The organism is Fibrobacter sp. (assembly GCA_017503015.1).
GTDB lineage: Bacteria > Fibrobacterota > Fibrobacteria > Fibrobacterales > Fibrobacteraceae > Fibrobacter.
Genome location: JAFVTX010000011.1, coordinates 1 through 41,822, shown reverse-complemented (window position 1 = coordinate 41,822; position 41,822 = coordinate 1). Strand labels below are relative to the sequence as shown.

Here is a 41,822-nt window from a genome sequence, read left to right as displayed (position 1 = left end):
TTTCAAAAAGGTATTGACAAGGAAAAAATCTGTCATTATACGCGTGCGACCCCTGTTTGTTACTTTGTCTGTGAAAACAGGTCGTTTTTTGATTTCATAACTTAATGATAATCAAAGTTTTGATAAAAGTTTTTGATAAGAGTGTTTTTGTTTTGTTGTCTGAAAAATTTTTCATTTTGAGACATCGCGAAGAGATTTTTGTCGCGAAAAATTTTTGAATTTTTTTTGAAAAATTTTTTTTCGGAACGTGGAAATTCGTCTGTCGAAAAACAAAAAAACGTCCGTCGAGAGTCTCGCCGGACGCAAAAAAAGTTTATCTACAAGAGAAAAATTTCTTGCAGCTGGAATTATAGCGCGGGATTTTTCACGCTGTCGATGTATTTCTTGAATCCTTCTACGCCAAGGTCGAACATGTTCACGAACTTGGTGGCGAAGGGCGGAATCTTTTTCTGGTGCATGCCCAGGGCGTCGTGCATCACCAGCACCTGGCCGTCGGTATAGCGCCCGCCGCCGATGCCGATAGTCACGGCCTTCACCTCCCGGGTGATTTTTGTGCCCAGTTCTTCGGGAATGTGCTCCAGCACCATCTCGAAACAGCCCAGGTTATCCACAAAGCGGGCGGCCTGTTCGATGGCGCGGGCCTCTTCTTCCGTCTTTCCCTTCTGCTTGAAGTTTTCCGCCGTCTGGGGGAGCAGTCCCAGGTGGGCGCACACGGGAATGTCGTGACCGCAGAGGAATTCCAGCACACCCTGGGGAGTTCCTTCCAGCTTGACGCTGGCAGCACCCAGGTCCAGAAACCGGCGGGCATTGTCGTAGGCGGTCTGGGGATCCTTGTCGCTCATGTAGGGCATGTCGGCTACCACGTGGGTGTTTGGGGCACCCCGGCACACCGCTCCCACGAAGATGAGCATTTCGGTCATGCCCACGTCGCGGGTGGTCTTGTAGCCCAGCATGGTGTTGGCGAGGCTGTCGCCCACCAGAATCTGGTCGATGCCTGCGGCCTCCGCCATCTGGGCGAAGGCGTAGTCGTAGGCGGTGACCATGGAAATTTTTTCACCCTTGGCTTTCTTTTCGGTTATGTCTTTGGGGTTGAGCATAGTTTTCGAATCTCCTGTAGCCATTGGAGGGAATGAATCTCCTTCAAGAAGCCGATGTGGTTCCTAAGATAGGAAATTAAGGCGTTCTCGGTATATTGGAAATCTTGAAAGGGCAAGTTCCTGTGGAGTGCCCAGAATCCGTCCAGGGTTTCTTTCTTGGCGCGGGGGGAGGCGACTCCCAGGCAGTCCTTGCACAGGAACGTCCCCGATTCCGGAGAAAAATCCGCCGCCGGTTCCGTCAGGGGCTTTTCGCAGCGTCCGCAGGCGCCAAGTTCCAGATGGTAGCCCCACATTTCGCAGGTGGCAAGGAGCCAGCGGGCGAAAGCGCCGTCGGCAAGGCCCTTGCTGTCCAGTTCCGCAAGCGATGCTTCCAGATGCTGGAATTCCTCGTCCAGGGGCACGCCCTGGGGGGCGTAACGCAGGATCATTTCCGCCATCACCTGGGCCTGCGCCAGGTGCAGCAGGTCGCCCCGCATGGATTCGTGCCAGCGGAGAAGCGTGGCCTCCTTGACGAATTGCAGTTCGGCATTCGGGTTGTGCTTGAACACCACCTCCGCAAGAGCGAGCGGGTCCAGGGCGCCCCTGAAAGGCGACTCCTTCCGCTTTCCGCCCTTCACGATGAAGGACACGATCCCACATTCCTCCGTCAGGGCCTTCACGATCCAGCTGGAATCGCTGTAGGGGTAACGGTGGAGGACTATGGATTTTGTTTTTTGCATGAAAAGCAGGTATGGAGTTATTAGTTACTAGTTTCTAGTTACTAGGATTTGGCTAGTAACTCAGAACTTAGAACTAGTAACTAGACAACCGGGAACGGAGGCCAGCCGAACTTCTGTCCGCCCACCACGTGCAGGTGGATGTGGAAAACGGTCTGACCCGCATCTTCCTTGCAGTTGAACACGAAACGGGCGCCGGACTCTTCGAGTCCCAGGTCCTTGGCGATTTGCTGGCCGCGGTAGAGCAGCTTGCCCACCAGTTCGGCGTCTTCGGGCTTCATGTCCATGAGGGAGGCGATATGGCGCTTGGGGACCACCAGAAAGTGGACGGGGGCCTGGGGTGCCACGTCGTAGAAGGCGAACACGTCGTCGTCTTCGTAGATTTTCTTGGAAGGGATTTCTCCCTTGATGATTTTACAGAAAAGGCAGTTTTCGCTCATAGTGTACATTAATATAGTAAAGGGGAGGGCGCTCCCCTCGCTACTGCTGTATGTCATCCCCGCGGAGGCGGGGATCTCCATACATCATTCGCTACCCCTTCTCCTAGGGGCTCCGCCCCTAAGACCCCGTCGTCATCCTGAGTGCGAAGCCGATAAACGAAACTTGGAAACTTGTTTCCTTAGTTGAGTTATGCCCTTTGGGTAAGAATCTAGGGCGGTTCGTTCCTGGATGCCTCGCAGGCTCGGCATGACGATGGTGGACGAATAGGAGGACGCCGAACGGTCGTCGTGAGCAACAAGCCCCCAGTATTAACTGGGGGCGGTTGCGAAAGTGAGGCGTGTCCGGAGGGACAGTACCAAATGAGGACGCCGAACGGTCGTTAAAAGAGGGGTGGGATCACTCAGTCATTTCATTCCTTCGTGCCCCTCCGGGTTTTGGCTTCGCCAAAATCCTTGACTGCGCAAGTTCACTTCGTTCACGCGCAGTCAATCGAACCCTCGACCAGGGTTCGAACATCTACCCATGAAAAAATAAAGGACCCGCAGGGGGTCCTTTATTTTTTCAGGAGAGAGAGGGGTTCGAACCCTCGGTCCTGTGACAGACTCCGGTTTTCGAGACCGGCCCAATCGACCACTCTGGCATCTCTCCGAGGTTTGGGCCAATATAGCAAAAACCCGAGGTATTTTCAACCCAAAGAAAAATCCCCGCAACTTTGGTTGCAGGGATTCCTTTTGAAAAAATTCAGGCCTTACTTGATGACAATCCGCTTCGTTGCAGAAAGTCCGGCACCCTTGGCCCGCACCAGGTACGACCCGCGGGCCATGCCCGAAAGACTAAACTGGTGGGTCCCGGCAGAGAGGGCACCCTTGTAGAGGCTAGCCACACGGTTCCCCTGCAGGTCGAACACGTCCAGCGAAACGTTTCCGGAACGTGCCGTCGTGAAGGAGAGGCTGCTGCCTTGGAATGTCAGTCTTGCCCCCAAGCTCTGGCTAGGAGCGTGATACACATAGCTGGGCTTTTGTGAAGGAGTCCCGTCAAAATAGGTCTCCACCTTGGTAATGGTCGCTGTCTCCGGCGTGAACGTGTCAAACTCGGTATCGAAATCATTGATTACGATGCTATTGTCGACCTTCACGTTATCGATGAGCACTTCACCGCTGAACTTGTCTGTGGTAAGCTTGATGATAACCTGGAAAAGGTTACCCAAGTTAGAGGAGATAGAGTAATCGTCTTCCCAATAGGCAAACTTATTTATGGGGAATGTGCAGGTGGCTGTTGCCCCGGCCTTCACGTCGCAGTAACTATTGGCGTTATACCATCCCCAAGCTTGGTGGGCATCCTTGTCGTTGGTCTTTAGGGCCATCGTGTACTGCAGGTCACTTGTGGCGTTATTCTTGACCGTAAAGGTAATCGCCGTCGCAGACGATAGGTTTTGCGTAAAGTTGTAGGTGAGGTTAGCACCTTCTTTTGCATCGGTGTTGCTGTAGGTCACCTTCATCCAGCCGTTCTGTCCGGAAGCAGACGAGGCAAAGTCCTTCAGTTTAACCTTTGAAGAGTCCAGATTGTAAATCTTGGTTAATGCGGATGCTGAATTTTCCAAGCTCCAGGTAACAGGGCCATAGAATGAGTTGCTTTGCTCTTCATGCAGAGTCCAACCCAGGGCTCCAGAATACCCATTCTTAAACGCATAGGTATAGGCGCTGTCGATGGTGATGGCCCTGGAGCCAGCAGGATCGCTAGACAGGTTTCCGCCGGAGGAGATGTTGTCCCAGCTTGCGCCCGGGAGTTCTCCAACCACCATGGGCTTGTCTAGCTGAAAATAGCTGTAAGGATGATGGAAAGGACTTGCGTCGTTAGTGTTCCATTCGGGGTAGTAATGGACCTGATAGAAGTCGAGAGTTCCCTTGGAATACTTGTTGTTTCCCGAAGCGAGCAGTCTTGTGTCAGTGTAGTAGTTAGTACCGCACTGGTCGCTGGTCATGGAGAATCGGGCACTTCCATTACTTACTAGGTTGCTGGGGGCTTCGGTATGGATGGCGTCGGCAACCATGTTGATGACCCTCTGAATGTAAGATATGTCAACAAGAGTCGTTCCCCAGCCATTTCCGAAATTTTCCGTGCTGGTCATTCCTTCGGGTTCGTTGATCACTTCCCAGGAAAGCAGAGCCGGATGGTCCTTGAATTTTTTGACAAGAGGGAGAACAGCCTTGTCAATAAAAGCTCGGGTTGCGACGGTATCTTCCAAGATAAGCCTATTGGCTTTGAAATTGAACCGGCTCCCCCAGGAGACATCGGCGGAATAGGATTCCTTCATCATATCAAAGGAAAGCAGGCACAGGTCCACCACGATTCCATATTCTTCGGCAATGTCCAGCACCATTTGAACATTGTCTATGGTCTGGGTTTCTATTCCCGTAGCGTAGTTTGTTGTGGCATCAAAGGTGGGATCCATAGAATTGTTGGTATATAGCCACCAACGGATAGAATTGCCTCCGGCATCCCTTAAATCCTTTAGGTCCTTGCGAACGGAATTCTCGTCTAATTTCTGAATTTTTCCGTTGGCATCCTTGCCCACGTCCTGACCAAAATGCCACCAGGCGACATTCATACCATTCAGGAAAATTTCTTTGCCGTTGTAACAGAGCTTGCTCTTGTCGCTGGAGCAAACACTCATCTTGTAACCGTCGCCGTTAGCGGCTCCTGCATAGGTTGCCGCTAATAGTCCGAAGGCCATTGTGATGATCTTAAAGTCCATATCCCAATCCTCTCTTTTTTGTTAATTTCCGTTTCCTACAACCTTGGCCTCTACGAGTTGGCCCTGTTCTATGGTTATTTTCTGCTGGCTGTCAAAATTATTGATTACGGTTGCACCGTCAACGGTCACGGCATCGTAATAGACCGTTCCGTTGAAACCTTCGGCAAATACTTCCAGGTACACTTTGGAAATATTGCTCATAAAGGCGGTGTAGTCGTCCCCTTCTAGAACCTTCTGGTCTTTGGCGGTGGTGGAAAGATCTATTTCGCAAGGCATGGACTTGCCGGCGTCAATCCAGCAACCGTCGGGCTGAGCCCAGGCCCAGTCGGGGGCTCCCGTCAGGAATGCCACCGTGAACCAGATGCCAGACAACTTGTTGGTGTTGTTCACGTTCATGGTGATTTTCTTGGCGGAGGACAGGTCGGGGACGCTGCCCTCCAAAATGACGATGTTTCCCTTGGCTGTGTCGCCGCTGCCTGCGGAGAACTTAACCTGTAACCATCCGTTGGTGGCGATGTCGTCGGGGAGCACTTCTTCCACTTTTCTTGCAGTATCCAATTCGGCCAGTTTGTAACCCGCTTCGCAATCTGCTACAGGGGTATTGGACATAGTGTACTTGTCCCAGCCGGGCATGTCTTCGAGGCTGATGGTACAGGGGCTGTCCATATTCGCCTTCCATACGGCGTCCACGGTCTGGTCCAGGAAGTTGCCGTTCCAAGTTTGGTACCAGGGCATCCACCAGGACCACACGCTCTTTTCAGAAGCCATTACAGACATATCGGGAATAGGACCGTTTTCGGAAATGGCCAGCATCTTGTCTGTTCCGTAGTTTGCGGCCAATTCGCTGTGAGCTGCAGTGAACTTGGAAGAATAGTCCCACGCCTCGTAGATATCCAAGCTTATGACATCGTACTTGCCTGCGCCTGGATTCCAGTCGGTGTCCTTGGCATATTCCGGATTCCACACCCAGATGAGGTTCTTGACTCCCTTGACTCCAACCATCTCGTCATAGACCAAATTGTAGAGTGCCTGGAATGCGGCTCCACCCTTGGTGCCCCACCAGAACCACTTGCCGCTGGCTTCGTGAAGCGGGCGGAATATGGCGGCAACACCGGATTCCTGGAGGGTTAGGAACATATCGGCAATTTCGTCAATGTCACTGACCAGTTGCTTGTAGGTTTCTGATTCCTTGTTCCAGGTGCAATTAGCCGTACAGGCAGGGTCGGCAAAGCCTTGAGTGAAATCAAAATCGGTGTATTCCTTGGAGTTTCCAGATTGGGTATAAAAAGCGTCAATCTTATCACTAGGGTCCTTCCAGTGCCAGGTGAACGCGGGAATGCCACCCTGGTTCCACAGGTCCTTTGCCGCATCCAAGGCCATCTGAGTATATTCCTTGTACCAGGCGTCGCTTGCCTTTAGACCGGTGGCAAAAAGAAAATCAAATCCCACCAGTGCCGGGTACTTGCCGGTGCGCTCTTTAAAAGCAACCACGTCAGGAAGGTCTTTGACCTTGGAGGAACTGACATCTCCGGTCATAAAACCGGAAACCGTTTTCTTGCCGTAATTCAAGGAAAGAAAATTGTAAAGCTTCTGGGCGCTTTCCGTTGCACCATCGGTAACAGGTTTCGAGTATTCACCTGCAGAGTCAGAAGATTCCGGTTCTTCGGAAGACTTTGTGCTAGAGGAATCGTCTCCGCAGGCAGTGAAGAGACTTGCCGCAAGAAGAACGGGGATGCAAAAGGTAAAGGCTTTTTTGAAATTCATAGTACACTCCTTAACTTTCCCAAAATAAGAAATTATGGGTGACTGCGAGAAAAATTAAGATATAAGTATCTTATTTCTTTTGGAACTTGGCCCCGAATGTAAATTTTCGTGAATCTTCGGGAGGGATTTCTATCAGCCCGCGGTGGTGGTTCAGGGCGTCGGGCTCCGATGTCATGGGCTCGATGGCGATGCTTGCCCGGGTAGGAGGCGTGTAAATCTGGATGGCGTTGTATTGCCCTTGACCGGCCTGTTGCCAGATGTCCAGTTTGCCTGCGCTCCCTTCCAAAAACACGTGGGCCTGGGTTTGGGATTGTGCCGTCGCACTTGAAAAATCGCCTCCCAGGCAGAAGCAGTCGTTGATGAACTCGTCACCGATGGCGCGGCCGCCCACGAAGCGGGTGTCGTCCTTGAAGTTCCCGGTGGGAAGGTCCGCCTGGTCCAGAAGGGCAAGCTTGCTTTCGGGGAGCGTCATCTTCAGGCTATCTACCTTTTCGCCCAGGCTGTAGTAGGGGTGCCAGCCTTCGGAATAGGGCATGAGGGCCTTTCCGATGTTCTGCACAGAGGCTTCTACGGTGTAGGATTCTCCTGTAAAAGTTACTTTGTTTGTAACCTTGAAAGGGAAGGGAAATCCGGCGAAGGCGCCCGGCCAGTCGCAGGTGAAAACGGCGGTGCAACTTTCGGAGTCGTTCTCGAAACTTTCGAATTTCCATTCCTTGTTCTGCAAAAAGCCGTGGAGGGCATGGGGCGCCCAACTCACGTTGTTTATAAGGGCGTAGGTGTTGCCATTCCAGGTGAACTTGGCGTAGGCGGTGCGGCCCGGGAAGGGGGCGAGTCTGCAACCCGCATTGGTGTCGGGGCCCATCTTGTAGATGTCATCGCCTTTCCGGTAACCGAAGAGAAGGTCCAGTTTGTCGGAACCGGTGACGCCCGCGCCGTTTTTTGCGACGGGTATGCGCCAGGCGTTAAGGCCTCCGCCGTAACCGCTCAGAATTTCCAGTTCGGCGCCGTCATCGCGCTGTAAAACGTAACATTGGATAGTGCCGAGAGGGCGAGAAATCAGTTTGAAGTTGCTCATGAGAGGGAAGATAGAAAAAAGGCGAGGGTTAGGAGTCGTGAGTCGTGAGTTATGAGTCGTGGGTTGTGAGTTATGAGGTATGAGGTGTGTGGTATGAAATATGAGGCACGAGCCTCAAAGGGAGCCTTTGGCGACCGAGCTCACACCTCAAAGCGAAGCGACCTCAAACCCCTAACCCCTAGATCCTATCCCCTAAATCCTAACCTCTAGATCCTAACCCCCAATACCTACAACCTCTCAAACTTTTAATACTATATTTAATTGCATGGATTCCCGGACCATTGTCGCACCCATGACTCCCGCAGGCGTTAGCGCCGTGGCGGCCATCCGCGTAAGCGGCCCCCAGGTGCGTGACGTAGTTCTGGCCCTGTTCGGCGAAAGGGCTGTGGCCCGACTGGAAAGCCACAAGGCCCGTCTTGGAACTGCCCGGGACCCTAAAACCGGCGAAACCGTCGATAGCCTGCTTTACCTGTTTTTCGAAGGACCCAATTCCTATACCGGCGAAGACACGCTGGAACTTTACCCTCACGGAAACCCGCTGATCGTGCGGGAGCTGATTCAGGCCATCCGCAAGGTGCAAGGCGTTCGTCTGGCAGAACCTGGTGAATTTACCCGCAGGGCCTTTCTGAACGGCAAGATGGACCTGGTCCAGGCGGAATCCGTGGCCGACGTGATCCACAGCGCGAACCGAGCGGAACTGAAAAACGCCCACCGCCTTCTTTCGGGAACGCTCTCGAAAAAGATTCAGGAACTGAACGAACAGGTGAAGGATATGTCCGCCCGGCTGGAGCTGGACGTGGACTTTGCCGAAGAGGAGGCCGACCCGGATTACGATTCCTGGCGCAAGAGGATTGTGGCCATCGGCGAAAAGATTTCGGAAATCCTCCAGAGTTTCCGCGGCAAGGAAAACCTGAGCCGCCTCCCGCTGGTAGTGCTCTACGGAGCCCCCAACGCGGGCAAGTCCAGCCTGGTAAACGCCCTCCTGGGCGAAGACCGCATTCTCGTGAGCAGCGTCCCCGGCACCACTCGGGACTTCGTGGAGGTCCGGCTGTTTTTGCCCGGCGGGGAAATCCGTCTGGTGGATACCGCAGGCATTGCCGACCGGGCCACCGACGAGCTGGACGCCCTCAGCATGGAAAAGAGCCGTGAAATCCTGAAAGAGGCGGACCTGAAGATTCACGTGGTGGACGGGACAGAGGCTGGATGGCGGGTCGAGCCCGCCATGACGAAGGATGAGTCCGACATGACCGTCATTACCAAGAAGGACCGGCTGGATTCCGCCGGACCATCTTGTGACCAGAATCCAACGCCCTACAACCTACTAGTCTCCTCCAAGACCGGTGAGGGTCTGGCCGAGCTCAGGCAAAAGATGGACGCCGCCCTGTTTACCGAAGGTCGCAGCCCCGAAGACATCTGGATTACCAGCGAGCGGGAACGGGCCTGCCTCGCCGAGGCCTTCGAAGGGGTGAAACGGGCCCTGGACCTGCTCCAGAAACAGCCCGCTGTAGAACTTCTCGCCTTTGAGATGCAGCTGGTGCGCCGCTCCCTCCAGAGCGTGGTGGGCGAAATTTCTTCTGAAGATATTTTACAATCTATTTTCGCGGGGTTCTGCATTGGAAAGTAGCACTCTCAGCCTTATCGGCGTCTTTATCGGGATTTTCGCTTTCGGAACCTACATGGTCCCGCTGAAAAAGTATCCCGCCTACTCCTCCTGGTCCTATCTGGCGTTCATGTCCATCGGGGCGCTCATCTGTTCTGTGGGCATCACCTGCGTTACGGGGCAGTTCAACTTTCACCCCGTAGGCATCGGTTGCGGTCTCCTCTGGGTGCTGGGCGGTGCGCTGTGTTTCTGGGCGGTGCAGGCTGAAGCGGACCTGGCAGGGACTGGCCTACGGTCCATGAGCGTGAGCATTTTGCTTTCGTTCTTTAGCGGGGTGGTCATTTTCCAGGAAAAGACCCTGCTGTACTATTCCATCCCGGCTATCGCCTGCATGATTATCGGCATCTGGATTCCTGCCAGCAAGACAAAGTCCATCTGGAAAAACTGGCGCTCCCTCTTGTCGGGAGCGGTGTTCGGCACCTACCTGATTCCCTTCAAGTTCAGCGGCATGGGCGACATGGAATTCCTGTTCCCCTTCTCCTTCGGAGTCTGCATCGGAAGCCTCGTGCTGGTGGGCCTGGTGACATTTCGCCGCCGCAAGGACATCAGGCATTCAAACATTGTGCCCACCCTCCTTTCCATGGCGTCGGGCGTCATGTGGATGTTCGGTACCCTGGCCATTTTTTGGACTATTGCCGACGACGGCATGTTCGGCTACGCGGTAGGTTACCCGCTTTTGCAGTTGAACCTGGTGGTAAACCAGTTATGGGGAGTTTTCGTGTTCGGCGAATACGCCTCCCGCGGAGGCCGCATCAAGCTTGCCATGTCCACGGTGGTCATCTTGATTGGAGCGGTCCTTTTGACCCTCTCCAAGATGTAGTGAATTGGGTAAAGGAACTGCCCTAGATGGCGGCGATTTCCTGGTTGATTTCTTCGGCGCCCTTGATGTCTTCGTTGTAGATGGCGTTCACCTTCTTGCATCCCAGTTCCAAAAGCCTGCGGGCTCCTTGGTTGTCGCTTTGCCTGCGCAGTTCCCTGATGGCACCGTCGATAAGCTTGATGTCGCGCTGTTCGGGATAGTTTTTCATGAACTTGTAGAACAGGGCAATCTGGTTTTCGTAGTCGCTGTCGGTTTCGCAGGCCAGCAAGAAAGGCACCACCCTGGTATTCAGCAGGTTGTTCAGGTCGCCCACGAAGGTATTGAGGCTCGCCCCTTCGGGGAACAGTTCTTCAGTTTCCCGCTGGATGTCGTCGTTGTCCATAATCTCGCCGTTTTCGAACTGGGAAAGCATCTCGTTCAGCAGGTTGATTTCTTCGACCTTGGCCTGTTCGCGGTAACGGGCCTGGTAAAAGACGGGCAGCGTGGTCAGGCAAAAGTGGGCCTGGTTCATGCCGATGAACTCGCCAATGTAATACACGTCGGCGTCTTCGTTCAGGATATCTTCTTCGCTGGCGAAATTGCAGATGCGGGCAGGAATGGGGATGACTTCCATGTTGGCCAGTTCGTGGAGGCGCTCCCGCAGGGAATCCACGTCCATATCTTCGGGCAGTTCCACGCCGTCTTCTTCCATGGATTCCAGCAGGTTGTCGATCTTTGAATCTACGGCCTTGTTGATGGCCCTGCGGTTTGGCATCTTGGGCTGCTGGCGGAAATCCCCTTCCAGGGCGAAAAGTCCGTTTTTCACCATGTCGTCAAAAGGCGTGCCGCTCCGCTCCGCATCGGGGGAGGGCAAGATCTTGGCGTAGGCAATCATGCGCCCGCACAGGCGTTGGTCGTTTCCTTTTTTCTGTTCGATTCCCAGCATGACCACAATATAGCAAATAGTGGTGAGTTGTGAGTAGTGAGTGGAATGATTGATCCAAAGGGGAAAGCCTTCCCCTGATTGCTGTTTCTCCAGGCATTGCGTGAAACAATGTTGGTGAGCCTGTCGAACCATCCATCACCCCTTCGCCTAAGGGCCCTGCCCTTAAAAACCCGATGTCAGGACATTTTCTATTATTGGCCTTATGGAACAGGAAAGTTGGCAAAAGATTCTCGAACTGTGCAACAGGCTCTCCACTGTCACCTACGAGAACCTTACGAAGATTATCCGCCTGGAATCGGCGGGTTCTGCCACTCGTGCCCGCAACCTGGATGACAGTTTCCAAAATGATGTAGATTCCTGGATGGGTGGCGGCACCTGCTTCAGCATGACCTGGCTCCTGTATCAGGCCTTTACCGACATGGGGCTTTCGCCCCGTCTGGTCATGGGCCACAAACGCAAAGAAAAAAACATCCACTGCGCCCTGGTTTTGCCGGAGGTCTCTTTCGCACCTCAAAGCCAGCCAAAGGCTGGCGACCTCATACCCCATACCTCGTACCTCTTTGACCCCGGTTACCTCATCTTCGATCCGCTCCCTTTGCCTGCACCTCAACCGTTCGGTTCCGGCGAGGCGTTTTTTCCGCTGGTCCCCAACTGCGTAAAGTTGGTGCGGCCTGCCGCCGATGCCCTGGAACTCTGGACCGGCGGTGCGGGCGGCCCCATGAAGCTTCGTTTCGAGTATCCGCTGGAAGGTGTTTCCGTCGAAGAATTCAAGCAGCACTGGTCCGAAAGTTTCTACCGGGAGATGATGACCTATCCAGTGCTCAACCGCCTGGACCGGGAACGGGGAGTGCAGTATTACTACCAGAAAGGGAACCTGGTCATCCGCGACAAGGACGGCTCCCGTATGGAACGCATTCCCGAAGAACTCCGTGTGGAAAAGCTCAGCGAGATTTTCCACATTTCGCCGGACTTAGTTGACCGCGCCCTCGGAATCTTAAGAAAAGAACATTCTTGAAACCTTCTTAATATTATCTCTCGCCAGAAGTATTTGCGATTCTTTCCATAAATAAAGTATCGCAGAAAGTGAGGTGTAATTTTAATTTTAGAATAAAAACATACAGAATGAGAGTAAAAGCGTCGGCCAAGGATGGGGAGGGTGCAGGGAGGGGCCCGTGCGGCCTTCGCAACTCCGAGCTGGGGCCCCGCCCGCAAGAAAAAAATTCTTGAAAATATTTATATTTCCCCAAAAAAAGGAACCCGTCTTATGAAAATGCTTTTGATTCTCGTTGTTGCCATGGCCTCTGCCATGTTCGTCGCCTGCGGCCCGTCCAAGCTGGAAATGCAGGAAATGTCTTCTAGCCGCGACATCATCATCGAAGTCCGTCAGGTGCTGAACGACTCCATCAGCCTCATGATAGGCAATACCTTGTATCTGAACAGCAAGCAGGTGATTGGCGACAACTTGTTCCCCCTGTTGGTGAGCACCCGCGACCCGCAAGAAATCGAACGCTTGACCGCAACCGACGTGGTGAACACTCCCGAAGACCTCCTCAAGTACCTGCGATTTACTTCGCCCGACATGGTGAACTTCGGCATCGTCATCGGCGAAACTGCCTACAACGAAATCGGCTTTGACGAAAACCACGTGGTAGAGACCCTGAAGAACATTTTCGTCAAGGTGGACGGCGGCTCCCTGATCCTCTTCCACGAGAAGAACGGCGAACTCACCTCCGCAAAGAAACTATTTTAGCTTCTTCAGTTCGTGCAGCAGCATTCCCATGCCGATGATGGCGGCCCCGGTATCGGCGATGGGCTGGGCCATGAACACCCCCTTCAGTTCAAAGAAATGGGGGAGTACAAGCAGGAAGGGTATCAGCAGTATCACCTGGCGGCAGGCGTTCAGGAACATGGACCTGAGGGCCTTTCCCGTGCCCTGGAAGAAACTTCCCGAAACAAGTCCCAGGGGAATCATGAAGAATGCCGCCCCGAAAATCCGCATGGCCCAGGCGGCGGTCTCCTGCAATTTAAGGTCGTTTGGCGCGAAAGGTGCAACCAGCGCTTCTGCCTGCCACATCATGAGTGCCCAGGCCACAATCATAAATCCGAAGGCGTAGATGAAGGTGAACTTCAGGGTTGCCTTGACTCGTGCGTTCAAGCGGGCACCGTAGTTGTAGCCGATGATGGGTTGGGTGCCGTGGACGAATCCCAATAGCGGGAGCAAAATAAAGGAGGCGATGCTGTTCACGATGCCGAAAGCGGAAATGGCCATGTCCCCGCCGGAAAGGACTCCGGTGTCGTGAAGGCTGATGTTTCCGTAGGTGGTGAGGCTCCAGGCCAAAATGGCGTTCATCAGGCTGTTGCACAGCTGCATCAGTGATGGCGGGATACCCAAGATGATAATCTTTCGCACGTAGGGGAACCGGAGCTTCATGTGGCGCCAGCGGATCTTGATGGGCGTATCCTTTTTCACGAAGAACTGGGTAATGAGGGCGCTGGCGATAAGCTGGGAGGAGATGGTGGCCCAAGCGGCCCCTTCGATTCCCCAGTGGAACTTCATGATAAACAGCCAGTCCAGAATGATATTGGAAACCGCTCCGATGACTTCACGGAACATGGCCGTCTTGGGGTGGCCCATGGAGCGGATAAAGTGGTTCATGCCGGGGGCGATGGTCTGGAAAACCGCCCCGAAAAGCAAGATGCGCATGTAGCTGGAGGCTACCGGCAGGGTCTGTTCGCTGGCCCCGAAAAGTTTCAGGAGCGGCACCATGAAAATTTCGCCCAGGGCGAAGGTGCAGACCGCCATCAGTATGAGCAACGAAAAGGAGTTGTTCAGGATAATGCTAGCTTGTATGTACTTCTTTTGCCCGAGACGGATAGCAAAGAGGGTGTTGCCGCCCACGCCGATCATCATGGACATGGCCATAATAAAGAGGCAAATGGGGAAACATAGGGTGATACCCGCGATACCGAGGCTGCCTACACCCTGGCCCACGAAAAAACGGTCCACTATATTATAGAGGGCGTTCACCAGCATGCTGATGATGGCGGGTACCGAAAACTGCAGCACCAGTTTCGGGATGCTTGCAGTCCCGAAGGAATTGAGGCGCTGGGAGTTCAAAGTGGACATTGCGGCGCCAAATATAGGAAAGTTCCTAGTTACTAGTTAGTAGTTACTAGAGATGTCAATCAAAAAAGTCTAGTAACTAGCCCGATAGGGCGTAACTTAGAACTTAGAACAGCGGAGCGAAGCTACGCTTCGCTCGCCACCTGATTCCGTCCGCCTTCCTTGGCTACGTACAAAAGACGGTCGCATTCCGCGATCAGGTCCTCGATTTTCCCAATATTTTCCCCTTGCTTGCTTGCAAGCCCGAGAGAAATGGTCACGGGGATAATGGTATCCTTCCAGGAGAAACGGTGGCGTTCTACCGCCATACGGAGCCGCTCGGCGCTCTTTTTGGCGTCTTCTACGCCAATTCCGCTGAGCAAGAGCACGAATTCTTCGCCGCCGTAACGGGCCAGCAGGTCCGATTCCCGCTTTTCTTCTTTGAGAATGCGGGCGATTTCTTTCAGAACCATGTCGCCGCACTGGTGGCCCCAGGTGTCGTTCACGTGCTTGAAGTGGTCGGCATCCACCATGATGGCATGCACAAAGAAGTTGTTCCGGCGGGCAAGGGCAAGCTCGCCCAGGCTCCGGTCAAAGAAGTTCCGGCGGTTGGAAATCTTGGTCAGCGGGTCCATGGTGGCCGCCTCGTAGAGTTCCCGGTCAAAGGCCTCTTCGCTGGCATCCTTGAAGTCGATTTTCAGCACGTGCTTGCCCAGCTGCAGGCGGTTGTCGGAATCCAAGACCATCTGGCTCACCGGATTCCCGTCCACGTAGGTGCCGTTGGTGCTGCCCAGGTCCTGGACCGTGACGTTCTTGCCGTCGAAGGTCAGGCTGCAGTGCTTGCGGCTCACCAGTTCGTCGTCCAGGCGGATGTCGGCATCGGCACCGCGACCAAGGATAACCGTGCCTTTTTCCAAGGCAATCTGCTTGAATTGAGTCTGGGGGTACAGGATTATCAGGTGGGGGTGTAACTCCATGACCCTAAAAGGGATAGTGTTGCCTGGGGTGACGATGGTCTGGTCCAAATCCTGCATATTTTCTCCAATGACACGTTTAATATAGTAAAAGAGGGGTTAGGCTCTAGGGGATAGGGGTTAGGATTTGAGGGCTTGGAAATCACTAATCTCTAAATCCTAGTCTCTAGCCCCTAAAATGTGATTTTCGGCAACATGTGACCTAAATCGCAAAGGAGAATCTTTTAAATATGTTATTTTTATGGGAAATGATAGGGGGAAGACCGCTTCCCCCGGAGAGAGGTATTTATGGAACGTAGATTGAACCTGGCCAGCTTGATGGGCCTTGCTTTGCTACTTCTGGCAACTACAGCTACCGCCGCAAACACCGGTTCGGTGTCGGGGATGAAGTTTTGTATTAAGGTAGGGAATATGGATTATACTTACCTAGCCTTGTCCCAGCAGCCTAGCAGTTATACTCCGACAACGGAGCCTTCTACGGATGGTGGCCCGGATATTGAAGAAACCTGCTTTGATTTGTGGTACGATGAAACTAAGTCCCATACGCAAGAGGCGATGGTAGACGCCTATTCTTATTTGACGTCCTTTATATCTAGAGCACATGGTGGACTTGAATTGCTTACGGATATCGACTTTGGTGGGGTCAATAGCGATGGCTCCTGCGCCATTACTTTTAGGCCTTTGCCCAATGACAATGGCAATGGATTCTATGGAAATGGCCATACCATCAAGAACCTTTGCCTCAAGCTTGATAGCATACCGGATGATTACGAAGCGGATCTTGGCACCACTGAAATCGGTATAGGATTCTTTTCCAAGTTGAATAGCGGAAACGTAGCCGAGGTGAATTTTGAGAATGTGAACATTGAAGTCAACAACGATGCCGCTGGAAGGCTTGTGGTGGCGGGTACGGCTGTTGGCATCGTGACTGGTGGTGGAAATCAAATCCGTGATGTTACCATGAAGAATGTGAAGATTACGGCAGCCCAGGCAGGTGGTCTGGTTGGTATGGTTAGGGGAGAAGGGGTTTCCTTCAAAAATATTACTGGGAAGAATGTGGAACTTTATGCCAGCGATGAATCTGCCCCCTATTCTGTTGACAAACTTTGGTACGAACAAAATTCGGAAGTGGATATGAGTGTCTTCCTTGGCGGCCTGGTAGGTAAGCTAGAGAATGGCGGAACTATCGTCAATGTTGGTATTAGCGATTTGAATGTCCATTCAGATGCCGACACAATCTATTTGATACCTCAACTTGATGAAGATCCTCTTGAGCCAACTTTACTGAATCAGTATCTTGGTGGCATTGTCGGGCGCGCAGCGCCAGCAATGTACCAGACGGCAGCACCTGTCAACATTGTCAACACCTACACCGTGGGTGATATTTCCATGCCCGATACCACGTACAACGGGGCGTGTAAAATCGGGTTTTTGGCCGGTGAACTGGCTCTCCCCAATACCAGCAGCTCCGTTGTAGGCAACAACTACCACTATGGCAAAGATGACTATCTAGCGAAAGATATGGCCGGTTATATGACTGTGAGCGAAGAAGATATAACGGACCAGTGGACGAATTTGAACTTTGGCAATAGCTACACTCACAGTTACCGCAACACTATCGGTGAAAGTATCCCGGAGGATGATGGCGTTTTTGCGGCCGCTTATATGCAGACGGACGAATTTGCGTACAGCCTGAGTAATGCTGCTCACATTGCTCCACCGGATATGCATTCTACTCTGCAAGATAATTTTGGAACGTTGGATTGGTCCCGCAAGGACGATGTCAATGGCGGATTTCCCGTATTTGCAACAGGAACGCTTCATCCTATTTGCCGAATTGAATTTTCTGCGAATAGCGAATATTACCAGAACGCCTCTGCTTCTGACAAGGAAAAATGGACTTCTGATGTAGAGGAAACTCAGGATGGTATTCGCTTGTACCTCTATACCGACTATACGGGAAAACTCCACAATAGTTCATGGATGACTACGGCCGCCCAGATAGCAGGCGAGAACTACCGCTGGACTTATTACGATAACGGAAGGGCGTTGGTGTTTCAGCCAAAGTCTTCGGCCGTGTTTGATTCGGATAGGTACTTTACACTCACGGAAAAGAAATCGGTGACGGTGATGCATGGGTTTGTTGAATCCACCGATGGAGATGTGTTCTACACTTTGGACGAGTATTCCTCCTCTCTTGGTGAGGACGTCTACTTTATGGGAACCCCAGCGGCGACCATTTCCAGCGACAGTGCTTGGACTAGGGTGCCTTATCTGGCCTCTTATAATCCGGATGAAAGAACGTACCAGTATTACGGGTTCCAATTCGCCAGGAAGGTTTGCCGTAAAGACGGCAATGTGACTTATTGTGATTACGAATATGTGCAGACTGATGGAACAGGCAAATTCTACGCCGATGCCCTCTCGGAGTTTTCTAACGGCGATACCCTCTATGTAGTCTATGAATCCGAACCCGTGAATACGGCAGGGGGCTACCTGTTTGTTGGCGACTTGCATGGCAGTAGATTTGATTTGGGCGTTGCCAATGCTCAAATGAAGGCTGTAGATGCAAATGGAGAATCGCTTTTGTTCGGGGCTCCCGATTATCTGGAGGTGGAAACGTCAACTTCCAGTGCAATTGAGTCTATTCTTAGAAATGCCTTTAATGAACAGAACACTTCTACGAAATCCATGCCCTTCTCACCCTATCTTGTTGCAGACTATCCTCCCGATTTATGGAACGATGTGAACGGAACTCTAGCCCTGGTAATCGTGGGAGCTTCCTCAAATGATGGCGCAACAGAACTTTATACACTCATGGGGAGCGCTCTTTCGCAGCTAGCATCAAACAATCTAGATCACCCCTTCCTCAAGGATACGGTGAAGGCTTTGGAATCCCCGGTGGAAATCCGTGCCAAGATGGATGAGCAGGTCAATTCCGATAACGATTTGGTTTACGCCCGCTATGTGTGGTTGGACAAGGATGGCAACATTGACTTGACGAACTTGTTTGCTGCGGTAGAATCTCTACGGCAATATGAGTATGATTACCCGATTTATGTGGGATTCTTGCCGCAAACCGCCGAAATTCGGTATCACGTAACCTTTGATGTCAATTATGAAACCAATACTGACTATAATCCGCTCTTTATAGCGACTACCTGGAACGGTAAAACCGAACTTGGTGCTACCTATACCAGTGAAAATCAGTATGACCAATTTGTCCCATCCGGTCAATGGTATGCTTTCCGGACGGACGCTTGTTTTGTGGGAGAGTTTTCTCCGGATCAGTACCCAGATTACGATGACGGAATCTACGTGTCCAGTTTCGGCATGATTGAAGAATTGCTTAGTAACGAAGAAGAGCAGCGCATTCCCTACACGACCAATAAAGACGGCTCCAAGTCAATGAAATTGTATGCGCAATGGGAATACGATGTGGCTTCTTGTTCAGATTATGCAGGCTATCGTATTCGCGAAGAACAGGAATTGGTCTGGAACAACTATGTCGTCAAGGACAATTCCGAACTAGGGAACATCGTCTTGCAACAGGTGTGGATGGGCGATACCCTGAGGCATAAGTCTGTACAGCAAGATGTGGGCGTGACGGGAATCCTGGTGCCTTACGCCGATACCAACAAATTTGTCTTCGAGGTTTTTGCCGATGGATATGCTGGCTATGAATTGGATGGAGACATTACTTTCACCAAGGCTTCCTTTGATGGAGGGACCCCGGAGACAAAAAAACTCAAGGAAGGCGACCTGTTGACAATCGATCCGTGGGAGCTTATGTCTTCGAATATGGAATTCTCCGCCAACTACACCTACAAGAAGTTCAATATTGTTTTTGAAACCGGCAAGACCGATGTTCTTTACGGCGAGAATTCTGATTCCGTGGGAACATACAAGCTTAATGCCGAAGATGACGCCATCGATTTGCCTTTCTGGGTCTATACGGCAGACCAATGCGTAGAGGGCTGGACGGTGCACTCCAATATTGAAATTCAAGATGAACCCGTCATGGAAGGGCCCGATGTCAATAGGAACCCTGATTGTAATGGCGAACCTAATTGCGAATATGAAATGCCTGACAATTGGGCAGTGGCTTTCGATGTATTCAATTTTGTGTTGTCAAAGGAGCTGGATTTGCAAGTTGGCAACCGTCAGGAGAAATACCCCCTGTACGCCAAGTGGGTCGATGCCAAGATTTGCGTAGATGAGCTTAGCTACAAGCAGACGAAGTTGACGGAATCTGAGAACGGCTCTGTGGCGTTCAAGGAAATCCGTAAGGATTCCACCGGAAAGGTCGTCGGCACCCAACTGCACAAGTTCGCCAAGGACGGCACCATGCTCTTGCCTTACTATGTGAAGGGTTCGAGCTTTGTGGTCCAGGGCTTGCCTGCAAAGGATTACATACTGGATTCCCTGGTCATGACCTTGGATGGCAAGAAGTATGTGTATCACGAAGGGGATACCCTTGCGGGTAGCATCACCAAGGCTACTTTTGCCGCCTACTTTATGCCGGAAAATCCCACACCCGCCAAGTTCGTCACATCGAAACTGTTGCAGTCCGGTAGCGCTATCCGCTTTGAATTTGCTACCAACGAGTTTGGCGCGAGCGGCGCTTCTGTAAAGATTGTGCTGGAAGACGACGACGGGAAGGCGGTTGCGGATTCCGTGATTCAAATTTCGAAGACGCCTTACGAAGGCTCCTGGGATTACTACCCCCTGCGTGCAGGCACGTACCTGCTGACGGCCACGGTTGCAAACCGCAAGTCCTCCGATGTGTTCGAACAGGATTTCGAGGTGAAGGCCGAAATTGCTTCTGCTGCCGAAGGCGGTTGGCGCATGCTGTCGCTGTCCAACGTGGTTATGGATTCCGTGACCTGGGATGACGATATTCGCTTCTACTGGTGGGACGACACTCGGAACACGGGCGCCTTCTGGCAATACCAGAGGCTGAACCGGGACGACAAGGTGGACAACTTGACGGGTTACTGGTACAGTTCCCTGGAAGGTCGCCCGCTGGTCATGAAAAAGGACATGGCTGCTCCTAAGGACCCCGTGGTCTGGAAGTTGGATAGCGTCTATACCGGCTGGAATATGGTGGCAAACCCCTACGGCTGGTATGTGGACCTTTACGGCGAAAATTCGAACGAGAAGAAATCCGCTACCGAAAAGTCCAGTATTGAATTCTACAGCTGGAACGACAGCCTGGGTGCCTACCAGGAAGTGGATGTGATTGGTCCGTATGAGGCCGTATGGGCGAAGGTCACAGGCCCGAGCCAGTGGAAGCTGCCCTCTAAGCCTGCCTTTGTAGCGACCGTAGACGCAGAGGGCGAGGAGAATGTGGTCGAGCCCCTGAAGAAGACCGTCGAGCTCGCCTCCGGCGGCAAGGGCTGGGCGATTCGTGCCGTGCTTCGCGACGCCAATGGCAAGCGGGACAGCTGGAACTTCATGGGCGTCTCCGAGTCCGGATGGGCCTCCGAAGAGCCGCCTTCCGGCATGGGTGACCATGTGAACCTATCCATCAAGGACGGCAACAAGTCCCTGGCCAAGTCCTTCAAGAAGGCCGCCGGCGACAGCTACGAATGGACAGTCTCTCTGGAAGCCTCTGGCGACCGCACGGGCTACCTGCACTTCGAAGGTGTTGACGCTCTCAGGGCATCGGGCCTCAAGGTGTTCGTGACGGTTGACGGAACCACTACCCAGATGGCCGAGAACGACACCCTGAAGGTTTCCATCGGGAGCATGGCCAAGACGGCGACCGTCCGTGTGGCGCCCTCCGCCCGTACCGTGGTGGCCCAGAAGCTGAACGGGCTCCGTGCCTTCCAGGCGGGTAACTCCCTGCAGGTGGGTTTCCAGGTCTCCGAAAGCCTGGCCGGTGCCAAGGCCTACGTGGAAATTCTCGATATGAAGGGCAAGGTCCTGTCCTCTGTTTCGGGAACGGCCGTGTCCGGCTCCAACGCCCTGACCCTGCAGACCCCCAAGTCCGGACTCTACATGGTCCGTGTCCGCGTAGGCTCTAAGCAGGCCGCCGGTTCTGTCGCCATCAAGTGACGCTCTCTTACATTTGACTTACAAAGTAGCCCCCGCCTAAATCGGGGGCTTTTTTTCATTGCCACCGGGGGCCATAATTTCTACATTTGGGCCCACTATGACAAAGGCTAAATTCATCAAGTTCATCATTGCGTCGATCCTTGCGATTGTCGCCCTCTTCTTGCCCTACGAATCCCTCGGGTTCGATGCCGCAAGCCCCATGGGAATCTTGAATCCCCTCGAAATCCGCGTCATCGGCGTTTTCGTCATGGCCGCCCTTTTCTGGATTCTTCAACCGTTCCCCATTTGGTCCACGTCGGTGCTGGTCATCGTGCTCATGATCGTGACCATGTCCGACTCTTCCCTGACGCCTTTCCGGGTGGACGGCGTGACCATGATCAGCCACAAGTCCATCATGGCCACCTTCGCAAACCCCATCATCATGCTTTTCTTGGGCGGCTTTTTCCTCGCTGCTGCAGCCACCAAGTACAAGATGGACTTGAACCTGGCCCGTGTTCTCCTGAAGCCCTTCGGCAAGAACCCGAAGTTCGTGCTTCTGGGCCTTATGCTCATTACCGCCGTGTTCTCCATGTTCATGAGCAATACCGCCACCGCCGCCATGATGCTTGCCATTCTCGCCCCGGTGCTCAAGCTCTTTGAACCCGATGACCGCGGTAAGGCAGCCTTTGCCCTCGCTATTCCCCTTGGCGCCAACATCGGCGGCATGGGTACTCCTATCGGAACGCCTCCTAACGCTATCGCCCTCGGTGCCCTGAACGACGCCGTGGCCCGTGGCGACCTGGTGGCAAACCCCGTGACATTTGGCCAGTGGATGGCCTTCGGTATCCCCTACGTGATTATCCTCATGGTGGTGGCCTGGATTCTCCTCCTCAAGATTTACCCCATCAAGATGAAGGAGATGGTCCTGAACATCGAAGGGGCCGGCAAGTTTGACACCAGCCCCAAGGCGATTATCGTCTATATTACCTTTGTCCTTTGCGTGATTTTGTGGGTGACCGGTAAGAATGTCCACGGTATCAACGACAACGCCATTGCCATGATTCCTATGGCCGTGTTCGCCCTGACCGGCGTGATTACCAAGAAAGACCTGAATGCCATGAGCTGGGATGTGCTTTGGCTCGTGGCCGGTGGTTTTGCCCTGGGTGTTGGCCTCAACGCTACGGGTCTTGCCGCCCACCTTATCAAGACCATCCCGTTTGCAAGCTGGTCTCCGCTGGCCCTGATGATTGGCTGCGGCATCATCTGCCTCTTCATGGCCAACTTCATGAGCCATACTTCTACGGCCACCCTGCTTGTTCCTATTCTTTGCGCCGTGGGTATTGCCTGCCAGGACAACCTGGTCGGCCTGGGTGGCGTAACCGCTCTTCTCGTGTCTGTGGCCTTTGCAAGCTCTCTCGGCATGAGCCTGCCTATCTCTACGCCGCCTAACGCACTTGCCCACGCCACTGGCTACACCGATACCCGCGGCATGGCCATTACCGGCGTTGTCATGGGTATCCTCGGCCTGGTGGTCTCCTGGATTATGATGATTTTCCTTGCGAAGATTTCCTTCTTCGGGACTCCTGCTCCCAAGGCCGCCGAGGCTGTTCCTGCTGCCCCTGCCGCTGTTGAGAAGGTCGCTGAGCCTGCCGAAGCGGCAGCACCTGCTGTTGATAGTACCGTGGCCGTGCCTGCTGACAGTGCTGCCGACTCTACGGTCGCTGTGAGTGCCGATACCGCTGCCAAGGTTGAAGTGACAGACTCCGCCGCCGCGAAGTAACTTCCAGTTTGCAAAAGAGAATGTTTCGTCCGGGCTTGGCTCCCGGACTTTTTTGTTAATAAAAAAATGACGGAACGAATCCGTCATGGTAATTACTCGGGATATGTTGTCAGCGTTGCGACAGACTTGTCCGCCTATATTTTTGTGATAATCAGCGAAAGCTGATTGTCTGAATAACTGGATTCGGCCGTTTCCCAGGTAGAGCCGGAATAGTTGCTCATAATCGTCACATTGACGGAAAGCATGTAATTTGCGCCGTCTATGGAGTTGGTTGCCGTAATTGTCCAGGTATTGACAATAAACTCGATCATCACGTTCTGCCACCCTGCAGAAACCAACTGGCCGACAAAGGCATCCAGTTCGGCACTTGTCTTGCCCTTGTAGGTAGAGCCGCTTGCTGTCGCCGTCTCGCTAGTCGTCTGCCATTTCAAGATTGTCGGCGTACTTGCAATGGTCGGAAGAAGCGGGGTGAGTCCCTCTATGATACGGTCCATGCCGCCGTTCACATATTGCTTGACGCTTTTTGTAATGGAAATCTCGCTCATTACACCTGTGTTGGTGCTGTAGGCGAAGGTAAAGGTGGTGGTGGCATCGCCTTCCCTTTTGGTAAATTCGTATTTGTAGCCATCGCCCCAATCCATTTGACTCATGTCGAAACCATTCGCGATGACCTGGGCGTTGTAGTTATTCAGTTCTTCTGCGTTCATTGACATTTCGCCCCAGATATCTGCGGTACAGAATTGGGTACCCGTGTCATATTCAGTCATTTCTTCCCACTTTATTTTCGAAGGTGGAAGTTGGCTGGCGAGAGGGCAGCCTCCCTCGGCACTGGAAGAGTTGTCAGAGCAGGCGGCAAACAGAAGTATTCCGCAAGTGACGAGAGAGTGGGTGAGAAGTTTTTTCATAAGTTTTCCTTTGGCTTTTGTTTTTTTCACAAAGTAATATACATTTTAATTTTCCCTGGTCAAGTACTGTTATACAAAATTTTGCCAATGGCAATGAATTGCGGCAGATTTCGTGAGAACGGCGCTAGGGCGAGAACGAATTGGTGAAACGGCGGGATGCCTGCTGGGAATGGAAAAATAGGGGTGTTTCTTCCCATTCTTTGTAAAAAAAAATTAAGGGCGTTGAATAATATCGTTTAAGTAGTTAACGTGCTGGGATAAAATTCCCCTAAAAAAGTATCTTTTAATGGTATAAACAACGGAGTTTCTATGCTCGACTTATTGGCTGTTCAATCCAGTACGGCTAACGCCACTATCATTACCCTGGCCTATACGCTTTTGTTGGCCTTTGTGCTTTCGTCCATTATCGGCTGGACCTACGAACGGACCTTCCTGGGACTTTCCTACTCCAGGAACTACGTGCAGGCCCTGGTGCTCAGTTCGGTGGTGGCCGCCACGGTGATGCAGGCCATCGGCGACAACGTGGGCCGCGGTCTCGGTATGCTGGGTGCGCTATCCATTGTCCGCTTCCGCACCAGTTTCAAGGACCCCCGCGACATCATGTTCATCTTTGCGGCCTTGGGCGCTGGCATCGGTTGCGGCGTGTATGCCTGGGGCGCTGCCGTGGGCGGAACTTTGGCCTTCTGTGTCGTTGCCTTCTTGCTTTCTCGCACGGGTCTTGGCACCAAGCATTTCTTTGACGGTATGCTCCGCTTCGCCATGCCCAATACATCGGAACCCCGCCTGGAAACAGAAAAGATTTTGCGGAAAAACCTGAAGACGTTTATCTTGATAACCATGCGGGAGGTGAACGGAGGCGAGCGCATAGACGTGGCCTACCAGATAAAACTGAAGGCGTCTAAGCCTGCGGCCGAAGTCCTTGCGGAACTCTCCAAGGTGGAGGGGCTTTCTGACATCCAGTTCATGATGCAGGACGCCACCACGGACATGTAGGGGAGGAACGAAAATGGCTCTGAAAAACACATTCCTCATTTCTTCTATCTACAAGCGCAAGCTTTCTATCGCCTGGATTCTGGCCGTAGTGGCCGTGGTGGGTCTGGGGTATTTTTACCAGGGGAACGTCGCCCTGTTCCAGGGCATTGCCGAAGCTTCTGAAACCATCATCAGCGTGCCTAGCGCTACCGAAATCGTGAAGGTCCATGTGATGCCCGGTCAAGAAATCAAGGCGGGTGACACCATCGTGGAACTGAACCGCCCCGACTTGACCCTTCGCATTAACGAAGTGACCCGGGAACTGGACGCCATCGAGGGCCGTAGCAGCCTGAACAAGGCGGATATCGACCAGCGTGTGGCTTCCGTAAAGGCGGACCTTGCTACCCGCAGTGCGGCTCTCCGGTTTGAAATCAACAGGCTGGAAACGGAATACCAGAAGAACAAGGAAATTTCTTCTAAACTGAAAAGCCTGAGTGGAAACAACGCCAAGGCTGGTGGCAACGACGGCATGGCTATGCAGATCAAGAACCTGAAAGACGAACTGGCCCTGGCCGAGAAAAATGCCAACGAGCAGATAGCCCTCTTGCAGGGGAGCCGTAGTCTTCAAAGGAAAAGTGGTGTTACCGAGGCGGCCACCTTGCAAAAAGAACTGGAACAGCTCAAAAAGGAACAGGCGGACCTGGTGCAGATTGCCAAGGAAAGCTGGGTGGTGGGCAGCGTGAATGTGCGTGAAGGGGAAAAAGTTTCCAGCTTTACGCCTATCGTGACCTTGACCCACAAGTCCCCATCTTTAATCCGCGGCTATATCAACGAGCAGGTCTACCAGCGCATGAACCTGGGCAAAGATGTAGAGATCCGCACTCTGGGCGGCAAGGGCAAGCCCATCAAGGGCGAAGTGGTCGGCCTTTCTAGCCGTATCGTGGTGTTCCCGGACCGCATGTGGAAAATGCCCGACATGCCGGTGTATGGCCGCGAAGTGACCATCAAGATTCCCGAAGACAATTCCTTCTTGCTGGGAGAGATGGTGACCATTTCCGAAGAAGGCCAGATCAAGGACCTGGCGACCCAGATTATGGATGTGTTTTTGGGGAATGGCGATGAGTAATGGGTAATGAGTGATGAGTTGTGAGTAATGTATAGGTTTGTGAATGTACGATAATAGGCTTTTTATTACTGCGTCTTTTGCGGCAATCTTTTCCGCTACCGCTGTAGCCGCCCCCTTGACCTGGGAGCAGCTGGTGGAGTCCGTAGATAAGGATCCGGTTTACCAGACGTCGGAGAAACGCTCCCAGGCGGCTTCCCAGGATGTGGGAACCAAGTTGTGGGACAATCTGGAATTCCGTTACCAGCTGGACGGTTTCAGTTTTGCGAAGCACGACTTTGAACTGCGCCTCAAGCCGAAGTCCTTCGGTATAGGCTCTGCGGACAAGCGGCAGTACGAAACCCTGCGGGATTACCAGAAAGCCCGCCTGGCGGTGGACCGTTCGTACCTGCTTTACGACCGCTACGAGCGGGCGCTCCGCTATGTCATCCGCCGGAAGATTGCTGAAATTGACAAGCAGCTCTACCAGGTGAACCTGGACCGCATCGAGGTGCTCCACCTGAAGGCTGGGAGCGAAACCTTCAATTCCCAGGACCTGATTGTGGCCCTGGAGCAGGAATCCGCCCGCCGTGCAGAACTTCTGGGAGATAGTACCGCCCTGAAAGATGCGGAGCTGAAACTCAAGTCCTGGGTGCCTGACTTTGATTCCGTAGGCCTGGACACCTCGTGGCTCCCTACCATGGACGAACTTGCCAAGGGACTGCAAGACGGCATTGCGGTGAACGACCAGTTCCCCGAAGTCATGAAGGCCAAGTCCAAGATGGAATACGAACAGGCCAAGTCCAAGCGGGATCTGGCCAAGGGAAACGATTTCATTTCCCATATCGGTGTTGGCTATTCCCTGAAGATTGAATCCCTGATGAAAAAATACAAGGAACTGGATGCCGGCGACGTGGGCCCCTATGGTGCCTACAACGACTATTACAAGGATTGGCTGGACAAGACGGGATGCTCTTCCATCAACTGCGACGGTACGGCAGAATTCCTGGTGCCCGACAAGGATGACCGTCAGCTGAAGGACAAGTTCTTTGTGAATCTGGCAGTGAGGCTCCCGTTCCTGGATGACAACAACGGGAACGCCTTGCGCAATCAGGTGGATGAACTGGACGCCGAAAGCGATTACCTGGATGCCGTGCGGACCCTGACGCAAAAAGTTTCCCGTCTGTCCGAAGAAATCGTGGCCCTGGTGGCCCAGTGGAAGGTGCAGAAGGACTTTGTGGAGAAGGTGAATGCCGGAAACCTCTTTGAGGACTTTGCCCAGTCGGCAGGGGCGGACCCGCTTTTGCTGTTGCGTGCCCGGGAAAGCGCCCTGGAAAGCGACCTGAAGGCCCTGAAGCTTGAATACGATATCTTTGATCGTTACCTTATCTTGCTGACTTATACGGGTATCTTTGCAAATCCCAATGTGAAAAACCACCTGCGGGAGGGCCTCAAGTAATGGCCGAAGCCCGCGGTTTTAGCCTGTTGGAGCGATTCGAGCTCAAGTACCACATTCCTGTGGCATGGGCGGACCGTATCGGCGAATTCATTGCGCCCTATTGCGAAGAGGATCATTATTCCCAGATTACGCCGGGTCATTTCTACTGGATTACCAACCTCTATCTGGATTCGGACCGCTGGACATTCCTCGGCTGGAAAAAGGCGAGGCTGCTGGACCGCTTCAACATGCGTATTCGCACCTATGGTGAACACCCGGCACAAGACGGCACCTTCCACTTTGAAAGCAAGCGGAAGGTGAAAGAGGTCTGCTACAAGAGCCGCGCCACCGTCAAGGGGATAAGCCCCGGCGAAGTCTGGAATATGAAGCCCGAAGATTGGCCCTGCAAGAGCGATACGGACCGCAAGTACCTGAAAGATTTTTTGTACAAGACCCACCTGCACAACGCCCACCCGAGACTTTTGACCCAGTACAAACGCCGGGCCTGGTTCGGGCTCCGTGAAGAATATTCCCGTGTGACTATCGATACGGGCATGCGTTTTCGGGAGGAAACGGGTTTTGACTACACGGTGGACCCCCACTACATGCATTCTACGGGACTGCCCCGCTTTTTCAAGCCGGGCTGCGACGCCGTGCTGGAACTGAAGTGCCCCTGTTCCCAGGTGCCCTTCTGGATGATTGACTTGATACGTTTCTTGAACCTGCAGCGGGGCGGTTTTTCTAAATTCGGAAATGCTGCTGCGGAATGGTCCAGGGTCTATGAACACCCCAAGGATTTCAAGGACCCCTATTGGACAAGGCTCGCGGGAAATTTTTAATGGCGGTGCATCCGCATTTTTAAATTCTAGTGGGGGAGAAAATGAAAAAAGTGAACAAGTTGAGCCATCATATCTTCCCCACATACCTTTGCTATTGTTGAGGTGAAAATGCGTGGAATATGTGCCATAATGTTGTGCGTGCTGTTTTGGGGCTGTGGTAATCCTAGTAGTAGCGAAGAATCCTTGCTACATAAATCTAAAATGTCTGGAGATTTTCTTTTTGACTATGAGTGGCCTATTTTTTTTGTTGAGGCCTGCATCTATCATGAAGAAGGAATGTTGCCCAAATGTGGCTTATACGCATATGGCATTGGAACTGGATATAATGCTCTCTTTGACAATGTTGATTTTTCGAAAACCAGGATATACACAAAAAAAGATACAGTACATTCTGTAATATCTTATGTGTTGATTGGAAATGATGGAAATGATTGTATTTCCTATGAAAGAATTTCGCTCAATGCAAGGCTAGAGGTTGTACGCCCATTCGGAAATATAGATTTAAGTGAGGATGCTTCTTTTTTTGAGAAAGAAAATTTGGAGATGAAAAAATATGAAGGTTTGCGCTGGCCGAAGAGTGTGGAGTTCTGCATGCAAAGGAATAACCCGATGTTGATAGAAGCGGATGATGACGGTGTCGTGGAGTTTGAATTGGTTGATGCCGCAAGAAAACATGTACATATAAATTATCAAATGCAAGTGCATCGTTCCAAGGATTATATTGTTTGGAATGATGAGGGCGTTGCCTTGAAAAAGGACAATCCTTTTTTTTCGTTTATAAATGATTCTTGTTTTTATGAAAATATAATTTCTGATTCTACCAGTGAAAGCGAATTTATCCCTGTTTCAATTCTAAAAAAATGCGCAGCACAATCTGATAGAGTTTATGGTTCCTTTCTTCCTTTTGTTCAATCCCCTCCTCGGTATGGGGGGCGCCTAAATAAAGAAAAGAGCTATTCGTATGACGAAGGTGAGGGGCCAGCCCAAAGAACATCACTTGTATATGGCCAATACATTCATTTCTATTCTCAAGGCAATAGAGTTTTTTTTTATAATAAAGGCGGCCTATGAAATTATTGCTTGTTATTGCTTTATTGGCACTCTTTTTTTCGTCTTGTGGAAGTCTGTTTGGACCGAGTTCTAATGCGGGTTTTGACATTCGCGAATATGACGTTGATATTGAGGGTCCCTTTCTATTTACCAATGGGCAGAAGCTGGTTCTTTCAGAAAAATGCTACTATAGGGGATCTGGAAATTATGAGTGTGGTTTAGCAGCATTGGGGTTGGTAACTTCTACGAGTAATGTAAGCCATAGACCAGATGGGTCTTCTGGGTCGGTTCATACATATCACAATGGAACTATGGATTTTTCAAATGTGAAAGTGAGAACGAGGAATGATTCTATGCATGGAATATTGTCTTATGCTTCTGACAGGTCGTATTCTGGAAGGAATGATTTCCCACTCCATTATGAAAATTCTATAGTATTTTTTGACGATATGGATATGCTTAAGGGAACGGAAAAAGCTATGGAAGACAACTTGTTGATTTTAGCGGATTCTTCAGGTGTAGTTGATGTTGAAATAGAGGACTCCGAAAAAAACATTGTTCATTTAGTTTATAAGATGTTCCTGCCGGAAGTGATGGACAGCATGTCTTATGAGGACGGAGGCTTTACTTTGAATCATGAAAAAATAGAATTGATTTTGGATTATTGCTATTTTACGAAAGATTCCATGGTTGTTTCGGATTCTCTTTTACAGGTGTGCCTAAATGCATGTCTTTTTTGTGACGGCATGTATCCATTGTTTAGGCAACGTGAAGATTACATAAAAGGAGAAGTTGACTTTTATCAAAGTTATTACGATGGGGAAGAAATTGAATACCCCCACCGCAATATATCGGATTGGATACATATAGGTGTTGACTGGGTGCCCTATGCGTATTATAAACCTTAGAACGGTTGAAAATGTTTTATTTCGGGAAAACAAAAAAGTTATTTTTTGTCAATGAAAGGAGGCTCTATGCTCTCGAAAAAATGGTCTATAGTAGGTGCGGTGGCAACCTTTGCCATGGCTGGCTTGTTTTCGGCTTGTTCCGACAGTTCTTCTAGTAGCGGCGACGACCCGAAAGGTGAAGACAGTGGCTACGACCAGAATTCCACCGAGGCGGGTGGCGCCTACGTGATGATTACCGAAGTCATGTACAACGCTCCCGAAAATTCAGCTCTTGAATGGGTGGAACTGAAAATTATCGGCGGGTCTGCCATGAGCGACATGCAGTACTTTAACCTCCATCTGGACGGGGCGGTGACTTATTATTTCCCTGCGGAACCTCTGGATACCAACGAATACATCGTGGTGACCAACGACCCCGACCTGTTCAAGAAGACCTATCCGGATTTTGCGGGACGTCTGTTTGGCCCCTGGGAAAAGGACGTAAAGACCGATTCCATTGCCAAGCTTTCCAACGAAGGTGACGTTATCGACGTGAAGCTGACGGGTGCTGGCGACGTGAGCTGTTCCTTCAGCAAGGAACCGCCTTGGCCGAGCCTTGCCGACGGTAACGGCAGCAGCCTCGTGTTCGTGGGCGGAAACCCCAGCCAGGCCAGTGCCTGGGCTGCAAGCAAAAAGGAGTGGGGTAACCCCGGTGCTGCTGACGAATATGTTGAACCCATTACGGTCCGCCTGAACGAAATCCAGCCCTTTGTGCTGGGAACGGATAACGGCTGGGTGGAACTTTACAATTCCGGCGACAAGGAAGTGGATGTGACTGGCTGGATTTTTGAATCCAAGTACAAGAATGCATCATGGACCATCAAGAAGGGAAAAGTTCCTGCCAAGGGATACCTGGTGCTCCCTGCCGATGACGAGTCCGTGTTCGGTGAAGTGATTTACTTGCACACCAATGGCGGTTCTTACTACCTCTACGAAACGGTGGGCGGCAAGAAGACCGGTGGCGAATCCAGCCTGCTCCTGGCGGCAAGCAACCTGAGTAGCGGTATCATAGACGTGAGCGACGGCTCTACGGCCCAGGGCGCCATGAAAAAGGCCACCAAGGGGGCTGCAAACGAGGCCCTGAAGGTGGGTCCCCTCTTTATCGACGAAATTTACTACCATCCCATGGAGGGTGGTGCCGTAGTGCCTTTCGAATTTATGGAGATTGTGAACAAGGCCGATACGGCAGTGAACCTCTACGTGGCCAAGAAATCCAAGAACAAGGGCTGGAAGGTAGAGGGCGTCAACATGGAGTTCACTTCGGGAACTATTGTGCCTGCAGGTGGCAGGGTGTTGTTGCTTTCGGACTCCCTAGAGAGGGATACGGGCGCCATTCGCACCGATTACAAGATTGCAAGCGACGTGCAGATTTGCCTCTATAAGGGTAAGCTTTCGAACCGCGGTGAAACGGTTGCGATAAAAGAACCCTTCGATTTTGATGATGCTGTGTACAGTGAAACCGATCCGTCCTTAACATCTGTAGTCCAGTGGTACTACGACTGGTCCGACGCCACGCTCTATTCCGATACCTGGAAGGGGCTGGAAGAGGCTGATGGTTACGGCAAGAGCCTGCAACGCACCGATTACTCTACCATGGGTTACGAGGCTTCTGCCTGGAAGGTCGCCGAACCCACCGTTGGAAAGTAAGCGGTGAATCCAAAGTCGCAATTGTAATACACTAAACTTTTACAAGAAACAATTCTGTAAGAATCCATAGCTCCGAATTTTGTATCTTTTGGGGCTATGGAGCGTTGTGTTTTGTGCTTTCTGTTTGGGGCGGCGCTGGCGTGGTCGGCGCCTATCACCCTGCAAGACGCGCTTTCAATGGCCAAGTCCGGTAATGCGCAAATCAAGGCCGAAAAGGCCAAGGTGGACATGGCCGAAAGCGCCCAGGGCGAGGCCCGTTCCCGTTTTATGCCTACGGTAAGCCTGAGCGCAGGCGTTACGAGAATTAACGACCCCATCTATATCGATTTAGGTGAAATTCAGCAGGCCCTGAGCGGCATTGCTGGCGGGCTATCTACGGTGGCTCCGGCTGCCGCCTATTCCAAGGCCTACATTGACGCCTATAACCAGGCCAGTGCAGGGTATGCCCAGGCCTACAACGGTGCATTGGCTCAGGGGCTGTCCGAAGCCCAGGCAGATGCTTTCGCTAAAAGTCGGCTTGGAGGGACCGCCCAGGAAATCGCCCAGCAGAAGGCCGACGAGTATGCCGCCGCTACTCAACAGCAGATGGATGCGGCAAAATCCCAGATTGACGATGCCGAATTCCGGATGAAGGTCCAGGACGAACTGTTCTTTAATGCTCGACTTACAGCCATCTGGCCCATTTTTACGGGTCTCAAGATTTATTCCGCCTACGATGCCGCCAAGGAAAACGTAAACGCCAAGAAGGCCGCTTTTGACATGGCGCAAAATGCCATCTTGATGGACGTGGCCACCAAGTACTTTACCCTTAGGCTGGCCGAAGAACTGGCGGTGATGCGGGAGAACACCAAGAAGAATCTGGAAGAACACCTGGAGCGCTCCAAGAAGCTGGAGGCCAGCGGCCAGATCAGCAAGGCGGAAAGGCTCCGCGCCGAAGTGGCGCTGGCCGAAGCAGAAAACGCCTACGACGACGCTCTGCGGGACCAGTCCCTTGCCCGGATGGCTCTTGCAAGCCTGCTCCATACGGACACGAACATTACGGCGGTTACACCGGTGGAAGCTCCGGAAAGTGTTCGGACCATGGAAGAAATCAAGCAGAAGGCCAGGGAGAACCATCCGGGACTGAGACAGCTCCGTACGGAGCGCAAGCGCAGCCAGGATGCGGTGAGTGCCGCCCGTGCGGACTATTTCCCGACGGTAGCGCTTTTTGCCTACAAGGAACTCTACACCAAGGACCTGACCATTCTGGAGCCTGAATGGGCCGTAGGTGCCAAGGCACAGTGGGATTTGTTCAAGGGTGGCGAGACCCGTTCCAAGGTGGCAAACGCCAAGGCCATGGACCGCTCCCTGGCCAGTATGGAAGAGCAGACCCTGGACAACATCGGCCTTTTGGTAGAAAAGCGCTGGCGGGAGCTGGAGCATGCCAAGGGCCGTCTGGAGAGCCTGAAGAAAACCCGTGAACTTGCGGACGAGGCTCTCCGCAGCCAAAAGCTGGCCTACGAGTCCGGCCTTGCTACGGGCCTGGACGTGGTGGATGCAGAACTTGCGCTGTCGCGCCTTCAGGTGGCCGATTTGAAGGCCCATTACGATGCGGTCATCGCCTGGCTTGGCCTGCTGGAAGCTAGCGGCGAGGTGGAACAGGCGGGAGCCATGTTGAATAGCAAAACTGTGGGGAAGGAATAATGGACAAGATAAAGTTTGCAAGCAAGATTTTTGCGATTGTCGTGCTGGTGGCCCTTATGGTGGCGGCTATTCTGCAACTTCAGGAATTTGCGACAAAGCCGAAGGACAAGTACTTGCAGGGCCAGATGGAGGCCCGCCGCGTGTTGGTGGCGGGGAAAGTTCCCGGACGCATAGAAAAACTTTTGGTCCGTGAAGGCCAGACCGTCAAGAAAAACGCCCTGGTGGCGGTCATCAACAGCCCCGAAATCGAGGCCAAGAAGATGCAGGCCCAGGGAGCGCTGGGGGCGGCCAAGGCCCAGGCCAACAAGGCGAAAAACGGTGCCCGCTCCGAAGACGTCAAGGCCCTGAAGGCCATGGCGGCCCGTGCACAAGATGCCGCCAACCTGGCAAAGAGCACCTACGACCGTGTACAGAAACTTTATAACGAAGGCGTGCTCCCGCTGCAGAAGCGGGACGAGGCCGAAACCCAGATGAAGGCCTCCCAGGGAGCTGCCGATGCGGCTCGGGCCCAGTATGAGATGGCCCTGGCAGGCGCCCGCGACGAAGACAAGGAGGCGGCAGAGGCACTGGTGAAACAGGCCGAAGGTGCCAACGCCGAGGTGAACGCCTATCTGGAAGAAACAAAAATCAAGAGCCCCATCGCGGGCGAGGTCACCCTGAAGGTGGTGGAAGAAGGCGAGGTCGTGGGGGCGGGCATGCCGGTAATCGCCGTGACCGACCTGAAGGATGCCTGGGCGGTGTTCCACCTGCGGGAAGATTTCTTGAAGAACGTGACCAAGGGCAAGACTTTTGTTCTGCCGGTTCCGGCGCTGAACGCTGCCGTGGAGATGGAGGTGTCCTACATTGCCCCCGTTGGGGACTATGCCACCTGGAAAAGCTCCAAGGAAAGCGGCGGCTTTGACCTGAAGACTTTCGAAGTGCGCCTGCGCCCCACGGTAGAGGTGGAAAACCTGAGACCCGGCATGAGCGTGTTGTTCCCGCTGGAGCAACTGAAGTAGCGTAATTGTCATTTCCGCGAAGGCGGAAATCTCCTTGGTGTAGGAAATAAAATTGTTCAGGGCGTTCATAGACACGGTCAAGAAGATTTATTTCAGTCCAAACATCGTCTTGTGGCTGGTGATTCTCTTGTTGCCCGTGGGAACCTCCGTGTTCATGGTGGAGTTCTTCTCCGCCCGCATTATTCAGCACGTGCCCATCGGTATTGTCCGTCTGGATGCGTCCCTGCTAGCCGATAAGCTGGAAAACGCCTTGCGGTCGGATCCCGTTCTGGATGTGGTCCAGGAGTGCAGCGACATCGGGGAATGCGAACATGCGGTAATCCGTGGAGACCTGCAGGCGTTTCTCGTTATTCCCTACAATATGGAACGCCGCGCCCTTCGCCTCGAGACGCCTGTGATTCCCGTGTTTTCCAGCGGGCAGAACTACTTGACCAATTCCTTTGCCTTGAAAGAAATCCGTGCGGTGGTGACGAATGTGGGCGAAGGGCTCTTTACCGCAGGAATCGACAATCCTGTCCAGGTGGAACTCCATTCCGTCGGCAATCTCGAAGGCAACTACCAGGGGTTCTTGGGGCTGGGGCTGGTCAGTGCCATCTTCCATCTGGCGGCGATTCTTGGGGCGGTTTACGTGTTCAGTTTTCCCTTCAGGGACCATACGGTCCGCTGGATGATCAGGCGTGCCGGAAAATCCCGCGCCGTCCTTATGTGCGCGACCATGTTGCCCCTGATTGTTGTCCAGTGGCTTGCCTTCATGGCGGTGTATGCCTACGCCCATAGCACGCTGACCCCCATGACCTTTAGGGAATTCGTCTTGGTGTCGGCGGGCCAGCTGGCCATGATTTTGGCCTGCACCGGGGCGGGTGCGACCTTTGTGGGCATTACGGGAAACATGCGCATGGCAACAAGCGTGGCGGGTGTGATTGGCGGCCCTGCCTTTGCCTTTGCGGGGCAGACCTTCCCCCTGATGGCCATGCCCTTTGTGGTGCGCTGTTTTGCCTACCTGTTGCCATTGACACACCTGCTCAAGGTCCAGTCCGCCATGTTGGTGGGTCCTGCCGGCAGCGCGCACGCCTGGGATAGTATCGTCACCCTTCTTTTTATGGGACTGTTCTGGCAGCTGCTGGCCACAAGACTTCTGTATGTGCGCTGGTTTGCCTCCAAGCGCAAGGAATTGAACTGGGTCCGACAGCACGGATCTGCGAAGGACAAGATTAAGACTGCCCTGGGCGTGGTCGCCGACGATTTGAATCCTGCGAATTATGGAATCGGAAACAGGCGCAGGGCCCGAAATACGGAAAGACTGCATCTGAACCTGATGAATCCGCAGATGAATCGGGACGCAGAAAATCGACCGCCGGAGGTGTCAGATGATTGATGCCCTCAAGCGGTTCTTCATGGTGGCCGTTGCGGAATGGAAACTGTTCTATACCGATGCGGCAGCAGTGCTTTTGCTGGTGGTGGCGGGCGTGCTCTATGCGTTCTATTACCCCATGCCCTACAAGTACCAGACCGTTTCCAAGATTCCCGTAGCCGTCGTGGATATGGACCACAGCAAGCTTTCTCGCGAACTCGTCCAGATGGCAGACGCTTCTCAGCAGGTGAGCGTGCGGCAAACCTTCGGCCAGATTCACGATGCCGAGGAATCCATGGCGAGCGAAGAAATATACGGCTTTATGGTCATTCCCAAGGGAATGGAGGCGAATTTACAGAAAGGCGAGAATGTGGTGGTCAACGTATTTACCCACGGCGCCTACGTGATGCTTCATGGAAACATCTCTACGGCGTTTTCCACCTGTGCCTTGACCCTCGGGGCAACAACCAAGGTCAAGCGAATCGCCCTTTCCAAGAAGGTTCCCGCCGCGCAGGCCATGGCCATGCGTGACCCGATTCCCCTGGGCATTCAGACCATGTACAACAATACGGGAAGTTATTCCAATTACGTTGTCCCTAGCGTGCTGGTGCTGATATTGCAGCAGACCTTGGTGATTGGCCTTTGCCTGCTTGGGGGCGCCCGCGCCCACCGCAAGTTCCGCAAGTTGCAACGCAATACCGCTCATGAAAATGAAGGCTTGTTCTATCGGTACTTTGGTCGCTCCTTCGCTTACTTTGTTCACTATTGCAGCTTCATTCTGTTTTACCATTTCGTGATCTACGATGTCTTTGACTTCCCCCGTCGTGGCGAATTCTTGCCCATGGCGGTATTTACCTTTATTTTCTTACTTGCTGTCATCAATTTCGGCATGGTGGTGTCCCAGGTGTTCTTGCGGCGCGAAACCAGCGTGCAGCTGTTCCTGTATATGTCCATTCCGCTTCTGTTCTTGTCCAATTTCAGTTGGCCTGTTGAATTGACCCCGATTTGGATGAAAGAACTTTCCAGCTTTTTCCCCTCGACTTTTGCCATTCCGGCGTGGCTTGCCATTGAACAGCGGGGTGCAGGCGTTAGCGATGCCGCTACCTACCTATTGCCTCTGGCGACCCAGGCGGTATTCTACATGGTTTTAGGCCTGACGCTTACCCACCTGCGGGACGGCTCCAGACTCAAGACCGGAGATATGTAGTTTTTTGTATATTACCTCCCAGGAGATTCGCTTATGATGTTCGATCCTTTGTACATGTCCATATTGCTTGTGACCCTGGTGCTTTCCGGTGCCGTTTCCATGCTGGTCAAGAGCCGCTTTGCGGCGGGCCAGAAAGTCCGCATTACGAGCGGGCTTACCGGCGCCGACGTGGCCAAGGCTATTTTGATGGACGCGGGCATTACCGACGTGAAGGTCCTGGTGCATCAGGGATTTTTGTCGGACCATTACAACCCCCTGAACAAGACTCTGAACCTGTCCAAGGAAGTCTATTACGGCCAGAACGCCAGTGCCGCAGGCGTTGCCGCCCACGAGGTAGGCCACGCTATCCAGCACGCTCAGGGGTATTTCCCCCTGTGGCTCCGTTCCTTTATTGTCCCTGCGGCAAATATCGGCTCCAATTTAGGGCCCTGGCTTGTGATTCTCGGAATTATCCTGATGAGCGCCGGTCGGGCGCTGGGGTATTCTTTGGCCATTGTGGGCGTGCTGCTTTTTGCCATTGCGACGTTTTTTACCCTGGTGACCGTTCCTGTGGAATTTGACGCCTCCTCCCGCGCCAAGAAGGCCCTTGCCCGTATGGACATCGTGGCCCAGGGTCGGGAATACAACACCGTCTCTGGCGTGCTCTTTGCGGCGGGGCTTACCTATGTGGCTGCCGCCGTTTCCTCCATTTTGCAACTGCTCTACTGGGCGTATCGCGCCGGCCTTATCGGCGGGCGCAGGGATTAGGAGGCTCTATGGCCGTGAGAACGCTGACTGTCGAATGCCCTATGTGCAAGGGCGAAATCGTGGTGGACGCCGATACCGGCGAAGTTCTTTCCCACAAGGAATTCAAGAAGGAACTCAAGTCCTTCGACGATTTCTTGAAAGAACAGAAGTCCCGCAGTTCCGAATTGGACGCCAAGTTCGCCGCAGCCAAGGAAGCCCAGAAAAGCCGTGCAGAACTTCTGGAAAAGAAATTCGAGGCCGCCAAGCAAAATAAGGACCTTAAGGACCCGCCTCCCAGCATCAACTGGGATTGATTGCTAAATTTGTCTTCAATGCATTACCTGATTGTCCCCGGATACAGCAATTCTGGACCTACCCACTGGCAAACCTACTGGACAAAGAGCCTGCCCGACGCAAGCCGTGTCTATCAGCACAGCTGGGACCATCCTTTAAAGGCGGATTGGGTGTCAACCCTTGACGAAACCGTGTCTGGCCTGAAAACGGATACCATTCTTGTGTCCCACAGCCTGGGGGTGGTCACTACGGTCCACTGGCTTTTGGAGAAGGCGGCAAAAGGCGGAGTCCCCGGCAACGTCAAGGCGGTTTTTCTTGTGGCGCCAGCCGATGTGGATAAGCTTGACCTCGCAAAAGATTTTGCGCCTGTACCCCTGCAAAAATTGCCCGTGCCCAGTTGCGTTGTGGCCAGCGAAAACGACATTTACGTGACCATCGAACGGGCCCGCCAGTTTGCAGATGCCTGGGGCTCTATGTTCGTGGATGTGGGATGCCTCGGGCACATCAATGCCGACTCCAACTTGGGCGAATGGGAACAGGGCCGCAAGTTGCTGGCCGAATTCGAAAAGACGCTAGGGCTGTAAGGCCCTTTCTTGACATTCCCGCGAAGGCGGGGATCTTTAATCTTTCAGATAAAATTTCTGCCCGCTTTTGAACATAAGTATAATGGGGAGGGTCGGCGCTTCGAACAAGCCGTCCTCGAGAATTCCTGCTTTCAGAAGCTGGCCGTTGACGCTAAACACCATATAGGTGGAACTCGACTTGATACCCGCGATATAATAGCGCATTTGTCCAACTTTTGAAAGATGAACTGCTACTTGGGCCATTTTCAAATTTGCGGAAGGTTTATCGGCTGAAGTGCTAGATGCGCGGGCGCTTGAAGATTCGATGGCTGCGCTGGACGAAGATTCTGTTACGTTTTCGTCGGCATGGAATTTAAGATCTGGGCACGTATTTAGCGTATCAAGAAGAATGGTAAATTCGCCAGCAACGGCAGCAAGTGCAAGTGGCATGTCGATCATGTCCACATCCTTCCCGCCGTTTCTTCCTCTCTGCTCGGGCGGGTTAAATTCACAGCCGGCGTAACCGAAATCTTTGCTGTAGAGTCGCTGGCATAATTCAAATACGTGTGTCACGAGGGAATCTGCCTGCCCAGCTGTGCCCTTGAAAACGCCAGCCTTCTGCAGACGCGGGAACTCATCCTTGTACACGTCTTTGTGGTTCACGGTGAAAAGGGAGTCGGCAAGTGCGTTCTCGTCTTCGGAATAGGCAACGCGCGCCACCTTGACCACCTTTTCGGTGACAATCACAATTATGGTGGAGTCCAGTTCGGACCTGTACACCCATGCCGTATCGGTGCTGGAGACGTTCTGAACTGCGGGGGCGCGCTGGTCCATCTTGGAAAGGTCCAGGTAGCTGCCTTCGAACAGGTAGAGGGCGGTTGCAGGGTACCCCAGGTAGACATCGGTGCTGCCACCACTGCCTTGATGATGGGTGACGTTGCATTCTGCTGCATTTAGGTTTGCGGCTCCGATGCCTGCGAGAACTATGCCCGCGAATAGAAACGGTCTGATTTTCATTTTTCCCCCTTACACCCATTTGAAATAATAGAAAAAGAGGTGCCCCGCACGGGACACCTCTTAAATTTTGCGACTGTCACCCTGGAGCCACTGGTCCCTGAGTGGCACACTGAGCCTGCCGAAGTGCCTGTCGAAGGGAGTGGCGATAGGGTCTATTGCGAGGACTTACTTAATTTCCTGTCCTAGAACGGTTGATTGGTGATGAAATTAATATTTCGCGTGAGGGCATGGATTAGGCGTTTTCGCTAATTGAGCTTCTGAAGCATATGTTCTCGGTGGAATAGAGACCTTTACTGACGAATCTGTAAGTTCTACTACTACACGTAGGCGAAGATTATTATCTAGACATGCCATAGCGTTGGGATAATAATTTTCTTCAATCATGGGCTCCCCCAAATGTAATTCTTCACATTTAGCAGATTCTCGTCCCAATCCATAATATATGCCATTACCTTCTTTTTGCAAAATGCGAGTAACAGCATTGCATGCTTCTTCTTCGTAAAGTCCTTTTAATGAGCACGAAGAAAAAGACAATAGCAAAATAGTAGGAATGATAAGTTTGCTAATTCTGGACATAATTTAATTCCCTTCAAAGGGGGCTTTGTTACCGTTTGTTCGCTCCTATTTTACTTTTTTCCCGCAATGGATGCAGAACTTTGCGTTTTCCGTTAATATTCCTGAACAATATGAACATTTTTCGGGCAATTTTTTTCCGCAGTTGGTGCAAAATTTCACTGGGGTGGAAATTTTTGAACCGCAATGGGGACATTTGTTTCCTGCTCCAAGTGGGCTTCCGCATCGGCGGCATTTGTCTGCATCAGCATCGTTTGTGGCCATACATTTTGGACAAATCATGATAAATCTCCTATTTAAATAATGCTGGGATAATGATTACTAACAAAATGACTATCGGGACGATAATAAGGACTGCTAGCTGTAAACCCCATACCCACGATTCTTTGACATAGCAATCATTTTTATCCATATATTGTCCCTTTCCAATTTTATAAGCGTCAATAATGACAAGTATTTCGTCAATGATAATTGCGACACCACCCGCAATTGCCATAACAGGATGTATTACAGAAAGAATTATTCCTGCTGTACCAAATATGGCCTTAGTTATGCCTTTTGATAAATTTCCACAATAGAAATCATGAAAACCAAGCAATCCTCCGAGCAGCCATAATATTCCTACGATTCCGGAATTTTTTTCGGATTCTTCTCCATTTTGATCTTCAAAATGGAGACTAGATGTTGGGGATTCGTCAAAAGGATTTTTATTTTGTATAATAGTCTTTTGGGGTTCTTCGTTGGCTAAGCGTTTCCCGCATTCGTCGCAGAATTTCGCGTACTCTGGAAGATCCTTTCCGCAATTAGGGCAAAACATGTTTTTGACTCCTTTGTTGTTTTATTTGGTCGAAATCAGTGCGTGAGTTCGCTTTTGTTCAACAAGGAGCTTTGCCGTTTTTTGTGAGGAAACAAAAAAGGCGTAGATCGTTGCGTTTACCTAGTTGAGGCTCTCGAATGCCTTTAGACGATAAATGCAAACGACCCACGCCCCGAAAGGGCTGTTGTCTTTGGCCTATACGACCATCCATCAGCCAAAATAGGCTGACTAGACAAACCGAGACATCCCGCCAAAAACGGTACGTCTGCGTGAGTGTCTGCCTTGTTCTCGTCTAAGGAAATTTTCGAGATTTCAACTAGAGAACAAGAGCAAAAACTCTTTTACCCTTTAAATATAGCTTCATAAATGCGCAAAATGTCAAAAAAAGTGTTTTTCGGGTGAATGTCTTATACTGAAAAAAGTTGACACTACTCAAAAAAGCAGGAGTAGTGCCAATGAAGACAAAACAGGTAATAAAGAGAGTCGCGGAATACGACCAGTTCGGATATCCCCGATGGACTAGCGTTACCACCGAAAAGCGCAT

At 52.2% G+C, this 41,822-nt stretch carries 34 protein-coding genes and 1 tRNA gene; 20 read left to right on the top strand and 15 right to left on the bottom strand.

Going from position 1 to position 41,822, the window contains the following annotated elements; translation table 11 throughout:
- Positions 1 to 347: 347 nt before the first annotated feature.
- The 7 genes from panB to IKB43_02470 all read right to left on the bottom strand — a co-directional run bounded on the left by panB (position 348) and on the right by IKB43_02470 (position 7,848).
- Entirely contained in the window at positions 348 to 1,097 is a 750-nt protein-coding gene (panB, locus tag IKB43_02500; GenBank protein ID MBR2469013.1) for a 3-methyl-2-oxobutanoate hydroxymethyltransferase, read from the bottom strand.
- Entirely contained in the window at positions 1,076 to 1,816 is a 741-nt protein-coding gene (gene recO / locus IKB43_02495) for a DNA repair protein RecO (GenBank protein MBR2469012.1), read from the bottom strand. Before recO ends, panB begins: the two co-directional genes overlap by 22 nt.
- Positions 1,817 to 1,896: 80 nt before the next feature.
- The gene (locus tag IKB43_02490; GenBank protein MBR2469011.1) at positions 1,897 to 2,253 is read right to left on the bottom strand and encodes a histidine triad nucleotide-binding protein; all 357 of its coding nucleotides are present in this window, start codon (positions 2,251 to 2,253) and stop codon (positions 1,897 to 1,899) included.
- A gap of 564 nt (positions 2,254 to 2,817) precedes the next feature.
- Positions 2,818 to 2,902: transfer RNA gene (locus IKB43_02485), tRNA-Ser, on the bottom strand.
- Positions 2,903 to 3,002: 100 nt separating this feature from the next.
- A complete protein-coding gene (locus tag IKB43_02480) occupies positions 3,003 to 5,009 on the bottom strand; it encodes a cellulase family glycosylhydrolase (protein MBR2469010.1) in 2,007 nt (668 codons plus the stop codon).
- Positions 5,010 to 5,030: 21 nt separating this feature from the next.
- Positions 5,031 to 6,773: a hypothetical protein gene (locus IKB43_02475; GenBank protein MBR2469009.1), complete on the bottom strand. Its 1,743-nt coding sequence runs from the start codon at positions 6,771 to 6,773 to the stop codon at positions 5,031 to 5,033.
- A 70-nt stretch (positions 6,774 to 6,843) separates the two neighbouring features.
- Positions 6,844 to 7,848 carry an aldose 1-epimerase gene (locus IKB43_02470; GenBank protein MBR2469008.1) on the bottom strand — a complete coding sequence of 335 codons (1,005 nt, stop codon included), beginning with the start codon at positions 7,846 to 7,848 and terminating at the stop codon, positions 6,844 to 6,846.
- 265 nt (positions 7,849 to 8,113) lie between these two features.
- Here IKB43_02470 and mnmE point away from each other — a divergent pair, with 265 nt between their 5' ends.
- Both mnmE and IKB43_02460 read left to right on the top strand, forming a co-directional pair.
- On the top strand, positions 8,114 to 9,472 hold the full coding sequence (gene mnmE, locus IKB43_02465) for a tRNA uridine-5-carboxymethylaminomethyl(34) synthesis GTPase MnmE (protein MBR2469007.1): 1,359 nt from the start codon (positions 8,114 to 8,116) through the stop codon (positions 9,470 to 9,472).
- A 52-nt stretch (positions 9,473 to 9,524) separates the two neighbouring features.
- A complete protein-coding gene (locus IKB43_02460) occupies positions 9,525 to 10,328 on the top strand; it encodes a sugar transporter (protein ID MBR2469006.1) in 804 nt (267 codons plus the stop codon).
- 22 nt (positions 10,329 to 10,350) lie between these two features.
- Here IKB43_02460 and IKB43_02455 read toward each other — a convergent pair whose 3' ends face one another.
- Entirely contained in the window at positions 10,351 to 11,253 is a 903-nt protein-coding gene (locus tag IKB43_02455) for a hypothetical protein (protein MBR2469005.1), read from the bottom strand.
- Positions 11,254 to 11,455: 202 nt separating this feature from the next.
- Here IKB43_02455 and IKB43_02450 point away from each other — a divergent pair, with 202 nt between their 5' ends.
- Positions 11,456 to 12,268, top strand: coding sequence for a hypothetical protein (locus tag IKB43_02450; protein MBR2469004.1), 813 nt, complete (start codon positions 11,456 to 11,458; stop codon positions 12,266 to 12,268).
- 249 nt (positions 12,269 to 12,517) lie between these two features.
- Entirely contained in the window at positions 12,518 to 13,003 is a 486-nt protein-coding gene (locus IKB43_02445) for a hypothetical protein (GenBank protein ID MBR2469003.1), read from the top strand.
- Here IKB43_02445 and IKB43_02440 read toward each other — a convergent pair.
- Together IKB43_02440 and IKB43_02435 are read right to left on the bottom strand one after the other, a co-directional pair.
- Positions 12,995 to 14,380: an MATE family efflux transporter gene (locus IKB43_02440; protein MBR2469002.1), complete on the bottom strand. Its 1,386-nt coding sequence runs from the start codon at positions 14,378 to 14,380 to the stop codon at positions 12,995 to 12,997. The genes IKB43_02445 and IKB43_02440 overlap by 9 nt on opposite strands.
- A gap of 122 nt (positions 14,381 to 14,502) precedes the next feature.
- Positions 14,503 to 15,390 carry a diguanylate cyclase gene (locus IKB43_02435; protein MBR2469001.1) on the bottom strand — a complete coding sequence of 296 codons (888 nt, stop codon included), beginning with the start codon at positions 15,388 to 15,390 and terminating at the stop codon, positions 14,503 to 14,505.
- Between the two features lie 228 nt (positions 15,391 to 15,618).
- Between IKB43_02435 and IKB43_02430 the strand changes: the two genes are divergently transcribed.
- Both IKB43_02430 and IKB43_02425 read left to right on the top strand, forming a co-directional pair.
- The gene (locus tag IKB43_02430) at positions 15,619 to 21,390 is read left to right on the top strand and encodes a T9SS type A sorting domain-containing protein (protein ID MBR2469000.1); all 5,772 of its coding nucleotides are present in this window, start codon (positions 15,619 to 15,621) and stop codon (positions 21,388 to 21,390) included.
- A 97-nt stretch (positions 21,391 to 21,487) separates the two neighbouring features.
- Complete coding sequence (locus IKB43_02425; GenBank protein MBR2468999.1) at positions 21,488 to 23,149, top strand: SLC13/DASS family transporter; 1,662 nt, start codon at positions 21,488 to 21,490, stop codon at positions 23,147 to 23,149.
- Positions 23,150 to 23,283: 134 nt separating this feature from the next.
- Here the strand turns inward: IKB43_02425 and IKB43_02420 are convergent, their stop codons facing one another.
- Entirely contained in the window at positions 23,284 to 24,054 is a 771-nt protein-coding gene (locus tag IKB43_02420; protein ID MBR2468998.1) for a hypothetical protein, read from the bottom strand.
- 309 nt (positions 24,055 to 24,363) lie between these two features.
- On the opposite strand from IKB43_02420, the gene IKB43_02415 reads away from it, so the two are divergent.
- The 14 genes from IKB43_02415 to IKB43_02350 all read left to right on the top strand — a co-directional run bounded on the left by IKB43_02415 (position 24,364) and on the right by IKB43_02350 (position 38,892).
- A complete protein-coding gene (locus IKB43_02415) occupies positions 24,364 to 25,047 on the top strand; it encodes a DUF4956 domain-containing protein (GenBank protein ID MBR2468997.1) in 684 nt (227 codons plus the stop codon).
- Between the two features lie 13 nt (positions 25,048 to 25,060).
- A complete protein-coding gene (locus tag IKB43_02410; GenBank protein ID MBR2468996.1) occupies positions 25,061 to 26,152 on the top strand; it encodes an HlyD family efflux transporter periplasmic adaptor subunit in 1,092 nt (363 codons plus the stop codon).
- Positions 26,153 to 26,195: 43 nt separating this feature from the next.
- Positions 26,196 to 27,587, top strand: coding sequence for a hypothetical protein (locus IKB43_02405; GenBank protein MBR2468995.1), 1,392 nt, complete (start codon positions 26,196 to 26,198; stop codon positions 27,585 to 27,587).
- Positions 27,587 to 28,405: a polyphosphate polymerase domain-containing protein gene (locus IKB43_02400; protein MBR2468994.1), complete on the top strand. Its 819-nt coding sequence runs from the start codon at positions 27,587 to 27,589 to the stop codon at positions 28,403 to 28,405. Before IKB43_02405 ends, IKB43_02400 begins: the two co-directional genes overlap by 1 nt.
- Positions 28,406 to 28,513: 108 nt before the next feature.
- Positions 28,514 to 29,476 carry a hypothetical protein gene (locus IKB43_02395; GenBank protein ID MBR2468993.1) on the top strand — a complete coding sequence of 321 codons (963 nt, stop codon included), beginning with the start codon at positions 28,514 to 28,516 and terminating at the stop codon, positions 29,474 to 29,476.
- Positions 29,473 to 30,363 carry a hypothetical protein gene (locus tag IKB43_02390; protein MBR2468992.1) on the top strand — a complete coding sequence of 297 codons (891 nt, stop codon included), beginning with the start codon at positions 29,473 to 29,475 and terminating at the stop codon, positions 30,361 to 30,363. The genes IKB43_02395 and IKB43_02390 overlap by 4 nt, the downstream gene beginning before the upstream one ends.
- Positions 30,364 to 30,429: 66 nt before the next feature.
- Entirely contained in the window at positions 30,430 to 32,049 is a 1,620-nt protein-coding gene (locus IKB43_02385) for a lamin tail domain-containing protein (GenBank protein MBR2468991.1), read from the top strand.
- A gap of 96 nt (positions 32,050 to 32,145) precedes the next feature.
- The gene (locus IKB43_02380; protein MBR2468990.1) at positions 32,146 to 33,732 is read left to right on the top strand and encodes a TolC family protein; all 1,587 of its coding nucleotides are present in this window, start codon (positions 32,146 to 32,148) and stop codon (positions 33,730 to 33,732) included.
- Complete coding sequence (locus IKB43_02375) at positions 33,732 to 34,730, top strand: efflux RND transporter periplasmic adaptor subunit (GenBank protein ID MBR2468989.1); 999 nt, start codon at positions 33,732 to 33,734, stop codon at positions 34,728 to 34,730. Before IKB43_02380 ends, IKB43_02375 begins: the two co-directional genes overlap by 1 nt.
- Positions 34,731 to 34,782: 52 nt before the next feature.
- Entirely contained in the window at positions 34,783 to 36,105 is a 1,323-nt protein-coding gene (locus IKB43_02370; protein ID MBR2468988.1) for an ABC transporter permease, read from the top strand.
- Between the two features lie 19 nt (positions 36,106 to 36,124).
- Positions 36,125 to 37,288 (top strand): ABC transporter permease, encoded by a 1,164-nt coding sequence (locus tag IKB43_02365; protein ID MBR2468987.1) that lies wholly within the window; start codon positions 36,125 to 36,127, stop codon positions 37,286 to 37,288.
- 33 nt (positions 37,289 to 37,321) lie between these two features.
- Positions 37,322 to 38,035, top strand: a complete 714-nt coding sequence (locus IKB43_02360) for a zinc metallopeptidase (protein ID MBR2468986.1) — start codon at positions 37,322 to 37,324, stop codon at positions 38,033 to 38,035.
- 8 nt (positions 38,036 to 38,043) lie between these two features.
- Positions 38,044 to 38,328 carry a hypothetical protein gene (locus IKB43_02355; GenBank protein ID MBR2468985.1) on the top strand — a complete coding sequence of 95 codons (285 nt, stop codon included), beginning with the start codon at positions 38,044 to 38,046 and terminating at the stop codon, positions 38,326 to 38,328.
- An 18-nt stretch (positions 38,329 to 38,346) separates the two neighbouring features.
- The gene (locus tag IKB43_02350; protein ID MBR2468984.1) at positions 38,347 to 38,892 is read left to right on the top strand and encodes an alpha/beta hydrolase; all 546 of its coding nucleotides are present in this window, start codon (positions 38,347 to 38,349) and stop codon (positions 38,890 to 38,892) included.
- Positions 38,893 to 38,928: 36 nt separating this feature from the next.
- On the opposite strand, the gene IKB43_02345 is transcribed toward IKB43_02350, so the two are convergent.
- The 4 genes from IKB43_02345 to IKB43_02330 all read right to left on the bottom strand — a co-directional run bounded on the left by IKB43_02345 (position 38,929) and on the right by IKB43_02330 (position 41,278).
- Complete coding sequence (locus IKB43_02345) at positions 38,929 to 39,888, bottom strand: hypothetical protein (GenBank protein MBR2468983.1); 960 nt, start codon at positions 39,886 to 39,888, stop codon at positions 38,929 to 38,931.
- A gap of 207 nt (positions 39,889 to 40,095) precedes the next feature.
- On the bottom strand, positions 40,096 to 40,464 hold the full coding sequence (locus IKB43_02340) for a hypothetical protein (GenBank protein MBR2468982.1): 369 nt from the start codon (positions 40,462 to 40,464) through the stop codon (positions 40,096 to 40,098).
- Between the two features lie 45 nt (positions 40,465 to 40,509).
- Positions 40,510 to 40,743, bottom strand: a complete 234-nt coding sequence (locus IKB43_02335; protein MBR2468981.1) for a zinc ribbon domain-containing protein — start codon at positions 40,741 to 40,743, stop codon at positions 40,510 to 40,512.
- Positions 40,744 to 40,753: 10 nt separating this feature from the next.
- Entirely contained in the window at positions 40,754 to 41,278 is a 525-nt protein-coding gene (locus IKB43_02330; protein MBR2468980.1) for a zinc ribbon domain-containing protein, read from the bottom strand.
- Positions 41,279 to 41,822 lie beyond the last annotated feature (544 nt).

Coding starts and splice junctions, on each gene's coding strand:
- panB (MBR2469013.1), bottom strand. CDS start 1,097: ATGCTCAACCCCAAAGACATAACCGAAAAGAAAGCCAAGGGTGAAAAA.
- recO (MBR2469012.1), bottom strand. CDS start 1,816: ATGCAAAAAACAAAATCCATAGTCCTCCACCGTTACCCCTACAGCGAT.
- IKB43_02490 (MBR2469011.1), bottom strand. CDS start 2,253: ATGAGCGAAAACTGCCTTTTCTGTAAAATCATCAAGGGAGAAATCCCT.
- IKB43_02480 (MBR2469010.1), bottom strand. CDS start 5,009: ATGGACTTTAAGATCATCACAATGGCCTTCGGACTATTAGCGGCAACC.
- IKB43_02475 (MBR2469009.1), bottom strand. CDS start 6,773: ATGAATTTCAAAAAAGCCTTTACCTTTTGCATCCCCGTTCTTCTTGCG.
- IKB43_02470 (MBR2469008.1), bottom strand. CDS start 7,848: ATGAGCAACTTCAAACTGATTTCTCGCCCTCTCGGCACTATCCAATGT.
- mnmE (MBR2469007.1), top strand. CDS start 8,114: ATGGATTCCCGGACCATTGTCGCACCCATGACTCCCGCAGGCGTTAGC.
- IKB43_02460 (MBR2469006.1), top strand. CDS start 9,525: ATGGTCCCGCTGAAAAAGTATCCCGCCTACTCCTCCTGGTCCTATCTG.
- IKB43_02455 (MBR2469005.1), bottom strand. CDS start 11,253: ATGCTGGGAATCGAACAGAAAAAAGGAAACGACCAACGCCTGTGCGGG.
- IKB43_02450 (MBR2469004.1), top strand. CDS start 11,456: ATGGAACAGGAAAGTTGGCAAAAGATTCTCGAACTGTGCAACAGGCTC.
- IKB43_02445 (MBR2469003.1), top strand. CDS start 12,518: ATGAAAATGCTTTTGATTCTCGTTGTTGCCATGGCCTCTGCCATGTTC.
- IKB43_02440 (MBR2469002.1), bottom strand. CDS start 14,380: ATGTCCACTTTGAACTCCCAGCGCCTCAATTCCTTCGGGACTGCAAGC.
- IKB43_02435 (MBR2469001.1), bottom strand. CDS start 15,390: ATGCAGGATTTGGACCAGACCATCGTCACCCCAGGCAACACTATCCCT.
- IKB43_02430 (MBR2469000.1), top strand. CDS start 15,619: ATGGAACGTAGATTGAACCTGGCCAGCTTGATGGGCCTTGCTTTGCTA.
- IKB43_02425 (MBR2468999.1), top strand. CDS start 21,488: ATGACAAAGGCTAAATTCATCAAGTTCATCATTGCGTCGATCCTTGCG.
- IKB43_02420 (MBR2468998.1), bottom strand. CDS start 24,054: ATGAAAAAACTTCTCACCCACTCTCTCGTCACTTGCGGAATACTTCTG.
- IKB43_02415 (MBR2468997.1), top strand. CDS start 24,364: ATGCTCGACTTATTGGCTGTTCAATCCAGTACGGCTAACGCCACTATC.
- IKB43_02410 (MBR2468996.1), top strand. CDS start 25,061: ATGGCTCTGAAAAACACATTCCTCATTTCTTCTATCTACAAGCGCAAG.
- IKB43_02405 (MBR2468995.1), top strand. CDS start 26,196: ATGTACGATAATAGGCTTTTTATTACTGCGTCTTTTGCGGCAATCTTT.
- IKB43_02400 (MBR2468994.1), top strand. CDS start 27,587: ATGGCCGAAGCCCGCGGTTTTAGCCTGTTGGAGCGATTCGAGCTCAAG.
- IKB43_02395 (MBR2468993.1), top strand. CDS start 28,514: ATGCGTGGAATATGTGCCATAATGTTGTGCGTGCTGTTTTGGGGCTGT.
- IKB43_02390 (MBR2468992.1), top strand. CDS start 29,473: ATGAAATTATTGCTTGTTATTGCTTTATTGGCACTCTTTTTTTCGTCT.
- IKB43_02385 (MBR2468991.1), top strand. CDS start 30,430: ATGCTCTCGAAAAAATGGTCTATAGTAGGTGCGGTGGCAACCTTTGCC.
- IKB43_02380 (MBR2468990.1), top strand. CDS start 32,146: ATGGAGCGTTGTGTTTTGTGCTTTCTGTTTGGGGCGGCGCTGGCGTGG.
- IKB43_02375 (MBR2468989.1), top strand. CDS start 33,732: ATGGACAAGATAAAGTTTGCAAGCAAGATTTTTGCGATTGTCGTGCTG.
- IKB43_02365 (MBR2468987.1), top strand. CDS start 36,125: ATGGTGGCCGTTGCGGAATGGAAACTGTTCTATACCGATGCGGCAGCA.
- IKB43_02360 (MBR2468986.1), top strand. CDS start 37,322: ATGATGTTCGATCCTTTGTACATGTCCATATTGCTTGTGACCCTGGTG.
- IKB43_02355 (MBR2468985.1), top strand. CDS start 38,044: ATGGCCGTGAGAACGCTGACTGTCGAATGCCCTATGTGCAAGGGCGAA.
- IKB43_02350 (MBR2468984.1), top strand. CDS start 38,347: ATGCATTACCTGATTGTCCCCGGATACAGCAATTCTGGACCTACCCAC.
- IKB43_02345 (MBR2468983.1), bottom strand. CDS start 39,888: ATGAAAATCAGACCGTTTCTATTCGCGGGCATAGTTCTCGCAGGCATC.
- IKB43_02340 (MBR2468982.1), bottom strand. CDS start 40,464: ATGTCCAGAATTAGCAAACTTATCATTCCTACTATTTTGCTATTGTCT.
- IKB43_02335 (MBR2468981.1), bottom strand. CDS start 40,743: ATGATTTGTCCAAAATGTATGGCCACAAACGATGCTGATGCAGACAAA.
- IKB43_02330 (MBR2468980.1), bottom strand. CDS start 41,278: ATGTTTTGCCCTAATTGCGGAAAGGATCTTCCAGAGTACGCGAAATTC.